This window comes from Ferrovibrio sp. (assembly GCF_002796975.1).
Classification (GTDB): Bacteria; Pseudomonadota; Alphaproteobacteria; order Ferrovibrionales; family Ferrovibrionaceae; genus Ferrovibrio.
Genome location: NZ_PEKV01000012.1, coordinates 86481 through 137120 on the forward strand (window position 1 = coordinate 86481; position 50640 = coordinate 137120).

49 protein-coding genes and 2 tRNA genes are annotated in these 50640 nt (G+C 64.2%); 26 read left to right on the forward strand and 25 right to left on the reverse strand.

The features are described 5' to 3' along the window. Positions 1-1449: RsmB/NOP family class I SAM-dependent RNA methyltransferase (locus tag CTR53_RS13755; protein ID WP_367158979.1), on the forward strand; the 1449-nt coding region annotated here is incomplete at its 5' end. On the opposite strand, the gene CTR53_RS13760 is transcribed toward CTR53_RS13755, so the two are convergent. The 3 genes from CTR53_RS13760 to CTR53_RS13770 all read right to left on the reverse strand — a co-directional run bounded on the left by CTR53_RS13760 (position 1393) and on the right by CTR53_RS13770 (position 4324). Next, positions 1393-2220 carry a GMP synthase gene (locus tag CTR53_RS13760; RefSeq protein WP_290815203.1) on the reverse strand — a complete coding sequence of 276 codons (828 nt, stop codon included), beginning with the start codon at positions 2218-2220 and terminating at the stop codon, positions 1393-1395. The two genes, CTR53_RS13755 and CTR53_RS13760, sit on opposite strands and share 57 nt — an antisense overlap. Before the next feature lie 18 nt (positions 2221-2238). Continuing rightward, a complete protein-coding gene (locus tag CTR53_RS13765) occupies positions 2239-3000 on the reverse strand; it encodes a glucose 1-dehydrogenase (protein WP_290814365.1) in 762 nt (253 codons plus the stop codon). 82 nt (positions 3001-3082) lie between these two features. Beyond that, positions 3083-4324 (reverse strand): threonine ammonia-lyase, encoded by a 1242-nt coding sequence (locus CTR53_RS13770; protein ID WP_290814368.1) that lies wholly within the window; start codon positions 4322-4324, stop codon positions 3083-3085. 104 nt (positions 4325-4428) lie between these two features. Here CTR53_RS13770 and CTR53_RS13775 point away from each other — a divergent pair, with 104 nt between their 5' ends. Beyond that, the gene (locus tag CTR53_RS13775) at positions 4429-4947 is read left to right on the forward strand and encodes a DUF2244 domain-containing protein (RefSeq protein ID WP_290814371.1); all 519 of its coding nucleotides are present in this window, start codon (positions 4429-4431) and stop codon (positions 4945-4947) included. A gap of 121 nt (positions 4948-5068) precedes the next feature. Here CTR53_RS13775 and dapB read toward each other — a convergent pair whose 3' ends face one another. The 3 genes from dapB to dnaK form a co-directional block, all read right to left on the reverse strand. Next, positions 5069-5884, reverse strand: a complete 816-nt coding sequence (gene dapB, locus CTR53_RS13780; RefSeq protein ID WP_290814374.1) for a 4-hydroxy-tetrahydrodipicolinate reductase — start codon at positions 5882-5884, stop codon at positions 5069-5071. A 73-nt stretch (positions 5885-5957) separates the two neighbouring features. Further along, positions 5958-7106 (reverse strand): molecular chaperone DnaJ, encoded by a 1149-nt coding sequence (gene dnaJ / locus CTR53_RS13785; protein WP_290814375.1) that lies wholly within the window; start codon positions 7104-7106, stop codon positions 5958-5960. Positions 7107-7194: 88 nt separating this feature from the next. Then, complete coding sequence (gene dnaK, locus CTR53_RS13790) at positions 7195-9138, reverse strand: molecular chaperone DnaK (protein WP_290814378.1); 1944 nt, start codon at positions 9136-9138, stop codon at positions 7195-7197. A 196-nt stretch (positions 9139-9334) separates the two neighbouring features. Here dnaK and rarD point away from each other — a divergent pair, with 196 nt between their 5' ends. The 3 genes from rarD to CTR53_RS13805 all read left to right on the forward strand — a co-directional run bounded on the left by rarD (position 9335) and on the right by CTR53_RS13805 (position 11787). Beyond that, a complete protein-coding gene (rarD, locus tag CTR53_RS13795; RefSeq protein ID WP_290814381.1) occupies positions 9335-10267 on the forward strand; it encodes an EamA family transporter RarD in 933 nt (310 codons plus the stop codon). A gap of 108 nt (positions 10268-10375) precedes the next feature. Further along, the gene (gene pncA, locus CTR53_RS13800) at positions 10376-11089 is read left to right on the forward strand and encodes a bifunctional nicotinamidase/pyrazinamidase (protein ID WP_290814384.1); all 714 of its coding nucleotides are present in this window, start codon (positions 10376-10378) and stop codon (positions 11087-11089) included. Between the two features lie 65 nt (positions 11090-11154). After that, entirely contained in the window at positions 11155-11787 is a 633-nt protein-coding gene (locus CTR53_RS13805; RefSeq protein WP_290814387.1) for an alpha-ketoglutarate-dependent dioxygenase AlkB, read from the forward strand. 32 nt (positions 11788-11819) lie between these two features. On the opposite strand, the gene grpE is transcribed toward CTR53_RS13805, so the two are convergent. The 3 genes from grpE to CTR53_RS13820 all read right to left on the reverse strand — a co-directional run bounded on the left by grpE (position 11820) and on the right by CTR53_RS13820 (position 14342). Next, positions 11820-12509, reverse strand: coding sequence for a nucleotide exchange factor GrpE (gene grpE / locus CTR53_RS13810; RefSeq protein ID WP_290814389.1), 690 nt, complete (start codon positions 12507-12509; stop codon positions 11820-11822). A 78-nt stretch (positions 12510-12587) separates the two neighbouring features. Next, positions 12588-13628 carry a heat-inducible transcriptional repressor HrcA gene (gene hrcA, locus CTR53_RS13815; RefSeq protein WP_290814391.1) on the reverse strand — a complete coding sequence of 347 codons (1041 nt, stop codon included), beginning with the start codon at positions 13626-13628 and terminating at the stop codon, positions 12588-12590. 87 nt (positions 13629-13715) lie between these two features. Next, positions 13716-14342 (reverse strand): hypothetical protein, encoded by a 627-nt coding sequence (locus tag CTR53_RS13820; RefSeq protein WP_290814393.1) that lies wholly within the window; start codon positions 14340-14342, stop codon positions 13716-13718. Between the two features lie 107 nt (positions 14343-14449). Here CTR53_RS13820 and CTR53_RS13825 point away from each other — a divergent pair, with 107 nt between their 5' ends. Together CTR53_RS13825 and CTR53_RS13830 are read left to right on the forward strand one after the other, a co-directional pair. After that, positions 14450-15250 (forward strand): LysR family transcriptional regulator, encoded by an 801-nt coding sequence (locus tag CTR53_RS13825; RefSeq protein ID WP_290814395.1) that lies wholly within the window; start codon positions 14450-14452, stop codon positions 15248-15250. 199 nt (positions 15251-15449) lie between these two features. After that, positions 15450-16142 carry a glutathione S-transferase N-terminal domain-containing protein gene (locus CTR53_RS13830; protein WP_290814397.1) on the forward strand — a complete coding sequence of 231 codons (693 nt, stop codon included), beginning with the start codon at positions 15450-15452 and terminating at the stop codon, positions 16140-16142. 38 nt (positions 16143-16180) lie between these two features. Here the strand turns inward: CTR53_RS13830 and CTR53_RS13835 are convergent. Next, a tRNA-Gly gene (locus tag CTR53_RS13835) sits at positions 16181-16255 on the reverse strand. A gap of 313 nt (positions 16256-16568) precedes the next feature. Here CTR53_RS13835 and CTR53_RS13840 point away from each other — a divergent pair. The 3 genes from CTR53_RS13840 to CTR53_RS13850 all read left to right on the forward strand — a co-directional run bounded on the left by CTR53_RS13840 (position 16569) and on the right by CTR53_RS13850 (position 18707). Beyond that, a tRNA-Glu gene (locus CTR53_RS13840) sits at positions 16569-16644 on the forward strand. A 149-nt stretch (positions 16645-16793) separates the two neighbouring features. Continuing rightward, positions 16794-18065 (forward strand): hypothetical protein, encoded by a 1272-nt coding sequence (locus tag CTR53_RS13845; RefSeq protein WP_290814399.1) that lies wholly within the window; start codon positions 16794-16796, stop codon positions 18063-18065. Next, positions 18066-18707, forward strand: coding sequence for a hypothetical protein (locus CTR53_RS13850; protein ID WP_290814401.1), 642 nt, complete (start codon positions 18066-18068; stop codon positions 18705-18707). Between the two features lie 42 nt (positions 18708-18749). Here the strand turns inward: CTR53_RS13850 and CTR53_RS13855 are convergent, their stop codons facing one another. Next, complete coding sequence (locus CTR53_RS13855) at positions 18750-19247, reverse strand: Lrp/AsnC family transcriptional regulator (protein WP_290814403.1); 498 nt, start codon at positions 19245-19247, stop codon at positions 18750-18752. An 818-nt stretch (positions 19248-20065) separates the two neighbouring features. Here CTR53_RS13855 and trxB point away from each other — a divergent pair. From trxB to CTR53_RS13870, 3 genes are all read left to right on the forward strand, one after another. Further along, positions 20066-21040: a thioredoxin-disulfide reductase gene (trxB, locus tag CTR53_RS13860; RefSeq protein ID WP_290814405.1), complete on the forward strand. Its 975-nt coding sequence runs from the start codon at positions 20066-20068 to the stop codon at positions 21038-21040. Positions 21041-21112: 72 nt separating this feature from the next. Further along, positions 21113-22000, forward strand: a complete 888-nt coding sequence (locus CTR53_RS13865) for a LysR family transcriptional regulator (protein WP_290815205.1) — start codon at positions 21113-21115, stop codon at positions 21998-22000. Between the two features lie 2 nt (positions 22001-22002). Then, positions 22003-24189 carry an ATP-binding protein gene (locus CTR53_RS13870; protein ID WP_290814407.1) on the forward strand — a complete coding sequence of 729 codons (2187 nt, stop codon included), beginning with the start codon at positions 22003-22005 and terminating at the stop codon, positions 24187-24189. 248 nt (positions 24190-24437) lie between these two features. Here the strand turns inward: CTR53_RS13870 and CTR53_RS13875 are convergent, their stop codons facing one another. The 5 genes from CTR53_RS13875 to CTR53_RS13895 form a co-directional block, all read right to left on the reverse strand. Beyond that, complete coding sequence (locus tag CTR53_RS13875) at positions 24438-25100, reverse strand: HAD-IA family hydrolase (RefSeq protein WP_290814410.1); 663 nt, start codon at positions 25098-25100, stop codon at positions 24438-24440. Further along, positions 25090-26040: a protein-methionine-sulfoxide reductase catalytic subunit MsrP gene (gene msrP / locus CTR53_RS13880; protein WP_367158980.1), complete on the reverse strand. Its 951-nt coding sequence runs from the start codon at positions 26038-26040 to the stop codon at positions 25090-25092. Before msrP ends, CTR53_RS13875 begins: the two co-directional genes overlap by 11 nt. 146 nt (positions 26041-26186) lie before the next feature. Next, entirely contained in the window at positions 26187-26666 is a 480-nt protein-coding gene (locus tag CTR53_RS13885) for a Dps family protein (RefSeq protein WP_290814413.1), read from the reverse strand. A 146-nt stretch (positions 26667-26812) separates the two neighbouring features. Further along, positions 26813-27889, reverse strand: a complete 1077-nt coding sequence (gene ada / locus CTR53_RS13890; RefSeq protein ID WP_290814416.1) for a bifunctional DNA-binding transcriptional regulator/O6-methylguanine-DNA methyltransferase Ada — start codon at positions 27887-27889, stop codon at positions 26813-26815. Between the two features lie 64 nt (positions 27890-27953). Then, complete coding sequence (locus CTR53_RS13895) at positions 27954-29747, reverse strand: acyclic terpene utilization AtuA family protein (RefSeq protein ID WP_290814419.1); 1794 nt, start codon at positions 29745-29747, stop codon at positions 27954-27956. Positions 29748-29835: 88 nt separating this feature from the next. Between CTR53_RS13895 and CTR53_RS13900 the strand changes: the two genes are divergently transcribed. The 3 genes from CTR53_RS13900 to CTR53_RS13910 are packed head-to-tail and all read left to right on the forward strand — an operon-like array spanning position 29836 to position 31787. Further along, complete coding sequence (locus tag CTR53_RS13900) at positions 29836-30609, forward strand: ComF family protein (protein WP_290814421.1); 774 nt, start codon at positions 29836-29838, stop codon at positions 30607-30609. Between the two features lie 40 nt (positions 30610-30649). Then, complete coding sequence (gene grxC, locus CTR53_RS13905) at positions 30650-30907, forward strand: glutaredoxin 3 (RefSeq protein WP_290814424.1); 258 nt, start codon at positions 30650-30652, stop codon at positions 30905-30907. 22 nt (positions 30908-30929) lie between these two features. Next, positions 30930-31787: a carbon-nitrogen hydrolase family protein gene (locus CTR53_RS13910; protein ID WP_290814427.1), complete on the forward strand. Its 858-nt coding sequence runs from the start codon at positions 30930-30932 to the stop codon at positions 31785-31787. Here the strand turns inward: CTR53_RS13910 and CTR53_RS13915 are convergent. Genes CTR53_RS13915 through CTR53_RS13925 form a run of 3 tightly spaced genes read right to left on the reverse strand, consistent with a single transcriptional unit; the run spans position 31742 to position 33694 of the window. After that, positions 31742-32575 carry an inositol monophosphatase family protein gene (locus CTR53_RS13915; protein WP_290814430.1) on the reverse strand — a complete coding sequence of 278 codons (834 nt, stop codon included), beginning with the start codon at positions 32573-32575 and terminating at the stop codon, positions 31742-31744. The two genes, CTR53_RS13910 and CTR53_RS13915, sit on opposite strands and share 46 nt — an antisense overlap. A gap of 52 nt (positions 32576-32627) precedes the next feature. Next, positions 32628-33173, reverse strand: a complete 546-nt coding sequence (locus CTR53_RS13920) for a GNAT family N-acetyltransferase (RefSeq protein WP_290814433.1) — start codon at positions 33171-33173, stop codon at positions 32628-32630. Continuing rightward, entirely contained in the window at positions 33170-33694 is a 525-nt protein-coding gene (locus CTR53_RS13925; RefSeq protein ID WP_290814436.1) for a bifunctional 2-polyprenyl-6-hydroxyphenol methylase/3-demethylubiquinol 3-O-methyltransferase UbiG, read from the reverse strand. The genes CTR53_RS13920 and CTR53_RS13925 overlap by 4 nt, the downstream gene beginning before the upstream one ends. A gap of 98 nt (positions 33695-33792) precedes the next feature. Between CTR53_RS13925 and CTR53_RS13930 the strand changes: the two genes are divergently transcribed. Continuing rightward, positions 33793-34212: a DUF1178 family protein gene (locus CTR53_RS13930; RefSeq protein ID WP_290814439.1), complete on the forward strand. Its 420-nt coding sequence runs from the start codon at positions 33793-33795 to the stop codon at positions 34210-34212. Positions 34213-34217: 5 nt separating this feature from the next. On the opposite strand, the gene CTR53_RS13935 is transcribed toward CTR53_RS13930, so the two are convergent. Both CTR53_RS13935 and ubiG read right to left on the reverse strand, forming a co-directional pair. Then, positions 34218-35270: a hypothetical protein gene (locus CTR53_RS13935; protein ID WP_290814442.1), complete on the reverse strand. Its 1053-nt coding sequence runs from the start codon at positions 35268-35270 to the stop codon at positions 34218-34220. After that, positions 35267-36004, reverse strand: coding sequence for a bifunctional 2-polyprenyl-6-hydroxyphenol methylase/3-demethylubiquinol 3-O-methyltransferase UbiG (ubiG, locus tag CTR53_RS13940; RefSeq protein WP_290814445.1), 738 nt, complete (start codon positions 36002-36004; stop codon positions 35267-35269). Before ubiG ends, CTR53_RS13935 begins: the two co-directional genes overlap by 4 nt. A gap of 165 nt (positions 36005-36169) precedes the next feature. Here ubiG and CTR53_RS13945 point away from each other — a divergent pair, with 165 nt between their 5' ends. The 8 genes from CTR53_RS13945 (at position 36170) to CTR53_RS13980 (ending at position 46127) form a co-directional block, all read left to right on the forward strand. After that, complete coding sequence (locus tag CTR53_RS13945; protein WP_290814448.1) at positions 36170-37384, forward strand: aspartate kinase; 1215 nt, start codon at positions 36170-36172, stop codon at positions 37382-37384. A gap of 69 nt (positions 37385-37453) precedes the next feature. Beyond that, entirely contained in the window at positions 37454-39724 is a 2271-nt protein-coding gene (gene ptsP, locus CTR53_RS13950) for a phosphoenolpyruvate--protein phosphotransferase (RefSeq protein ID WP_367158981.1), read from the forward strand. Positions 39725-39787: 63 nt separating this feature from the next. Next, the gene (locus CTR53_RS13955) at positions 39788-40849 is read left to right on the forward strand and encodes a helix-turn-helix domain-containing protein (RefSeq protein ID WP_290814451.1); all 1062 of its coding nucleotides are present in this window, start codon (positions 39788-39790) and stop codon (positions 40847-40849) included. Positions 40850-40962: 113 nt separating this feature from the next. Further along, the gene (gene ispG / locus CTR53_RS13960) at positions 40963-42105 is read left to right on the forward strand and encodes a flavodoxin-dependent (E)-4-hydroxy-3-methylbut-2-enyl-diphosphate synthase (RefSeq protein ID WP_290814454.1); all 1143 of its coding nucleotides are present in this window, start codon (positions 40963-40965) and stop codon (positions 42103-42105) included. 29 nt (positions 42106-42134) lie between these two features. Beyond that, a complete protein-coding gene (hisS, locus tag CTR53_RS13965; protein WP_290814458.1) occupies positions 42135-43373 on the forward strand; it encodes a histidine--tRNA ligase in 1239 nt (412 codons plus the stop codon). Position 43374: 1 nt separating this feature from the next. Beyond that, complete coding sequence (gene prfA, locus CTR53_RS13970; protein WP_290814461.1) at positions 43375-44466, forward strand: peptide chain release factor 1; 1092 nt, start codon at positions 43375-43377, stop codon at positions 44464-44466. Beyond that, positions 44459-45328 (forward strand): peptide chain release factor N(5)-glutamine methyltransferase, encoded by an 870-nt coding sequence (gene prmC / locus CTR53_RS13975; protein WP_290814464.1) that lies wholly within the window; start codon positions 44459-44461, stop codon positions 45326-45328. Before prfA ends, prmC begins: the two co-directional genes overlap by 8 nt. 301 nt (positions 45329-45629) lie before the next feature. Further along, positions 45630-46127 (forward strand): DUF4167 domain-containing protein, encoded by a 498-nt coding sequence (locus tag CTR53_RS13980; protein WP_290814467.1) that lies wholly within the window; start codon positions 45630-45632, stop codon positions 46125-46127. A gap of 78 nt (positions 46128-46205) precedes the next feature. Here the strand turns inward: CTR53_RS13980 and CTR53_RS13985 are convergent, their stop codons facing one another. Beyond that, complete coding sequence (locus CTR53_RS13985; protein WP_290814470.1) at positions 46206-47234, reverse strand: dienelactone hydrolase family protein; 1029 nt, start codon at positions 47232-47234, stop codon at positions 46206-46208. A 309-nt stretch (positions 47235-47543) separates the two neighbouring features. Here CTR53_RS13985 and trxA point away from each other — a divergent pair, with 309 nt between their 5' ends. Further along, the gene (gene trxA / locus CTR53_RS13990) at positions 47544-47867 is read left to right on the forward strand and encodes a thioredoxin TrxA (protein ID WP_144068820.1); all 324 of its coding nucleotides are present in this window, start codon (positions 47544-47546) and stop codon (positions 47865-47867) included. Here the strand turns inward: trxA and CTR53_RS13995 are convergent. The 3 genes from CTR53_RS13995 to trpA all read right to left on the reverse strand — a co-directional run. Further along, entirely contained in the window at positions 47864-49189 is a 1326-nt protein-coding gene (locus CTR53_RS13995) for a folylpolyglutamate synthase/dihydrofolate synthase family protein (protein WP_290814476.1), read from the reverse strand. The genes trxA and CTR53_RS13995 overlap by 4 nt on opposite strands. Beyond that, the gene (accD, locus tag CTR53_RS14000; protein WP_290814479.1) at positions 49161-50108 is read right to left on the reverse strand and encodes an acetyl-CoA carboxylase, carboxyltransferase subunit beta; all 948 of its coding nucleotides are present in this window, start codon (positions 50106-50108) and stop codon (positions 49161-49163) included. The genes CTR53_RS13995 and accD overlap by 29 nt, the downstream gene beginning before the upstream one ends. A gap of 16 nt (positions 50109-50124) precedes the next feature. After that, positions 50125-50640: tryptophan synthase subunit alpha (trpA, locus tag CTR53_RS14005; RefSeq protein ID WP_290814482.1), on the reverse strand; the 516-nt coding region annotated here is incomplete at its 5' end.

Consider the following 50640-nt stretch of genomic DNA (forward strand, 5'->3'; position numbering starts at 1 on the left):
GCTGAAATGCCGCGCGAGGAACGTCGCCCACGCGAGGATCGCCCCTACAAGGACGGACCGCGTCAAGACAGGTCGCGTGAAGGCAGGCCACGCGACGGGCGTCGCGCTGAACGTGGGGCGCATCCCGGGGAGCGGAGTGAGCGGAAGTCTGACAAGATCCGTGTCGGCAGCAGCCGCAAGGTGCTGGAAGGCGCCGTGAACCTGCTGGATGCGATGTTTCCCAGTCGCGACACCGGCGACCGCGTGCGCCAGGCCTGGATGAAGCAGCATCACAAGCTCTACGACGAAGCCGAGCGCGAGGCGCTGCTGCACACGGTCGACGAAGTGCTGCGCCTGCGCGGCCGGCTCGACTGGTGGATCAGCGGCGGGAAGACCGGCCTGCCGCCCGATGCGCGCCTGCGTGTCGCCGCCTATCGCATTCTCTCCAGCGGCGCGAAAGCCGATGGCCTGCTCTGGTTGTTCGGCGGCGAGGACGATGTGGTGTCGGCTTTGCTGCGTCGGCTTGAAGGCCATACGCTGGAACATCCCGACATGCCACCGGCGGCGAAACACAGCGTGCCGGACTGGATTATGCCGCAGCTGAAAAAACGTTTCGGCGCCGATCTCGATCTCGAACTCGCCGCCATGCTGCGTGCCGCACCGCTCGATGTGCGTGTCAACCGGCTGAAGACCACGCGCGAAGCGGCAGCCAGCGCGTTGCAGGCCGAAGGCCTGCGCAGCCAGCCGACACCGTTCTCGCCCATAGGTTTGCGCCTCTCGCCGCAGGCTTACGTGAACAACACGCAGGCGCATGCCGAGGGCCTGGTCGAACCGCAGGACGAGGGCTCGCAGCTCGCGGCCCAGCTGGTCGATGCCGCAAACTGCAAATTCGTGGTCGATTTCTGCGCCGGCGCCGGCGGCAAGACTCTCGTGCTGGCCTCTGCGATGCAGAATAACGGCCGCCTCGTGGCGATGGATGTCAGCACGATCCGTCTGACCCAGGCCAAGCAGCGGTTGCGCCGCGCCGGCGTGCACAATGCCGAAACGCGCGAAATCGATGGCAAGTGGATCAAGCGCCATGCCGAGAAGGCCGAGCGCGTGCTGGTCGATGCGCCCTGCACCGGCACCGGCACCTGGCGCCGCAAGCCCGATGCCAAATGGCGGCTGAGTCAGCAGGATCTCGATGAGCTGGGGCCGCGCCAGGCCGAAATCCTCGATCGCGCTGCAAAGCTGGTGGCACCTAAGGGCGGCCGGCTGGTGTATGTGACCTGCTCAGTGCTGGTGGAAGAGAACGAAGATCAGGTGGCGGCTTTCCTCAAGCGCCATCCCGAGTTCAGCGTTCTGCCGGTCAATGATGTCTGGGCGAAAACGGTGGGTGGCGCCTGTCCGGTGCCGGGGCCGTATTTGAGCCTGTCACCCGGCCGCCACGGCACGGACGGCTTCTTCGCCGCCATTCTGATCCGCAGCTGACGTCTTGTTGAGCCAGCGGTCGAGAAAACCGCTGAGCCAGCTGGAAATCCCAGGCTCGTGTTTGGCGCAGCCTGCGCGCAGCGCATCGCGCGCCTGCGCGCCGGGCAGCAGCAGACGATGGCCGGCATATTGCGACCAGCGCCGCATCATCGCTTCGGTCACTTCCGGGTGGAACTGCAGACCATAGGCATTGCTGCCGATCCGCATTGCCTGGTTGGGGAACCAGCCGGTGGAGGCCAGCCGCACCGCGCCCCGTGGCAGGTCGAAGCCCTCGCCATGCCACTGGAAGATATGCAGCGGATCGGGAAACAGCTCGCGACCCTTCGGCGTCGGCTTCACCGCGTAATAGCCGATCTCGTGCCAGCCCTCGGCATGTGGCGCCACAGTGGCGCCGCCGGCGCGCGCCAGCAACTGCGCACCGAGGCAGACACCGAGATACGGCTTGCCGCTGGCCACAGCTGTCGGGATGAAGTCGATTTCCTTGCGGATGAAATCCAGGTGGTCGTCGTTGGCGCTCATCGGGCCGCCAAAGACCACGCAGCCGTCATGGCCGCTCATGTTGCCGGGCAGGTCCTGGCCCAGGCAGGGCCGGCGGATATCAAGATGATAGCCGCGCGCCCGCAGCTGCTCGCCGATGCGGCCGGGATCGGAGCTTTCCTGATGTACGATCATCAGGATGGAGGGCATGTTCGCCGGAGCGTTCATGCCGCTTAATATGGCGCGATTCGGCCGGCCTGAGAAGGTGACATGATGGCTGCCTGTGGCGGCCATCACGCCCAACCTGCGCAGTTACTGCGCCGTAATGCCGCCATCCAGCACGAATTCCGTGCCGGTGACGAACTTCGACTCATCGGACGCCAGATACAGGATGCAGTTGGCGACATCGATCGGTTCGCCGAGCCGGCCGAGCGGCACCTGCGCCTCCAGCTTGGCGCGGCGGTCGGCCGGATCGCCGCCGGCATAGATCATGCTCTGCACCATCGGCGTGTCGATGAAGGTGGGGTGCACCGAATTGCAGCGGATGTCGTATTTGCGCTTGGCGCAATGCAGCGCCGTGGTCTTGGCCAGCATGCGCGCGCCAGCCTTCGAGGTGTTGTAGGCCGACATATTGTGGCCGGCGATGATCCCCGACACCGACGAGATGATGATGATCGAGCCGGGCGCGTGTTTCTTCATGCGCGGCAGGCCGTGTTTGATGCCCAGGAAGGGCCCGTGCAGGTTCACGTTATGCACGAAATGCCATTCCTCGACGCTGATATCCTCGATGTTCTTCAGCACGCCGACGCCGGCCGAATGCACCATCACGTTCAGCTTGCCGAACGCTGTCTCGGTCACATCCAGCGCTGCGATCCATTGCTGCTCGTTGGTGACATCCAGATTGACGGCGATGGCATTCCTGCCGATGGCTTCGGCCACTTTGCGCGCGCCGTCCAGATTGCGGTCGGCGACCACGACCTTGGCGCCCTCGGCAGCCAGCAGTTCGGCGGTCGCCTTGCCCAGACCGGATGCGCCGCCGGTGATCAGCGCGACCTTGTTCGCTACGCGGGCCATGATGTCCTCCCTTTTGATTTGAGGGAAGGATGCCAAGATTCCCGGGCTGCGGCAAACCTGCCGTAGCGTCAGATATGCAGGATTAATCCGGTTCCTCGACCTTGGCCGGCAGGCCGGCGGCGGCCAGTGCCGTCAGCAGCTCCTGCAGATGGGCGCGGTCGCGGGCTTCGACGACGAATTCGATCTCGGTCGACTTGGCCGAGGCCAGCGTGAACAGGCGCTGGTGCGCCACTTCCACGATGTTGACGCCGGCCGCGCCGATCACGCCGGCCGCCTTGGCGAGGCGCCCCGGCGCGTCGTCGGTCATGACGATGACGCGCGCCAGCCGGCCGTCTCGCACCAGCCCGCGCATCAGCACAGAGGCGAGCAGGCGGGTATCGATATTGCCGCCCGACAGCACGATCCCGACATGGCGGCCCTTGAAGCGCGAGGCATCGGCCAGCAAAGCGGCGAGGCCGGCAGCACCCGCACCCTCGGTGACGGTCTTCTCGATTTCCACCAGCGCCACAATGGCACGCTCGATATCGGCTTCGCGCGCGATCAGCACGTCATCGACATAGCGCCGCGCCACATCCATCGGCGCGCGGCCGATATCGCGCACGCTGATGCCTTCGGCAATCGAAATGCCCCCCACGTGTACTGGTAAACCGTGCATCTGCTGATACATCGCCGTGTAAAGTTCGCTTTCGACACCGAAGATCCGCAGGTCGGGCTTGAGCGCCTTGGCCGCCACGGCAATGCCGGCGATCAGCCCGCCGCCGCCGACCGGCACGATCAGATCCTGCAACTCCGGCGCCTGGCCCAGCATCTCGATCACGGCGGTGCCTTGGCCGGCCATGATGGCGGGGTCGTCGTACGGATGCACGAAGACGAGATTCTGCTGTTCCGCCAGCGCACGCGCATGGGCGGCAGACTCCACCAGCGTGTCGCCTTCCATTACCACTTTCGCGCCGAAGGCTTTCACATGCCGCACCTTCACAAAGGGCGTGATCGTTGGCATCACGATGGTGGCGGGAATGCCCAGCCGCCCGGCATGATAGGCAACGCCCTGTGCATGGTTGCCGGCCGACATGGCGATCACGCCGCGCTTGCGCTCGGCCTCGGTCAGTTGCAGCAGTTTGTTGAGCGCGCCACGCTCCTTGAAGCTCGCCGTAAACTGATGGTTCTCGAATTTCAGCCAGACCTGCGCGCCGGTCAGTTCGGACAGTGTGCGCGAATGCAGGCAGGGCGTTTCGGCCACTGCGCCCTTGATGCGGGCTGCTGCGTCGCGGATATCGGCGAGCGTGATCGGGCTATCTGCTTTTTGGGGCGCGAGACTGGTCATCGGTGTGCCAACTAAACTGCGGATAACCCAGTATAATCGGGCGTTGCTGCCGGGTCACTCATATACGGGTTGGCCGGGAATGGTTCGGGGGGTAGCCTAGGGTCATGGACCATTCATCGGACCATAGCGGCCAGCCGGCCATTTTCGACATCGAGCTGAAACCCTATCGCTCGCTGGGGCCGCGCGGCTTTGCCATCCTGATCGGCGTGGTGGCTTTGGGCAATCTCGGCGCCGGTCTGGCCTTCTGGCTGCTTGGCGCCTGGCCGGTCTTTGCTTTCTGCGGCCTGGATGTGCTGCTGGTGTATCTCGCCTTCAAATACAGCTACCGCCAGCAGCGCGCACGCGAATTCATCCGGTTGGATAATAACGCGCTGGAAGTGCGCCGCGTCGATCTCAAGGGCCGCGAACAGGTCTGGCGGCTGCAGCCCTACTGGCTGCGCATCGAATGCGATGCCGAGGACGAAAGCGCCAATTTACGCCTCTGGAGTCATGGCCGCGCGCTCACGCTCGGCGCCTTCCTGAGTCCTGATGAGCGCCGCCATCTGGCGGAAGGCCTGCGTGAAGCGCTGGTGCGCTGGCGTCAGCCGCAGGGCGCGGGTCTGCGCCCGATTACCGAGGCTTAATATCGCACCATCCCTAATCGTCATCCTCGGGCTTGACCCGAGGATCCCATTTTTTGCTTACGAAACGGGATGCTAGGGTCGAGGCCGGGCATGACAAATGTGTTGGGGCGTTGCGAACTGATCAGCCGTTCAGCCCCAGCACGTCGGCCATGCGATAGAGGCCGGGCAGCTTGCCCTTGGTCCAGATCGCCGCCCGCACCGCGCCGCGCGCGAAGATGCTGCGGTCGGTGGCCTTGTGCGTCAGTTCGATCCGCTCGTTATCGGCGGCGAAGATCACACTATGCTCGCCCGCAACATTGCCGCCGCGCAGAGCTGCGAAGCCGATATCGCCGCGCTTGCGTTCGCCGGTGATGCCGTCGCGGCCGCGATCGGAAATCTTCTCCAGCGGCTGCCCGCGACCGAGTGCGGCCATCTCGCCGAGCAGAATGGCGGTGCCGCTCGGCGCATCCACCTTCATGCGGTGATGCATCTCGACGATCTCGATATCCCAGTCCTCGCCCAGCGCTGCCGCCACCTGGCGAGTCAGCCCGGCCAGGATGTTGACGCCGAGGCTCATATTGTAGCTCTGCACCACGGCGCAGTGATGCGAGGCCTTTTCCAGCGCGTCGAACTGCGCCTGCTCCAGACCGGTCGTGCCGACCACATAGGCGGTCTTGCCCTGTGCAGCCAGCGCCGCGTGGCGGCCGACAGCAGCGGGCGGCGAGAAATCGATCACCACATCGACGTTGCCGAACAGGGCGGCGGCATCCTCGGTGATCTGCACGCCGGTCGGGCCCGTGCCGGCCAGCACGCCCGGATCCTTGCCCAGTGCGGGGTTGCCCGGCTGCTCGATGCCGCCGGCGACCACGGCTGCGCCCTGGCTGGCGGCGATCTCGCGCGTGATGGCCTGGCCCATGCGGCCGGCGACGCCGACGATGCCGATGCGAACTGCGGACATGATGCTCCCCACAAGAACTGCTTGAACGTCAGCGCAGTCTAGCAGACGGGTGGTGAAGGCGGGAAGGGTAGGGTTACTCGGCCTTGCCGCCGAGCATTTCCTTCACCTTGTCGAAGAAGCCGGTGCTTTCCGGGCTGCTTTCCTCAGAATCCAGCTTGGCGAATTCCTCCAGCAGCTCGCGCTGCTTCCTGGAGAGCTTCACCGGCGTTTCCACCATCACCTGGATATAGAGGTCGCCGTTGCCGGCGCCGAAACCGGATTGCTGCAGCGACGGCATGCCCTTGCCACGCAGGCGGAACTGCTTGCCGGTCTGCGTGCCCTCGGGCAGCGTAATCCGGGCCTGGCCGCCATCCAGCGTCGGCACTTCCACCGCACCGCCGAGTGCTGCCGTGGTCATCGAGACCGGCACGCGGCAATGCAGGTGCTGGCCCTCGCGGCGGAACAGCCGGTGCGGCTTTACACTGAGGAAGACATAGAGATCGCCCGCCGCGCCGCCGCGCAGCCCCGCTTCGCCTTCGCCGGCGAGGCGAATGCGGTTGCCTTCATCCACGCCGGCGGGAATATCCACGCTCAGCGTCTTTTCCTTATGGGTGCGACCGGCGCCGCCGCAGACCTTGCAGGGTTTTTCGATCACACGGCCGGCGCCGCCGCAGGTCGGACAGGCGCGTTCGATGGTGAAGAAGCCCTGCTGCGCGCGCACCTTGCCGGCGCCTTTGCAGGTCGGGCAGGCAATCGGCTGCGCGCCGGCCTCGGCGCCGGAACCGTCGCAGGATTCGCAGGCGATCGAAGTCGGCACGCGGATCTTGGCCGCCTTGCCTTTGAAGCAGTCTTCCAGGGTGATTTCGAGATTGTAGCGCAGGTCCGAGCCGCGATTGCCGCCGCTGCGCGGACCGCCACGCTGGCCGCCCATGAATTCGCCGAACAGGTCGTCGAAGATGTCGGAGAAGGAGGTAAAGTCGAAGCCCTGGCCGCCGCCGCGACCGCCCATGCCGCCCTCGAAAGCCGCATGGCCATACTGGTCATAGGCCGCGCGCTTCTGGTCGTCGCGCAGCACATCGTAGGCTTCGCTGACTTCCTTGAACTTGTGCTCGGCTTCGGCATTGTCCGGATTGCGATCCGGATGGAACTGCATGGCCTGTTTGCGGAAAGCCTTTTTCAGCTCTTCCGCATTCGCCGTCTTGGCCACGCCAAGAACTTCATAGTAATCGCGCTTGCTCGCCATACCGCGAAAATCCCGCCCGCCAGCTTTAAGTCCCTAAAGCGGAACCGGGCGCCGTCGATTTCCGACGGCGCCCGGTCTGCCCGCAGGCTTACTTCTTTTTCTTGTCGTCTTTGACTTCTTCGAACTCGGCGTCGACGACGCCGTCATCCTTCTTGGCGCTTTCCTCACCGCCAGCGGATGCACCGCCGCCAGCCGAGTCTGCGCCGGCGTCGCCTTCCGCGGCGCCCTGGTTCTTGTACAGCGCCTCGCCCAGCTTCATGGCGATCTGGCTCAAGCTCTGCGCCTTGGCCTTGATCGCTTCGGCGTCATCAGCCTCGATGGCTTTGCGCAGTTCGGCAATCGCGGCTTCGGCTTCGCCCTTCTCCGCGGCCGGAGCCTTGTCGCCCAGATCGGCGATGGTCTTTTCGGTGGCGTGGATCAGGGTTTCGGCCTGGTTCTTGGCCTCTACAGATTCACGACGCTTCTTGTCTTCTGCGGCATGCTCCTCGGCGTCCTTGACCATCTTCTTGATGTCGTCTTCCGACAGACCGCCCGACGCCTGGATGCGGATCTGCTGCTCCTTGCCGGTGCCCTTGTCCTTGGCCGAGACATGCACGATGCCGTTGGCGTCGATGTCGAAGGTCACCTCGATCTGCGGCACGCCGCGCGGCGCCGACGGGATGCCGACCAGGTCGAACTGGCCCAGCAGCTTGTTGTCGGCCGCCATTTCGCGCTCGCCCTGGAAGACCCGGATCGTCACCGCGCCCTGGTTGTCCTCGGCGGTGGAGAAGACCTGGCTCTTCTTGGTCGGGATCGTCGTGTTGCGCTCGATCAGCTTGGTGAACACGCCACCCAGCGTCTCGATGCCCAGCGACAGCGGGGTCACGTCGAGCAGCAGCACGTCCTTGACGTCGCCCTGCAGCACGCCGGCCTGGATGGCGGCGCCGATGGCCACAACTTCATCCGGGTTGACGCCCTTGTGGGGTTCGCGGCCGAACAGCTGCTTCACGACCTCGATCACCTTCGGCATGCGGCTCATGCCGCCGACGAGTACGACTTCGTCGATGTCGCCAGCCGAGAGATCGGCATCCTTGAGCGCCTTCTTGCAGGGCTCGACGGTGCGCTGGATCAGGTCGTCGACCAGCGCCTCAAGCTTGGCGCGGGTCAGCTTCATCACCAGATGCTTCGGACCCGAGGCATCGGCGGTGATGAAAGGCAGGTTCACTTCGGTCTGCGTCGCCGACGACAGCTCGATCTTGGCCTTTTCGGCAGCTTCCTTCAGGCGCTGCAGCGCCAGACGGTCGCTGCGCAGGTCGATGCCCTGTTCCTTCTTGAATTCGGTGGCGAAGTAATCGACCAGGCGAAGGTCGAAGTCTTCACCGCCGAGGAAGGTGTCGCCGTTGGTGGAGCGCACTTCGAACACGCCGTCGCCGATCTCGAGGATCGAGACGTCGAAAGTACCGCCGCCCAAGTCATAGACCGCGATCTTCTTGCCGTCCGATTGCTTGTCGAGGCCATAGGCCAGCGCCGCCGCGGTCGGCTCGTTGATGATGCGCAGCACTTCGAGACCGGCAATGCGGCCGGCGTCTTTCGTCGCCTGGCGCTGCGCGTCGTTGAAGTAGGCCGGCACGGTGATGACGGCCTGCGTCACCTTCTCGCCGAGGAAGCTTTCAGCGGTTTCCTTCATCTTCTGCAGGATGAAGGCCGAGACCTGGCTCGGGCTGTATTTCTCGTCCTGCGCGCCGACCCAGGCGTCGCCGTTGTCGCCCTTGACGACCTTGTAGGGCACCATCTCGGTGAAGCGGCGGGTGGCGTCATCGCTGAAGGCGCGGCCGATCAGGCGCTTCACGGCGAAGAGCGTGTTTTCCGGGTTGGTAACAGCCTGGCGCTTGGCCGGCTGGCCGATCAGGCGTTCGCCGTCCTTGGCGAAGGCAACCATCGACGGCGTGGTGCGCGCGCCTTCGGCATTCTCGACAACCTTCGGAGTCTTGCCATCCATGATGGCGATGCAGGAATTGGTGGTACCCAGATCGATGCCAATGACTTTGGCCATGTCTCACTCCTCTTTCCGGCAGTCCGCGGCAGCCTTGATCCAAGCGCGGCGGCGGACCCCTTTCGGTTCAACTGTTCGCCGGGTATGTAAGTGGGCAACCCCGGTCCCGCAACGGGTGCGGGGCAAAAAATGTCCATAAAGCCATGGCAATCCGGTGAACTATGCCCCGGTCGGCCACCCCGGCTGTGAGGAAACGATGACCGAATCTGCGATTCCGGGCCAGTCTGCAACCCCGGCAAAGCCCACCTTACCCTGGGCGGGCATCGGATTCGGGCTAGGGGGTTATTTTATCTGGGGAATTTCCCCTCTCTATTTCAAGGCCGTCGGTGCCGCCGGGGTACCCCTGCTGGAACTGAACGCCCATCGGGTGCTGTGGTCCTGCCTGCTCTGCCTCGCCATCCTGCTGGTGATCGGCAAGCGGAAGGAATGGCTGGCCGTGCTGCGCAATCCGCGCCTGCGCAAGGCGCTGGCCGCCACTGCGGTCTTCCTGCTGTCCAACTGGCTGGTCTTCGTCTGGGCGATCGACCGCGGCCAGGTGATCGCCTGCAGCCTGGGCTACTACATCAATCCGCTGTTCACCGTGCTGCTCGGCCGGCTGGTGCTGAAGGAGCGGATGACGGCTGTGCAGTGGGGCGCATTCGGCCTTGCAGCCGCAGGCGTTGCGGTGCTGATCGGCAATGCCGATTCCGCAATCTGGCTGTCGCTGATCATCGCGGTCAGCTGGGGCTTTTACGCCCTGATCCGCAAGAGTTTCCCGGTCGACAGCCTGATCGGCCTGACGGTCGAAACCATGGTGCTGCTGCCCTTCGCGCTGGCCTATCTCGGCTGGCTGGTCTGGAGCGGGCAGGGCGCCTTCGGCAGCGCCGATGGCTGGACGCATGCCCTGCTGCTGCTGGCCGGGCCGGTGACGACTGCGCCGCTCGTGCTGTTCGCCGCCGGCTGGCGCCGGCTGCGCGTCGCCACCATGAGCCTGCTGCAGTATCTCTCGCCCACGCTGCAGTTCCTGCTGGCCGTGCTGCTGTGGAACGAGACCTTCACCGGCGCGCATGCGGTGGCTTTCGCCTTCATCTGGGCCGCGCTGATCGTCTACAGCTGGACCTCCTGGCAGGCGGTGCGCCGGGCGGCGTGATTTGCTGCCCGCCAAAGAGGCAGTGTCTGGCAGGCACAAAAAGCATTGGACCCGCGTCGATAAAGGGTCTTTGCTGACCCGCAGGACCAATCACAAGCGGGGGTTTCGATGAATCGTCGTCAGGTGATGCTGAGCCTCGGAGGTGCGGCGCTGGCCGCTGGCCTGCCCGGCCCGTCTGTCTTCGCTGCCGGCAAGGTCGCGCATGGCAGCAAGAGCGTGCTGATCGTGGTCGATGTGCAGAACTGCTTCGTGTCCGGCGGCAGCCTGGCAGTGAAGGACGGCGATGTGATCGTGCCTCTCATCAACAAAATCGCCACAGGCTTCGAAAACGTGGTGCTGACGCAGGACTGGCACACCGCCGATCATGTGTCCTTTGCCTCGCAACACGCCGGCAAGAAGCCGTTCGAGGCCGTGAAGCTGCCTTACGGCGATCAGGTACTGTGGCCCGACCATTGCGTGCAGGGCACCGAAGGCGCATCGCTCGTAAAGGATCTCAGCATCCCGCATGCGCAGCTGGTGATCCGCAAGGGTTTCCACAAGGGTGTCGATAGCTACTCGGCTTTCACCGAGGCCGATGGCAAGACCTCGACCGGTCTTGGCGGTTATCTGAAGCAGCGCGGCATGACGCGGGTTTTCGTGGCCGGGCTGGCCACTGATTTCTGCGTCGCCTGGACCGCGATGGATGCGCGCAAGCAGGGTTTCGAGACTTATGTAATCGAGGATGCCTGTCGCGGTATCGACGCCCAGGGTTCGCTGGGCAAGGCCTGGATCTCGATGAAGACTGCAGGCGTCAAACGCATCCAGTCGGGCGACCTCGCCTGATCTGACCGCAAGACTGCGCCGAGGCTACGACTGGACAATCGCGGCGCAGGCACCAGAGTCAGGCCATGCCCCGCACCGATTCTGGAACGGTTTTTGCGCCGCTGCCCGGCTTCCGACTGCTGCTGGGCTTTCTCGATGCCACGCGGCAGCGCGACCTGATGGCGGCCGTGCAGGCGGTGCTGGCCGAGGCACCGGCTTATCACGCGGCGATGCCGAAAACCGGCCAGAAGATGAGCGTGGCGATGAGCAATGCCGGCGCACTCGGCTGGTATACCGACAAGGACGGCGGCTATCGCTATATCGCGCAGCATCCCGAGACCGGCCGGGCCTGGCCGGCCATCCCGCAGATCGCGCTGGATGTCTGGCGCGCAGTCGTCCCCGAGGCCTCCGAGCCAGAGGCCTGCCTGATCAACCTTTATCGCGACACCGCGAAGATGGGCCTGCATCAGGACCGCGACGAGGCGGATTTCTCGGCGCCGGTGGTGTCAATCTCGCTGGGCGACGAAGCGCTGTTCCGGCTCGGCGGCACCACGCGGAAGGCGCCGACGCGCGCGTTCAAGCTCTCATCGGGCGATGTGCTGGTGCTGGGCGGCGAAGCGCGGCTGGCCTTTCACGGCATCGACCGTGTATTGCCGGGTACCAGTCGTCTGGTGCCCGGCGGCGGGCGGATCAATCTGACGCTGCGGCGGGTGACGTAATCGTCCGCACGCCGCAGCGCAGGTTTGATTGATCAGGCCTGGGTGTTGATCGACTGGCCGGGCTGGATGTCCGGCGTCGGCCCGCCCTTCGACACGCCGACCATGGCGGCGCGCAGCAGGCGGCCATGCTGCATATATCCTGCGGCGATCACCTGTACCACGACGCCGCTCGGCTGGGTCGGATCCTGCACCTCGAACATCGCCTGATGCTGGTTGGGATCGAAGCGCTGGCCCTTCGGGTCGATCCGCGTGATGCCGTGGCGTTCGAACACCGTCAGCAACTCGCGCTCGGTGGCTTCGATGCCGACGACGAGATTGCGCACCGATTCGCTGGCCTCGGCTTCCGCCTTTGGAACATTTTCAATCGCGCGGCGCAGGTTGTCGGCGACAGTCAGAATGTCTTTCGAGAATTTTGCCGCGCCGTATTTCAGTGCGTCTTCCTTCTCGCGCTCCATGCGCTTGCGCAGGTTCTCGCTTTCGGCCGCGGTGCGCAGCAGGCGATCCTTCAGTTCGGCGATCTCGGCCTGGGCCTTCGCCAGCGCGTCATTGCCGGTCGGCGCGGCAGCGGGGGCCGGTGCCGGTTCCGGCGTGGGTTCCAGCTGCGGCGCGTCCGGCGCCGGCGCCGGCTCCTGGCGCGGTGGCTGGTAATGGCCGGGCTGGGCGCCAGGCTGGTTCAGCGGCGCGGTATTCAGGGTCGGTTCAATACGTTCGTTCTTGCTCATCGGGGTCTCTCTTCAAGGCCCTGCATATACGGATGCCGATACCGAAATGAAAGGGGGGAGGCGTAGTTCCCGCGGATTTTAGCCAATAAGCCTGCCGACGACCTGGGCTGTAAAATCCACCATCGGCACCACGCGGGCATAATTCATGCGCGTCGGACCGATCACGCCGATGGCGCCGACGATACGCTGCTGCTGGTTCTGCAGCGGCGCCACGATCAGCGAACAGCCGGCGCGGCGGAACAAAGTGTTTTCCGAGCCGATGAAAATGCGCACACCTTCGCCGCCCTGGGTGAGGTCGATCAGGCGCAGCATCTCCTCGGAATTTTCCAGCTCTTCCATCAGATTTCGGATGCGTTCGAGATCGGCCATCGCCGCCACGTCGTCCAGCAGGTTGGCGCTGCCGCGCACAATCAGCGTGCCGCCGCGATCTGCTTCCGCGCCGCCCCAGACGGCCAGGCCGGCCTCCACCACGCGTGCGGCCAACTGGTCCAGCTCGGCCTTGCGCTGCTGCAGCTCGTGCAGGATTTCGCTGCGCGCCATTGCCATGGTGCGGCCCTTCAGGCGGCGCGACAGGAACTCGCCGGCCTCGGCCAGGGCGGTTTCGGTCAGGCCCGCCGGCAGGTCCATCATGCGGTTTTCGACCTGGCCGGATTCAGACACCATCACCACCAGCGCCTTGCCCGGCGACAGCGGCACGAATTCGACATGACGCAGCGGCGCGTCTTCCTTCGGCGCCACCACCAGCCCGGCATGGCCCGACAGGCCCGACAGCACGCCGGTGGCTTCCTTCAGCACATCCTGGAAACCGCGGCCCGAGGCGGCACAGCGGCCCTCGATGGAGCTGCGCTCGTCCTGCGTCAGGTCGCCGACCTGCAGCAGGCCGTCGACGAACAGCCGCAGGCCGATTTCGGTCGGCAGCCTTCCGGCCGAGGTATGCGGCGCATAGAGCAGCCCGGCCTCCTCCAGGTCGGCCATGGTGTTGCGGATGCTGGCGGGCGACAGCCGGTGTTCCAGCTTCTTGGAAATGAAGCGCGAGCCAACCGGCTCGCCGGTCGTCATATAGGTCTCGACCACAAGCCGCAGGATTTCGCGGCTGCGCTGGCTCATCTCCTGGATCATGGCTCCAGACTTAAGAAGCCAGCTGCGCGCCGTCAATGCCGGGCAGGCTGATCCGTGGCTTCATGGAGTATCAGTGTCAGCCTGGGCTCACACCGCCGCGATGGCGAAGGCGAGGAAGCAGCTGCCATAGGCGGTCACCATGCAGGCGGAGACGCCGTCCAGCGCATAGGCCGGGATGCGGCGGAACATGCCGGTGCTGCCGCAGGCCCAGGCCAGCAGGCCGAGGATCGCCAGTCCGAGCGCAAGTCCCGTCGAGGCGGAGGCTGCACCGATACTGGCCGAGGCGCCGAGCCAGCCGTCGGCAATCTCCGGCCCCTGCGCCAGCGCCGCCCAGGCGGCCAGCACGGCATTCGGCAGGCTGGGCGCGCGGCTCCAGCCAACAGTATCGCCGGATGGCACCGGCTGGTCGGTGTCGCGCAGACTCAGGCCTGCCATGAACTGGTAGATCAGGTAAGCGCCAAGCCCGAGCAGCAGCAGGGGCGACAGCCAGCGCGCGGTCAGGCCCGGGCCGATATTGTCCTGCACAGCGGCGAGGGCGAGGACCAGGCCGGCACCGGCCAGAGTGCCGCTGAGCGTGCTGCGCCAGCCGAAACGATAGGCCAGCACCAGGGCCACGCTGGCGGCGACGAACAGGTCGGCGAAAGTGAACTGAAAGCCCGCTGCTGCGCTGGGCCAGGACAGGCTGAACGATTGTGCGGGATCGAATTCCGGCATGGCACGAGGCCCTGACAATTGCTTCGGATGCCAGTGTCGCGCTGATATTGAAATGAAACTAATAAATTCAATTGCAATTTAAATACATTAATATTGATATTATTCCCATGGATATCGACCTGGCCCGCACCTTCCTGGAAATCCTGCACAGCGGCAGCTTCATCGCCGCCGCCGAGCGGCTCAACCTGACGCAGACGGCGGTGAGTGCGCGTATCCGCACGCTGGAGGATCAGCTTGGCCAGCGCCTGTTCGTGCGCAACAAATCCGGTGCGCATCTCACCGCGGCGGGCGAACGCTTCCAGGGTGATGCACTCACGCTGGTGCAGGTGTGGGAGCGGGCGCGCCAGCGGGTCGCGCTGCCGCCGGGTCATGCCAACGCAATCAGCATCGGCGGCGAGTCGAGTCTGTGGAGTCCGCTGCTGACCAACTGGCTGCTGTGGATGCGGCAGCAGCATTCGCAGACCGCGCTGCGTGTGGAAGTGAATCCGCCGGCGCTGCTGCTCGACAAGGTGCAGAATGGTTCGCTCGATCTGGCGGTGGTCTACAGTCCACCGCCGAAATCGGATCTCGCCATCGAACTTCTGGCCGAGGAAAAGCTGGTGATGGTNNCCGGTTTTTGCCACCAGCCAGCACGCGGCCTTTCCCGATCTGGTCAATCCCGCCGTGTCGATTTCGCTCGGGCCGCTGGCGCTCAGCTATCTGCTCAGTGCTGGCGGCTGCGGCTATTTCCGCTACAGCGTGGTGCGGCCCTGGCTGCTGGAAGGCCGGCTGCATCCCGTAAAAGACGCGCCGGAATTCTCCTATTCGGTGCATGCGGTCTATTCGACGCGCAGCGCGGCCGACCTGATCGACCGCGCCCGCACCGGGCTCAGGCTCTGTCTGGAAGATGCGATGGCGGTGCCGCGTAAGGCGGCTGCGCGCAAGCGCCGCAGGGCGTGAACCCGTGTGCGCGGCGAATGTCATCGAGACCGTCATGCCGCGGCCATGTATTTTCTGGCGAATGCTTTAAGAATATGTTCGATCCTGAGAGGAACCTTCCTGTTGCTGCGCCGGCGGGTCAATCTGAAATCCTGTCGGCCGCATTGGCAAACCAGAGAGAAGAAAGTGATGCTCGATCATCCGATTTTCGCGCGCTGGCCGGCACGGCACCCTGAGCGGCTGCAACTCTTTTCCGCGCCGACACCCAACGGGGTGAAGGTCGGGATCATGCTCGAGGAAACCGGTATCGCCTATGAGCCGCACCGCATCGATCTGATGGCGAATGAAAGCCACGATGCGGCATTTCTTGCGCTCAACCCCAATGGCAAGATTCCGGCGATCTACGATCCTGACGGGCCGGGCGGCGCGCCGCTCGCGCTGTTCGAGTCAGGTGCGATCCTTCTTTATCTTGCCGACAAAACCGGCAAATTCATCTCGGCCGATCCGCGCATCCGCTACGAAACGATCCAGTGGCTGATGTGGCAGATGGGCGGGGTCGGGCCGATGTTCGGCCAGGTGGGTTTCTTCAACAAATTCGCCGGCAAATCCTATGAGGACAAACGCCCGCGCGACCGCTACGTCGCCGAGTCGGCGCGGCTGCTCGGTGTCCTCGACGAACGGCTTGCCGGCCGCGACTGGGTGATGGGCGCCGACTACAGCATCGCCGATATTTCCCTGCTGGGCTGGGTGCGCAATCTCATCGGTTTCTACGAAGCGCGCGAACTCGTCGGCTTCGAGCGCTTTCGTCAGGTGCAGGCCTGGCTCGATCGTGGCCTCGCACGTCCGGCGGTGCAGCGCGGCCTGCAGGTGACGGCGGCCTAGGCTGGGCCGCGTTCTTCAGTCCTGATGCTGGGAGAGAATGGAGCGGGCGAAGGGATTCGAACCCTCGACCCCAACCTTGGCAAGGTTGTGCTCTACCCCTGAGCTACGCCCGCTCGGCGCCGGTGAAACCGGAAAGGCCGGGGAACCCGGCGACGCTCCGGCCGGGGCCGGGAACGACCAACCGGCGGGGTGCCGGTTGCAGGCGCGCACTATACCCAGCCAAAACCCCGATGCAAGCGTCTCGTTTGACAAAATAAACCGCAAAAGAGTCGCCCGGCCAATGGCTTCCGGCGGGCCGGCCGCAACCGCCAAACGGCTGGCGAAACTGGGGTTATTCGGGCACCGGCGGGGGAAAGGCCTTGCGCCCTTCGGGCCGCTCCTGTATCTGGTGCGACCTCGCAGACGGCCGGTCCGTCGCGATTGTGGGTCCCCATCGTCTAGAGGCCCAGGACGGCGCCCTCTCACGGCGCAAACCGGGGTTCGAATCCCCGTGGGGACGCCAGACTTTCTTCAATCAAATCCAGATGTGTGAGACCGCCTCGATCTGAGGCGTATCGTAGCCTGTCTCCGATTGCTATCGAGATGAGGCATTGCCCCGATTCGGGGAATCGGCCCAACCGTGGTATAATGGCAACAGACTCGCGGGATGCCATGACCTTCGGAAAGCCGCCACCTCGAAACCCCTTCGACCACCTGTTCTCGGATCAGCCGGGCGGGGGTGAGCTGTTTCGATTGATTACAGCCTTGGGCCAGCAGCAGCCTCCGCCGCCCCCGCCGACCTACATGGACAACGAGTTGTTCCGCAGCCTCGCCAGCATGGGACAGGCATCGGCTGCAGCTAAGGCGCTCGATGTCTTCGGGCTCACGCCGTTGCTAGAACCGTATACGCCGCACTCCGCGAAAGCCGTGGCAGACGGTCTGGGCATTGCGGACTTCATCTCGCTCAGCAGCATCAACTCGGCGGGCGCCTTAGCCCGTCTCCTAGAGGAGAACTATCGCAGCCGCCGGGACTGGAATGATCGCTTCGCGCACTGGCAGCGGCCGGCGAGTGTGTCTGAGGAGGGCACCATTGAGCGCGCAGCGGCGAACGTCCGCGCGGCACTGTCGGCTTCGAGCTGGTTGGTGGATCAAGGCCTCGAACTCTGCCAACAGGGATCATATTTCAACAACACGAATGTCAGGCGTGACTCCGACATTGACCTTCGGCTAGTTCATCCGGCCGTGAATGTCGTGTTCGGGCCCAATGTCGTGCCGCAGTACGCAAGGGGCGCGCTCGGCTACGCGGCCGGGGGTCGGAAATTCGGCGACATTTTCAGCGACATGCGCGCGCACACGTCGGCTGCGCTGGCGAAGCGGTTCGGTGCGGCGAACATCGTTCCAGGCTCGAAAGCGATCAAGGTAAGGGGCATCACCGGCAGCCGGGCAATGGTGGATGTTGTCCCCTGCGTCCGGCTGCACATCATCGACTGGGTGTCTGATTGGTCGCGTTACATCACGACCGAGGGCGTTGCCATCATTGGCAATGCAGGCTGGATATACAATTTCCCCGATCTGCATCATCGCAATGGTAAGGCGAAGCGACAAAACACGGCGCATCGGTTCAAGAGGATGGTCCGCATCTTCAAGGCGCTGCGCGACGACATGGAGGGGCGTGGCATTGCTGGCGCTCGCGTGCCGTCATTCCTTGTTGAGTGCCTCGTCTACGCTGTTGAGGACGGCTACTTTCTCCACGACGAGGACTTGTACGGCCGTGTTCGCCGGATTGCACTGCGTATGCAGGCCCGGCTCGCAGCTCCCGACGCAGAGAGGACGATGCTGGAGATCAGTGGCGTGAAGCATTTGTTCCAACCGGGACAGGCGTGGACCTTCGCGCAGGCCCGCAATTTCATGGATGCCGTTGTAACCCACCTCGGGAATGCTTGAGTGTGGGCACTGGTCCCTAAGTGGTGGCAGGTTTGCATTATCGTCGCCTGTACCCTGCTCCTGGCCCTCGCGGTTGAAGCTGCTCTCCAGTGGGGCGGCGGCGAGGCGCTGAGCCCTTGGCGCCTTGTCTCGTTGATCACCTCAATCATCATCGTTGGGCTTGGTGGGGCCGCTCGGCTTTTCTGGCGTACCCTCTGGCGCTGGTTCCCAAAGCTCAATCGGTGGGTTTTCCCGGACCTTAACGGGGTCTGGACGGGCAAGCTGGTATCGACATGGGCTGATCCCGTGACGAAGGCCAGCCCTCCGCCCATCGACTGCACCATCACGATCCGGCAAGCGCTGTTCGACATCAACGTCTCGCTCAAGACAGGGGAGTCGAGGTCTAGTTCGTCGCGAGAGTCGCTGCAGGCTTTCCGCGACACCGGCTGCTATCGCATATGGTACGGCTACCACAACAACCCGCAGGCTAGTGTGGGGCATCGTAGCCAGCCGCACGACGGCATGGCGTGGCTTCAGGTTGATCTCGACGAGAACCCGAACCGCCTTACAGGGCTCTACTACACCTCGCGCAAGACTACCGGCGACATCGACGTGACCCGGCAAGACGACGGCCGGTTAAACAAAGATATTCCCCTGACCTGACCGGCTCGCCGTCGTCAGGTCGCGGCAGTCAGCAACCGCCCCTCACTCCGCCGCGTTTTCCTCCGCCGGCATATCCACCGGCACGCCGGGTTCGCTTTTCGAGCAGCGGATGGTCAGCGCGGTTTTCACATGCGCGACGTTTTGCAACGCCGTCAGTTCTCGCGTCAAAAACGTCTGATAGGCGTCCCAGTCGCGGGCGACGATTTTCAGGATGAAGTCGTTCTCACCGGCCAGCATGTAGCATTCGCGCACCTGGGCCCAGCCGGCCACGGTCTGCTCGAAGGCCACCAGGTCATGCTCGGCCTGGCTGTTCAGCCCCACCATCGCGAAGACCGTGACGCCATAGCCCAGCAGCTGCGGATTGAGGTCCGCGTGATACCCCTTGATATAGCCGGCCTCCTCCAGGGCGCGCACGCGGCGCAGGCAGGGCGGGGCGGAAATGCCGACCCGCTGGGCGAGGTCGACATTGGTCATGCGGCCATCGGCCTGCAGGTCGTTAAGAATCTTGCGGTCGATGAGGTCGAGCTTGACGCGTTGCATGGAAATTTTCTCGGGAGGGATGATTGACGCAATAATATTATAAAATTGAGCAAGATTCCAAGCCTCAGGCCGGAAAGAAAATTGCGCATGCGCAAAATTGCAGGCGATCGGGCTTGATTTTTGAGGAAATGTTCTTAATATGTTCTGATTAATCCTGCCGGCTTTGTCGGCGGGCGATTCTGGTTGGGCAACCGAATATCGCCATCTGCCCGCAGCGGCGCCCGCCGAAGCGCACAGGGGGGCGCGCTGAACCTGCTGGTTCGCCTCCAGGTGGAAAAATCGGTTAACGCGAGCGCCAACGAACACCAAACGAAGCCAAACGAAGCCAAACGAACGCAAACGAACACGAACGAAGCAAAACGAACACGAACGAACGCAAACGAAGCCAAACGAACGCAAACGAACCGCTCCGACCCTGACCCGGCACTAAATTGGCCTGGGCCAGCACCCGTGGACCTTGTGCCGCATGGGCCCCTGATCCGGTGCCCACGGGACCTGGCCTCCGGCCGATCCGGTCCTTCGGGCGATCCTGCGGACAACCTCACGCAGACTTGCCCGCCCGGTTATGACCGACGTCACGGTCTGCGGTCCGCAAACCGGCACCGCTGCGCTATATCGACAGGGGTGGCTCGACAGGTTGAATGGCGAGTCGCACACGGAGGTTTCATTGGCATGTCATTTGACCTTGGAGTGAGGCCGCGTCATTGCTGCGCTTTCGGCATTCAGCAGGCCTTTCCCTTGCACCTGATCCGCCCGCTGTCATAATCGGAAACTGCTCGTTTTCAGTGTTTTAGTCTGTCTCGGAGTCGCATCACGCCATGGCCACCACCCACCGCACCAAGGTTCTCATTCTCGGCTCCGGCCCGGCCGGACTGACGGCTGCCATCTATGCCGCGCGCGCCTCGCTGCAGCCGATCCTGGTGCATGGCCTGCAGCCGGGCGGCCAGCTCACCATCACCACCGACGTCGAAAATTATCCGGGCTTTGCCGAAACCATCCAGGGCCCCTGGCTGATGGAGCAGATGGAGGCGCAGGCCAAGCATGTCGGCACCACCATCCTCAACGACTACATCGTGTCGGTCGATCTCTCGAAGCGGCCTTTCGTGGCCAAAGGAGACGGCGGTGACACCTATATTGCCGATACGCTGATCATCGCCACCGGTGCGCAGGCCAAGTGGCTCGGCCTGCCGAGCGAGCAGACCTGGCAGGGCTTTGGCGTCTCGGCCTGCGCCACCTGCGACGGCTTCTTCTATCGCGGCAAGAAGGTCGTGGTCGTCGGCGGCGGCAACACCGCCGTGGAAGAGGCGCTGTATCTCACCAACCACGCCACCGAAGTGGTGCTGGTGCATCGCCGCGACAGTTTCCGGGCCGAAAAGATCCTGCAGCAGCGCCTGTTCGCCAATCCCAAGATCAAGGTGATCTGGGATCACACGGTCGACGAGATTCTCGGCGAAGAGGGCAAGGGCGTCACCGGCGTGCGGCTCAAGCACGTCAAGACCGGCGCGACACAGGAGGTTGCGACCGACGGCTTCTTCGTCGCCATTGGCCACACGCCGAATACCGAACTGTTTAAGGGCCAGCTGCCGCTGGATAGCGAAGGCTATCTCACCACCAAGCCGGGCACGACGCAGACCGCCGTGGCCGGCGTGTTCGCCGCCGGCGACGTGCAGGACAAGATTTATCGCCAGGCCGTCACCGCCGCCGGCACCGGCTGCATGGCCGCGCTGGAAGCCGAGAAGTTCATCGCACATCACGCGCATAGCGAAGCGGCGGCGGCAGACGCCGCCGACTGATTTTCATTCGGTTTTTTTAGTCCAGGCGCGACTGCAAGCGCGTCGGATATCTGAGGGGGGACGATGCCGTCGCTGGACTGGGACAAGCTGCGCATTTTTCACGCGGTGGCGGAAGCCGGCAGCCTGACTCATGCCGGCGAGGCGCTGGGCCTGAGCCAGTCGGCCGTCAGCCGCCAGATCGGCGCGCTGGAATCGCAGCTCAATTCCACGCTGTTCCATCGCCATGCGCGCGGCCTGATCCTCACCGAACAGGGCGAACTGCTGTATCGCACCGCGCGCGACATCTTCGCCCGGCTGGCCGTCACCGAAGCGATGATCGCCGACGCCAAGGACAAGCCCTCGGGTGAGCTGAAGGTCACCACCACGGTTGCTTTCGGCACGATCTGGCTGGCGCCGCGGCTGAAGGAATTCATGGATCTCTATCCCGATATCCGTATCGAGATGGTGGTGGACGATCGTGAACTCGATCTCTCCATGCGCGAGGCCGATGTGGCGATCCGCATGTGGAAGCCGACCCAGGCCGACCTGATCCACCGCAAGCTGCTGACCGTGCATAACCACGTCTACGCCTCGGTCGATTACGTCACGCGCCATGGCGCGCCGCAGACCGTCGAGGATCTCGACAAGCACCATGTCATTGTCTACGGCGAGGAAGCGCCGGCGCATTTCAACAATATCAACTGGCTGCTGCAGGTCGGCGCTCCCGTCACGCCGCGCGAACCGATCCTCACCGTCAACAACGTCTACGGCGTGATGCAGTCGGTCGCCAGCGGTCTGGGGATCGCGGCGCTGCCGGATTACATGGTGGAAGGCAATCCGCGCATCGTGCGCGTGATGCCCAATATCGATGGCCCGAGTTTCGACACCTTCCTCGTCTATCCCGAGGAATTGCGCAACACCAAACGCCTTGCCGTATTCCGCGACTTTCTGCTGCGCAAGGTGGCGGACTGGCGCTACTGAAGATGGCCCGGCAGCCCGATACGGCCGGCGGCATGAGCCGCCGCAACGAGTTGCTGGCGCGGATCCGGCGTCCCTGGGATATGCTGGCCCAGCTGGCCGCCGCCGCCGGTATGGCGGTTCTGCTGGAAGGATATCTCGCCGGGCTCTGGCGGTGGGGCTATGTCGCGGCCACGATCGTCGCCCTGCTGCTGCAGTATGTGACGCATCGTAGCCTGCTGGCCGATCGCGAGCGGCGCCGGAAGGCGTGGATATGGTGGCGCCGGCTTTATGCCGTCTATGTGGTCAACGGCATGCTGCTCGGCGGCATGTGCGCTGCCATCGTCCGGCTGCCGCCGGAACCGGCCCCCATGCTGGCGTTGGTCTGCCTCGCCGGCATCGCCATCGCCGTCACGCTCACCACCGCGGTGCAATTGTCGATTTCGGTCACCGTTGCCGTCTTGGCCGCCGGCCCGGGACTTGCGGTCCTGCTGGCCGGCACGCCCGACATGCAGGTGTTCGGCGCCTGTATCGCCATGGCGCTGACCGTGCTGGTGACCTTTGCCATCCGCCTTAACCGCTATTTCCGCCGCACGACCGAACTGGTGGAACGCCTGCGGGTGACGCTGCGGGACCGTACGCGCAGCAGCAACGATGCCGAGGCCGCGCAGCGCCGCCTGCGCCAGATTCTCGATACCGCGCCATTCCCCATCGTGGTGGCGCGCCGCGCCGACGGTGCCTTCCTCTACAGCAACCGTCCGGCTGCCGAGCTGTTCGGCATCGAAGACGGCGGGCCAGCGGCGGCACCGCGCTATGTGCTCGATCCGGCGCATCGCGACCGCATCTTCAGCGACAATGCGCAGCCCGATGAAGAGCTGCAGATCGCCACCGCGCAGGGCCGCGCGATCTGGGCCACCATGGCTGCCGTGCCGATGCGCCACGGCGAGGACGATGCGGCGCTGGTGGTGGTGAACGACATCACCGCGAAGAAGACCTCGGAAGCGAAACTGCGCGAGGCCGAGCAGCATCTCAGCGATGCGCTGGCAGTGGCACCGGATGGCGTGGCACTGTTCGATGCCGAGCAGCGGCTGATGATCTGCAATCCGGCCTATGCCGGTATCATCGGCGTGCCGCTCGACGGTATTGCCGGCATGAGCCATCGCGACATTTGCCGGGCCTCGGTGCGCAACCGTCCGGGGGCGGCGGCTGCGGGTGTGAAGACCGATTATGACGACTGGGTGGCGACGCGGCTGCGCACCTTCAACGATGCCCGCGGCGAGCCGCATATCTTCTACGACACGCGCGACCGGCGCTGGCTGCAGATCCGCGATTTCCGGCTCGAGTCCGGCGGCGCGGCATCGCTGATCACCGACATCACGGTGCTCAAGCGCAACGAACGCGAATTGCGCGAGGCGAACGACGCGCTCGCCGCCCGCACCGAAACGCTGGAAACCGCGCGCACGACGGCGATCAAGGCGCATCAGGAAGCCGAATTCGCCAATCGCGCCAAGAGTCAGTTCCTCGCGCATATGAGCCACGAACTGCGCACGCCGTTGAATGCGATCATCGGCTTTTCCGAGATCATGGCGCTGCAGCTGCTCGGCGCCTCGGGCGTGCCGCAATACGACCGCTATGCCGCCGATATCCTCGCTGCCGGTCGCCATCTGCTGGCGGTGATCGACGACATCCTCGACCTCTCCAAGGTCGAGGCCGGCAAGATGAAGCTGGCAACCGAACAGGTCTTGTGGTCGCGGTTGCTGCAGGATTGCCTCACGCTGCTGCGTCCGCTTGCCGCCGACCGCATGGTGACGCTGAAGGTCGAACCCGCTGCCGAAGATGCGACGATTTTCGCCGACGAGCGCCTGGCCAAGCAGATGCTGGTCAACCTGCTGTCGAACGCGGTGAAATACACGCCGTCCGGTGGCGAGGCGACGATCCGCCTGCTGCCCGGCGATGGCGGCAGCGCCGTGGTCGAGGTCACCGATACCGGCGTCGGCATGGACCAGGCCGACCTGCAGAAGGCGCTGGAACCCTTCGGCCGCATCGATTCAGCCCTGGTGTCGCAGATGCGCGGCACGGGACTCGGGCTGCCGCTGGTGAAGGCTCTGATCGAGCTGCATGGCGGCCGGCTCGAACTCGACTCCGAGCCCGGTCAGGGCACCCGTGTCCGCCTGCATTTTCCGGCCCCGAATGCAGCTGCGACGATCCCATAACGGATTGAATCGCATGGTCTTGTAGGCAAACACTTAGTTATGCAGCTGATGCATGCCTGTGTTGCCAATTCTCTGGATACTCAAACGTGGCGCCAAGGGGTACACCAACACTCGTCAGATGTTGCGTCGCAGCATCTCCCGGTTTTTGGCTTCGGCCAGAAACTTTGGTCGCTGCAGCTCCCCCGCTGTATCGACCGATCCGCGCGTCTCGCGCGGAGCCTCCCTGTTAAGACTTAGCCGGCCTGGTTTCAGGCCGGCTTTTTTTTGCCCAGCAGGGCGGGGAGTTCGGCCATGTCGCGGAATACCTGGCAGCCCATGTCGCTGAAGGCGGCATCATCGCCGTCGGGCCGATAGGCAAACACCGTCATGCCGGCGCGGATGCCGGCAGTGGCGCCCGGCAGGCTGTCTTCCACCACGGCGCAGGCGGACGGCGCCACGTCGCCCATCTGGCGGGCGGCGAAGAAAAACACATCCGGCGCCGGCTTCGGCTCGGCCACCTGATGCACGCTGAACAGATGGCCGTCGAAATGCGACAGCAGGCCGGTCAGTTCGAGACTGTAGGCGATCTTCTCAGGCCCCGAGGAGGAGGCGACGCATTTCGGCTGTCGCAGCTGCTTCAGCATGGCGGGCACGCCGGGGATCGGTACCAGCGCTTCGCGATAGCTGGCATAGGTTGCCTCGCGCAGGTCCCTCTCGAACCCGTCCGGCATCGCGGACATGCCATAGGCGTCGTATGCCAGGTCCAGGCACTTCGCCACCGTCAGGCCGGTGAAGTCGCGCGTCACCCTGGCCAGGTCGAAGCGCGCATCCAGCCCGCGGGCGACAAGCTTGTCGTAGAACACACGGTTCGCCAGGGTTTCGGAATCCACCAGCGTGCCGTCGAGATCGAAGATGATGAGGTCATAGGCCATCCCGATGGGATAGCTCGGCCCGCCTTACATGAAAAGCTTTTCGCCGCCGAGATCCTTGTACAGCCCGGCAACCTGCTCGCCGTAGCCNNGCCTGGCTCCAGCGCGGATGTGCCACCATCGGATTCACATTGGCCCAGAAGCCGTATTCGTCAGCCGCCAGCCCTTCCCAGAAAGTCTTGGGCCGCTTGTCGGTGAAGGTGAAATGCACGATCGACTTCACCGACTTGAAGCCGTATTTCCACGGCGTGGCCAGGCGCAGCGGTGCGCCATTCTGTTTCGGCAGCGGCTTGCCATAGACGCCGGTGGCGATGAAGGCGAGTTCGTTGGTCGCCTCGGCCATGGTCAGGCCTTCGGTATAGGGCCAGGGATACCAGAACTGCTTCTGGCCGCTGGCTTCCTGCGGCCGCGAGAAGGTCTGCATCACCAGGTATTTGGCATTCGAGGTCGGCTGGGCGAAATCGACCAGCGCCTTGAGCGGGAAACCGCTCCACGGCACCGTCATGCTCCAGGCCTCGACGCAACGGAAGCGATAGAGGCGTTCCTCGATGGGCAGTTTGCGGATCAGTTCCTCGGCATCGACGGTGCGTTCCTTCGCCACCATGCCGTCGATCTTCACCTGCCAGGGCTGGATGGTGAGCGCCTGCGCCGAGCGATGGATGCTCTTGCTGGTGCCGAATTCGTAATAGTTGTTGTAGCTGGTGATGATCTTCTCTTCGGTCAGGTCGCGGCCGGGATCGAAGGCCGCGTTGCGCTTGGCCGGATACAGCTCGGCAGCGACAGCTCCGGCATCGGCGGCGGCCAGAGCCGGGCGCAGGCCGGCACCGGCCAGAAGACCGGTCATGCCCATGCCGGCCAGCAGCTTGCGGCGATCGAGGAAAAGGGATTCCGGAGTGGCCTGGCTTTCCGGCAGTTCCCAGCTACGGCGGCGTTTGATCAGCATGGCATAAAATTCCCGAAAACATTGCGCCCAAAAAGATTAGGCCCGGTGACGGCCCGGCCAGGAAAACCTAGCGTGCCATCGACCGGGCGCCAATCAAGGTTCGGTGAAATGTGGGAAAACGTTACACCGGATCGGAAATTTTGCCGTTATTTCTTTTCCAGCAGGCTGCGCAGCATCCAGGCGGTTTTCTCATGTACCTGCATGCGCTGGGTCAGCAGGTCGGCAGTCGGCTCGTCCGACGACTTCTCCACCACCGGGAAGATGGCACGCGCGGTCTTGCTGACGGCTTCGTTGCCCTTGACCAGATCCTTGATCATGTCCTGCGCGCCCGGCACGCCGGTTTCTTCCTTGATGGAGGACAGCTTGGCGTATTGCGCATAGGAACCCGGCGCATAATGGCCCAGGGCGCGGATACGCTCGGCGATCAGGTCGACGGCCAGCGCCAGTTCGGTGTACTGCAGCTCGAACATGGTGTGCAGGGTCTGGAACATCGGGCCTTCGACATTCCAGTGGTAGTTATGGGTCTTCAGATAGAGCGTGTAGGTGTCGGCCAGCAGGCGCGACAGACCGTCGGCGATCTTTTTGCGTTCCTTGTCGGCAATGCCGATGTCGATGGCGACAGCCATGGGGATGACTCCTTGTTTGCGGTTCCGCTTCGCTAATTTAGAACTATTCCAAGAGGCTGCAAGTTCCCCTGCCATGCAAAGCTATCATGGCAGGGTGGAATCCGCGTCGCTTGTAGCGAAAATTGTTGCCGCAATAGGACAGCCAGTTATTCCGCCGGCTCCAACGCCACGCCTTCGCCGGTGAGCAGCTTTTCCTTGCGGTCCAGACCCCAGCGATAGCCGCCCAGACTGCCATCGCTGCGCAAAGCCCGGTGACAGGGCACCAGCACGCCGATGATGTTGTTGCCGCAGGCCGAGCCGACGGCACGCGAGGCTTTCGGTGCACCCAGGCTCTGGGCGATCTGCTGATAGCTGCGCGTCTCACCGGCCGGAATGGCCTGCAAAGCCGTCCAGACGCGAATCTGGAACGGTGTGCCGCGCAGGTCCAGCCGCAAACCTTTCGGCGGTTCCCTGCCGGCCAGCATGGCCTCCAGGGCTGCGAAGGCCGCAGCACCCGCGGTGTCGTCGCGGTCGGTACGGGCGGCCGGGAATTCGTCGCGCAGTTCGGCCAGCATGGCCTTCTCGGTATTGCCGAACAGCAAAGCCGCCACGCCGCGCGTGCTTTCCGCCACCAGGGTCGATCCCATCGCGGTGCGGCGGATCGCCACCGTGAGCGTGAGGCCTTCGCCGCCGCGGCGATAGTCGGCCGGCGTCATGCCAAGCCAGCGCCCGGCCTTTTCATAGACGCGGCTGGCAGCGCCGAAGCCGGCGCCGTAGATCGCATCGGTCACGCCACTGCCATTGCGCAGCTCCGTCTTGAGCAGCGCGACACGCTGCGCCTCGGCATAGGCGCGCGGGCTTAATCCATAGGCGGCTGCAAAACGACGCTGCAGATGGGTGGCGCCCATATGTGCCGCTTTGGCAAGTTGCGGCAGCGTCGGCGTCGGCTCTCCCATCGCCAGCTTGCTGTCGATCAGCGCGCGGGCGCGTTCCAGCCGTGCATCGGCGGCTGGCGCCTTGTCGGGCTGACACCGTTTGCAGGGGCGGAAGCCGGCAGCTTCGGCAGCATCGGTGCTGTCGAAGATGCGGACATTCTCGCGCTTCGGCGCCCGGCTGACGCAGGACGGGCGGCAGAAAATCTTCGTGCTCGCCACGCCGTAATAGAAGCGGCCGTCGAAGCTGGCATCGTTGCCGCGGATGGCGGCGAATTCGTTATCTGTGGGCAGTCGCAGTGTCTGTTTCATGCCAACAAACATAGGGGTCGGATGTGCCGGCCACTATCCGCCTTTTGCGCTGCGATTCCTACTCTCAGACAGTCCAGCTGGCAGGCACCGGAACTGGGAAATCCAGCAGCATCTGGGCATAGGCCTTGCCTTGCGGATCATTTCTGAGCGAGGCAATGCCGCCGCCGCCGAGTGCGTTATGCAGCAGGAAATTCAGTCCGTGGATGCCGGGGAGATCAAACCGCTCGACCGGACCGTCGACCAGATGCGCGAACCAGCCGGCCACGGCCTCTGTGGTCAATGCGGCGCGGATCGCCGGCAGGTAGTCTGGCCGGCGCGCGATCACGCCGATATTGCTGTCGTCGCCCTTGTCGCCCGAGCGGGCATAAGCGAGGCGGATCAGTGGCACGGTTTTGGTTTGACCGGCAGGCAGGGCAGCGGAGGTATCCTGTCGGGCCGCCGCGCCGCGCGGCTCGCCGCTGATCATCGGTACGGCGAAGGGTTTCTCGTCGCCTTCGGTATCCAGTGCAATCGACAGGCTGGACTTCGGGATGAAGCAGGAGAACAGCCGCACGACCGGCTGCGGGCTGGGACGTCCGCCGAAGAAGCCGGTGGTGCCGGGCGAAAACGACGTGCCGGCCGGCGCGATCTCGCGGCTGAAGATTTCCAGCGCAGTCTTCTCGGTATGGCTGACCGCCAGTTTCATCACGACTTCCCGCACTGCGCGTGCGCCGGTTGCGGCCTGCGGACCATACATTGCTTCGCTGCCGAGGATTTCAATCGAGGTGCTGCGGTAATCGCCGATATTGAGCGCTGCAAAAATCTTACGCGTGCGCTTCAGGATCGCCTCCGCGCTGCGTTCGGCCTTCTCGCGCGCATCGATGCCGCCGATGGTCATATGCGCCACGGCACGGAAGCCGTCGAGCCAGGTGGCCGAGACTTTGTATCTGTCGGATGGCGGCCGGCCCTTGGCATTCGACACGCGCACGCGATGCTCGCCGATCTGCTCGATCTGCACGGCGGTGAAGTCGCAGGTGACGTCGGGCAGCATGTAGCAGGCCGGATCGCCGATCTCGTAGACCAGTTGCTCGGCGACCGTGCCGAAACTGACCAGACCGCCGGTGCCTTTCGGCTTGGTGACCACGAAGCTGCCATCTTCGGAAATCTCGGCGATGGGATAGCCGATGTTGTCCCAGTCCGGCACCTCGCGCCAATCGGTGAACAGCCCGCCCGAGGCTTGCGCGCCGCATTCGATGATATGACCGGCGAGACTGCCAGCAGACAGCTTGTCGAAATCCTGCAGGCCCCAGCCGAATTCATGCAATAGCGGCCCGAGCACCAGGGCTGAATCGACACAGCGGCCGGTGACGACGATATCTGCGCCGGCTTTCAATGCGGCGGCGATGGGCGCAGCACCCAGATAGGCGTTGGCCGACATGAATTTCGCCGGCATTTCGGCACCGGCCTGCATCGGCTCAAGTTGCGATTTGAGCGTATCGATCTGCGGCAGCAGGTCGTCGCCCAGCACGACGCCGACCTTGAGGGACAGCCCTGCATCGGCAATCAGCGCGCGGATGGCGGCAGCACAGGCGGCCGGGTTCACGCCGCCGGCATTGGCAACGACTTTGACCTTGCGCCGCGCCAGTTCTGGCAGCAGGCGCTTCATGGTGACGGCAACGAAGTCGGTGGCGTAGCCCTGCGCCGGGTCTTTCGCGCGCATGCGGGCCATGATCGACATGGTGATCTCGGCCAGATAGTCGAAGATCAGGTAATCGACCTCGCCCTGCGCCAGCAGCTGCGGCGCCGCCACCATCGAATCGCCCCAGAAGGCCGACGCGCCGCCGATGCGGATAGTCCTGCTTGTCGCCTGGCCACTCATGCTCCGTTTCCTCTGGCCGCATTTTCTGCCAGCATAAACACCCGTAACAGCCGCGTCATGCCTGACGCTGCGTCATAGCCGGGTATCGATGCTCGCAGCGACCGAACACATCTTCCGCCATGGCTGGCGTCGCCTCTGGCGGTCTGGCGTGGATGCTCTTTTGCCGCCGCAATGCATGCTCTGCACCGCGCAGGTGGATGAGCCCGGCCGGCTCTGTCTCGACTGCTGGCCCAGCGTCGGCTTCATCGCCGAACCCTGCTGTCCGACCTGCGGCGTGCCGCATGCCGTGCCGGTACCGGATGGCCTGATCTGCGGCGCCTGCCTGAAAGACACGCCGCCTTTCGCCCGCGCCCGCGCGGCTTTCGTCTATGGCGGCGGCGGTCGCGATCTGGTGCTGCGCTTCAAGCGCGGTGATCGCACCGATCTGGCACCGGGCCTTGCCGCCCTGCTGCGGCAGGCAGGCGCGCCGTTGCTGGCCGAGTGCGACGCGGTCCTGCCGGTGCCGCTGCATCGCTGGCGGCTGTGGCGCTGGCGCTTCAACCAGTCGGCCCTGCTGGCTCAGGCGCTGGGCCGGGCGGCCGACAAGCCCGTCCTGCTCGGCCTGCTGCAGCGTCGCCGCGCCACCCGCAGCCTCGGGCGGCTGAACCGCACCGCCCGCAAGCGGGAACTGGCCGGGGCCATCGAGGTTGATCCCGGGCAGGCGGCGGCGATCCGCGGCCGACGCCTGCTCCTGGTCGACGATGTGTTCACCACCGGGGCCACGGTGAATGCGTGTCGCCGGGCACTGCTGCGGGCGGGCGCCGCGGAGGTGACGGTGCTCACCCTGGCCCGGGTTGTTCGGGCCGAGCAGAGCGCCATATAATCGAGGTCGCGAGGGGCAAACTCGCTCAAGGATGACGACGATGGCCGAGATCGAAATCTATACCACCTTCATGTGCCCGTATTGCGCGCGCGCCAAGTCGCTGCTCGACAAGAAGGGTCAGAGCTACAACGAGATCGATGTCTCCTACGACGCTGCCAAGCGCGACGAGATGACCCAGAAGGCCGGCGGCCGCCGCACGGTGCCGCAGATCTGGATCAACGGCACGCATGTCGGTGGGTCGGACGACCTCTACGCGCTGGAGCGCGAGGGCAAGCTCGACGCCATGCTGGCGGCTTAAAAGACGGATGGGGCGGGGAGCGATGGCGCGCAAGGTGAAAATCGGTCTGGTGCAGCCCAATATCTGGGACGACATGGACGCCAATATCGCCCATGTCTCCGCCCTGGTGCGTAAGGCCAGGGAAGGCGGAGCCGAGTTCATCGCCACGCCGGAGAATTCCGGGTTCATGGGTGTGAATGCCGCCGCCAGCGTTGCCGCCGGCAAGCCGGAAGAAAGTCACCCGGCCCTGCAGGCTTTCCGCAAGCTGAGCGAGGAACTTGGCACCTGGCTGCTGGTCGGTTCGCTGGCGATCAAGCCGGACGGCGCCAACCGCAATTTCAATCGCTCATATCTGCTGGCGCCGGACGGCAAGATTGCCGCGCGCTACGACAAGATCCATCTCTTCGATGTCGATCTGCCATCAGGCGAGACCTATCGCGAGAGCAATTCGATCGCGCCGGGCGGCGAGGGCGTGCTCGCCTCGCTGCCGTTCGGCACGCTCGGCATGTCGGTCTGCTACGATCTGCGTTTCCCCGGCCTCTATCGCGGCCTGGCGCAGGCCGGCGCCGACCTGATCACCATTCCGGCGGCGTTTACGCGCACCACAGGTCAGGCGCACTGGCATGTGCTGATGCGCGCGCGGGCCATTGAGACTGGCGCCTTCGTGATTGCACCCGCCATGTGGGGTGACCATCCGGGCAACCGGCAGACTTACGGTCACTCGCTGGTGATCGATCCCTGGGGCCGTGTGCTGGCCGATATGGGCGATGGCGTCGGCGCCAAAGTTGTCGAGATCGATCTGGCGGACGTGGCCAAGGCGCGGGCGCAAATCCCGGCCTGGCGCCACGATCCGGTCTATACGTTGCCGGCGCGCAATTTCACTGGTCGCGCCGCGGAATAGAGCGGCAGGTTCACGTTCATCGCCCGCACGAACGGGTCCCATAGGGCGGGCGTCAGCGCCAGCACGGGTTCGGCCTGCGGCATGCCGTGACCTTCATAATCGTTGGTGATGCCCCCGGCCTCGCGCACCAGCAGCAGGCCGGCCAGCGCATCCCAGGGCTTCATGCGCAATTCGTAAAACCCATCCAGCGCGCCTTCGGCCGCCAGTGCCATCAGCAGCAAGCCGCTGCCGAGCCGGCGATACTGGCAATGCGCCGCCAGCAGGCTGTCGATGATTTTCGCATGCGGGCCTGGCGCTTCGCCATGGCCGTAGCCGATGCCGAGACAGGCGTGATCCAGTCGCGTTTCGCCGCTCATTGAGATCGGCTTGCCATTACACAGCGCACCATGCCCGGCGCGCGCGGTATAGAGCTTATCGGAGACGGCATCGTAGATCAGGCCGAGTTCGATGCGACCCTGCACCATCAGCGCGATGGCGACGCACCAGTAGGGCAGGCCGCGCACGTAATTCGCCGTGCCGTCGATCGGATCGATCACCCAGAGTGCATCGGTGTCGCCGCCGCGGCGACCGCGTTCCTCGCCGAGGATGCCGTCATGCGGAAATTCGCTCAGCAGCCGCGAGGCGATCAGGTCTTCCGTCTCGGCATCGGCCTGACTGACGAAATCCTGCACGCCCTTCAGCTTGATCACCAGCTCGCTGCGGTTGTCGAAAAAGCCGCGCGCCAGTCTGCCGGCTTCGCGAATCACCTGGCTTGCATGCTGCAGACGTTTGTCGATATCGAAGGTCATGGCCGGATGCTACGCCTCGGCGGGCGTCGGTGCGACAGCTAATTCGATAAAATCACGCCGTTGCGCTTTCCGTTTGCATCGTGTTCCAGGTTTCACGCGGAAGGTTGTGCCAGCTCACGACACGGTCCCAGATTGGACCGTCTCCAGTATAGCTGAAACCCAGCTTGGCCAGCACGCGCTGCGAGCCGCGGTTGTCCGGCGCGGTCAATGCGATCAGCTGCGCGAGGTCGCAACGTGCGAAACCGAATTGCAGCGTGGCGCGGCCGGCTTCGCTGGCCAGCCCGCGGCCCCAGGCGGTCTTGCCCAGCAGATACAGCAACTCGGTCTGCTCGGCCTCCGGCACCCAGCGCAGACCGCACTGCCCGAGCAGACGCGCACTGCCTCTATCCTGCACGGCCCAGACGCCATGGCCGCGGCGGTCCCAGTGGTCGTTGAAATTGTGGATGTTGCTCTTGGCGCGTTCCTGCGCCTCAGCTCGCGACAGGCCGCGGCCGGGCAGCATGTGGCGCATCACCTGGTCGTCAGTATAGAAGCGCGCCAGAGCTTCGAAATCGCGCGGCTCGAAGCGGCGCAGGATCAGGCGCTCGGTCTCGATCATGCGGCGGCGGCTTTCACGGCGCAGATACGTTGCCGCACGGTATTGGCTTCCTCGCCCTGCTCGAAAGCGTGGATGTTCAGGCCGGCCTCGCGGCACCAGTCGATCAACTCATCGGGCAGCAACAGGAAATCCGGATTGCTCGGCTTGCCGAAGCGCTCGTTGCCTTGCATGAAGGTCTCGTAGATCAGCACGCCGTTCGGTGCGAGTGCTGCAGCGATCCGGCTCTTCAGCGGTCGCCAGAGATAGTTGGTGACGACGACGGCAGCGAATGTCCGATCATTCAGCGGCCAGGGGCCATTCTCGATATCGGCTTCGATCAGTTCGGCGTTGGCAAATCCATGCAGGTCGGAAACACCGGAAAGGTCGCGGTCTAGGAATGTCACCGGATGGCCGCGGTCGAGAAACAGCCGGCCATGCCGGCCGCTGCCGCAGGCGAGATCGAGGAGACTGCCGCCGGGAGTGATGAGACCGGCGAAACGCACAACCCAGGGCGAGGGGGCAGTGCCCCCATGCGTAGCCATCCGTTTTGAGCCCCCTTGTTGCACCGCCGTAACCGCACCATGTATAAACTGTTGCAGTTTAAGGAAGGTTACGGCGCACGCCGAATCATCGACGGGTCATGATCAAGTACGAACTGAAATGTCGCAAGGACCACGTTTTCGAGGCGTGGTTTTATGACAGTGCCACCTACGACAAGCAGGCGGCGGACGGCAAGGTCGTGTGTCCGGTCTGCAACTCACGCAAAGTGGATAAGGCGCCGATGGCGCCGCGCATCGGCAAGTCCAAGGGCGAAGTTGCCAAGGCCGAGGCCAAGGAAGCAGCGAAGGTGCGCCAGGCACTGACCGAACTGCGCGACCATGTCGAGAAGAATGCGGATTACGTCGGCGACCAGTTCGCCGAAGAGGCGCGCAAGATCCATTATGGCGAAACCGACAAGCGCAACATCTACGGCGAGGCAAGCCCGGATGAAGCCAGGGAACTGGCCGAAGAAGGTGTCGATGTCGCCGTGATCCCCTGGCTTCCGCGCGAGGACGCGTAAAGCAGTTAGTTGATTGCCGTTGCGCTGGCCGGCAGGTCTATTCCTTCCGGCGCACCCCCTTCAGCAGACATCACGAAAAGCTTCGGCCGAGATGGCTCGCCGGAAATGAAGGCGAGCAGCCTGCCATCTGCTGACAGAGCCGAATCAAGAATGTAGTGTCCGGACTTCGTCAGACGGCGAATGTCTTCGCCTTCCTTCAGAAAAAGATCGTAACGATAGTTTACGCGATCTGGGTTGTTATCCAGTTCATTGGTGCGTGCGGTAAAGAGAATGCGTGTTCCATCAGCCGATATGCGCGGGCGTGTGGTTGCGGCGCCATGGATGAGCGCCGGTGACAGGTCTGGATCACCTGGTTCCTTTATGTATATATGATTGCCGCGGTAACGGTCCCGATAGGCCTTGGGGGCTTCCTGCTTTACAGGGTTTAGCGTTCGTATCTCGCCGAATTTCCGCATGCCGTCAGCCGAGAACAGGAAGCGCCGGTCATCGGGCAGATAATAAGGCCGATCCATGCTGAAAAACTGGTGATCGGTGAGCTGACGCTCATGTCCGGTCACGATGTCGACCTCGTAAATATCCCAATCGCCAATCCAGTCCCGTTGTTCGGTGCGGCGTGTTACGCCGGCCCGGGCATAGATGATCTTCTTCATGTCATGGGAGAAGGACGGATTGATCTTGTAGTGCCGGCTATCGGTGATGATCCGTACGCCGCTGCCGTCTGCATTCATGATGCTGACCTGCCGCCACAGGGAACGTTCCTCCGCGACCGCATCATTTGAAATAAAGGCGATTTTCGCGCCATCGGCGGAATAGCTGCCGGTAGACCAGGATTGCCCGACAGCAGGCCGGTAGCTATGCAGAGTCCGGTTATGCCGGTGGTAGACAGCGATTTCACATTGCTGCTGACGACACAGATTGAAGATCAACCTCGTGCTGTCGGGCGAGAAGCCCAGGCGCGAGATGCCGACCGCAGTTTGAGCGCCTGCCGAAAGCGGCAGAAACAGGCACGTAGCGAGCAGCAGCCCAAGCCAGGCCATGCTGCCGCCGGCACGGATCATTTCACCGCCACCAGCATGTAATTCACATCGGTATCACGTCCGATGCTCCAGCGATCGCTGAGCGGGCTGTAGCTGACGCCGGCGACGTCGCTTAAGGAAAGCCCGGCGCGACGCAGGCAGCCCGCCAGTTCGTGGGGCTTGAGGAACTTCTTCCAGTCATGCGTGCCGCGCGGCACCCAGCCTAGGATGTATTCGGCGGCCACAATGCCCAGCGCAAAAGACTTCGGCGTGCGGTTCAGCGTGGCGGCAATCAGCAGCCCGCCGGGTTTCACCATCTGGCCGCAGGCGGCCAGGAAGCCGTCGAGATCGGCAACGTGTTCGACCACTTCGAGCGCCAGCACGACATCAAACTGTTCGCCGGCGGCAGCGAGTTCCTCGGCGCTGGTGCAGCGGTAATCGACGGTCACGCCGGCTTCGGCCGCATGCAGGCTGGCAATGCCGATATTGCGCTCGCCGGCATCCGCTCCCACGACCTGCGCACCCAGCCGGGCCATCGGCTCCGAAACCAGGCCGCCGCCGCAGCCGATATCCAGCAGGCGCAGGCCCTTCAGCGGATTGTCCGACAGGCCATCGCGACCGAAATGAGCGCAGATGCGGTCGCGGATGAACCCCAGCCGCACCGGGTTGAATTTATGCAGGGGCCTGAACTTGCCCTGCGGGTTCCACCATTCCGCCGCCAGGGCGGAAAAACGGGCGATTTCGGCGGGGTCGATACTGGCTGCGGACTGGCTCATGTGGCGACTCGCTCGGACCCGACAAAGGGCTAAGGAAACAGGGGATTTTTCCGCCCGGCTCGGCTTGCCCCGGACCGGCCCCAAGAGTATTAAGTACCCGCCTTTTAGCCGGCAAGGTTCTGCCGGTAACTATCGACAACGAACAGTGAAATGGGATCGAGCGACATGGCGCGCTTGGTGATGAAATTCGGCGGCACGTCGGTCGGTTCGGTCGACCGTATGAAGAACGTGGCTGCCAAGGTGAAGCGCGAGGTCGAGGCCGGCAACCAGGTTGCCGTCGTGGTCTCGGCCATGTCGGGCGAGACCAACCGTCTGGTCGACCTGTGCAAGCAGGTCGATGCCGTGCATGACCAGCGCGAATACGACACGGTCGTGGCCGCCGGCGAGCAGGTCACCACCGGCCTGGTTTCGATGGCACTGCAGTCGGCGGGCGTGAAGGCGCGCTCCTGGCAGGGCTGGCAGGTGCCGATCCGTACCAACGACATGCACGGCCGGGCGCGGATCGCCGAAATCGACGGCGCCGCCATGCTCAGGGATATGGCTGCCGGCGTGGTGCCGGTAGTGGCCGGCTTCCAGGGTGTCGGTCCCGGCGACCGCATCGCCACTTTGGGCCGCGGCGGTTCGGACACTTCGGCGGTTGCGCTGGCCGCAGCCCTGCAGGCCGACCGCTGCGACATCTATACCGATGTGGACGGTGTCTACACGGCCGATCCGCGCATCGTGAAAAAGGCCCGCAAGCTGGATAAGATCACCTACGAGGAGATGCTGGAACTGGCCTCGCTGGGTGCCAAGGTTCTGCAGACCCGTTCGGTGGAAATGGCGATGAACCACCGGGTGCGGACCCAGGTTCTGTCGAGCTTTGCCGACGTGGCCGGCACGCTCGTTGTGGATGAGGAAGAGATCGTGGAAAAGCAGATTGTCTCCGGTGTCACTTACTCGGCCGACGAAGCCAAGGTTACCCTGATCGGCGTAGCCGACCGCCCCGGCATCGCTGCCGGCATTTTCGGCCCGCTGTCGGATGCCGGCATCAATGTCGACATGATCGTCCAGAATATCTCCGAGGACGGCAAGAAGACCGACATGACCTTCACCATGGGCCGCAGCGATCTCGATCGCGCCGTCGGCATCCTGGAGAAGCAGAATCTGGACTGGGCCAAGCTGGTGCCGGATCGCAACGTCGTGAAGGTGTCCGTCGTCGGCGTCGGCATGCGCAGTCATGCCGGCGTGGCGCATATCATGTTCAAGGCGCTGGCCGAGAAGAACATCAACATCCAGGCGATCACCACCTCGGAGATCAAGGTCAGCGTGCTGATCAGTGCCGACTACACCGAACTGGCGGTGCGCGCTCTGCACACCGCCTTCGGGCTCGACGCAGAATGAACACGGGGGACCGATGCGGGGAGGGCAGACCACACCAGCCTCTCCGGTAACTGGTAGCGGAGAACGGCTGTGACGCCGGGCCGGGCGCAAGCTCCCGGGCCGCGTGGCCTGCTGCGCCGTCTCCGCGAGGTGATGGCCGAGGCCGGCACCGTCGATGAACGCCTTGCCCGCGTCGTGCGCAACATCGCCGCCAATATGGTGGCGGAAGTCTGCTCGGCCTATCTGCTGCGCGGCGACGAGCTCGAACTCTACGCCACCGAGGGTCTGAACCCCGACGCCGTGCACAAGACCCGCCTGAAAGTGGGCGAGGGTCTGGTCGGCGACATCGCTGCCCATGCACGGCCGCTGGCGCTGGCCGATGCGCAGAGCCATCCGCAATTCGCCTACAAGCCGGAAACCGGCGAAGAAGTGTACCACTCGCTGCTCGGCGTGCCGATCCTGCGCGACAACCGCGTGATCGGCGTTCTGGTCGTGCAGAACCAGACGCGGCGTCAGTATGCCGATGAGGAAGTCGAGGCGCTCGAGACCATCGCCATGGTGCTGGCAGAGATGGTTGCCTCAGGCCAGCTCAGCGGCGGCGAGGATCTGGTAGCCGCCTCGCGCGCTTCCACCATGCCGTTCCGCGCCGACGGCCGCACGCTGTCGGAAGGCCTGGCCATCGGCATCGCCGTGCTGCACGAGCCGCGCATCCATGTCGAAAAGACCATGGCCGACGACATCCCGCGCGAAAAGCTGCGGTTGGACGCGGCCGTCGCCTCGATGCGCGACCAGGTCAACAAGATGCTGGAAACGCCCGACAACGACATTGTCGGCGAAAGTCGCGATATCCTGGAAACCTACAAGATGTTCGCGCATGACACCGGCTGGCTCGCCAAGCTGCATCAGGCGGTGGATTCCGGCCTGACGGCGGAAGCCGCCGTGCAGCGCGTGCAGGGCGACACGCGCCACCGCATGCAGGCGATCACCGATCCCTATCTGCGCGAACGCCTCGCCGATCTCGACGATCTGGCCAACCGCCTGCTGCTGCACCTGACCGGCCGGCCGCAGCATACGGCCGCGGAGAACCTGCCCGAGAATGCCATTCTGATGGCGCGCAGCATGGGGCCTGCGGAGTTGCTGGATTACGACCGCCGAAAGCTGCAGGGCGTGATCCTGGAAGAAGGATCCAGTATGAGCCATGTCGCCATCGTGGCGCGGGCGCTGTCCATCCCGGTGGTGGGTGGTGTCGAAGGCGTGATCGCCAAGGTCGAGCCGGGCGATACCGTCGTGGTCGATGGCGACCATGCACAGGTCTTCGTGCGCCCGGTGTCCGATGTGGTTTCGGCCTTCCACCAAAGTGTCGGCTTACGCAAGGCGCGGCTGGCGAAATATGCCGCTCAGCGCGAGGATCCGTCGATCACCGCCGATGGCACCAGGGTCGCCATGCTGGTGAATGCCGGCCTGCTGATCGACCTGAGCCATCTCGATGAAACCAATGCCGACGGCATCGGACTCTATCGTACCGAGTTGCAGTTCATGGTGCGGCCGACCATGCCCAAGGCGGATGCGCAGACCGCGATCTATCGTCGCGTGATCGAACATGCCGGCGAGCGACCGGTGGTGTTCCGCACACTGGATATCGGCGGCGACAAGGTTCTGCCCTATCTGGTGAAATATCCTGAAGAGAATCCGGCGATGGGCTGGCGCGCGATCCGCCTGACGCTGGATCGGCCGGCGCTGCTGAAGGTGCAGCTGCGTGCGCTGCTGGAAGCGGCGGCCGGCAGCAATCTGCATGTCATGTTCCCGATGATCGCCGAGGTGGATGAATTCCGCCGCGCCCGCCGGCTGCTGGATCGCGAGGTGCAGCGGCTGGTCAACCTGCGAAAGCCGGTGCCGCTCAAGGTGCAGGTCGGCAGCATGCTGGAAGTGCCGGCGCTGGCCTGGCAGTTGCCGGCCCTGCTGCCGCTGGTCGATTTCATCTCGGTCGGTTCGAACGACCTGATGCAGTTCATGTTCGCCGCCGACCGTGGCAACACCAAGCTGGCCGACCGTTACGATCCTCTGAGCCCTGCCATGCTGAGTTTCCTGCACTGGGTGGTGCAGCAGTGTCATGCGGCGGGCACGCCGATCACCATGTGCGGCGAGATGGGCAGCCGGCCACTGGAGGCCATGGCGCTTCTGGGCCTCGGCTTCCGTCGCCTTTCGATGCCGGCAAATGCCATCGGTCCGGTGAAGGAAATGCTGCGTAGCCTTTCCGTTCCGGCGCTGGCTGAATTTATGTCTAAATTGTATGCCTCACCCGAGCACAGCGTGCGTGGACCCCTAGAGGAATTCGCGCGGGAAAATGGCGTAATTGTTTGAAAATGCTGGCCTGATCGGCACTTTGCCGTAATATGGCGGCAGCGAAAAATTGCGGGCGAGATCATGAATACCCAGTCCGGCGGACAGACGGCCGTGGCCGATGCCGCCCCCCTAGGCGGGCGGTATGAGGGCGTGGGCCACAGCCTGAAGGTTGTCCGCGAGCGGCGCAGCCTCGCGCTGACGGACGTCTCCGCGCGTCTGCGCATCCGTCGTCCCTATCTGGAAGCCATTGAGGACGGCCGGTTCGGCGAACTGCCGGGCGCCGTCTATGTCAGCGGCTTCCTGCGCCAGTATGCAGAATTCCTCGGCCTCGATCCCGACCAGGTGCTGAAAAGCTATCAGGCCGAAAGCGATGGCGCCGTGCAGCGCACGGTCCTGAATTTTCCGATGCCGCGGCCGGAAGAACGTACCCCGCGGGTCTGGCTTGTCGTCGGCGCCCTGGTGCTGGCTGTCGTTGTCTATGCGCTGTGGTATCGCCACCAGGAAGCTCTGCGTGTCGGGCAGGATCTGATCCAGGCGGTGCCGTCGCGGCTGGCCGATCTCGTGCCCAGCCCGCAGCCGATTGCGCCGGCGGCGGCGCCCATCGTGCTGCCGCCGCCGCCAGCGCAGACCGTTCAGACGCCTTCGGCCCAGCCTCCTGCTATTCCTGCTCCCGCCACGCCGGCTCCGGCCGTCCAATCGCCGGCATCTGTGGCGCAGGCGCCTGCCGCACCGCCGCCTGCCGCGGTCTCGCCGGCTCCGGTCGCCCAGGCTCCGAGCACGCTGGCTCCGAGCACGCCGGCTCCTCCGCCTGCCCAGACCGCTGCCGCGCCGGTTGCCGAAGCGCCGGCCAGTTACGGCGCCGCCACCGCCGGTCGCATCCGGGTCGAGGCCACCGCGCCAGCCTGGATTCAGGTGCGCGGGCCCAACAACGAGCAGATTTTCACCCGCCTGCTGAATACAGGCGAACGCTATCAGGTGCCGGACCGCTCCGGCCTGACGCTGTTGACCGGCAATGCTGGCGGCGTGCGGATCGTGGTCGACGGTCAGCCGGTGCCCCCGCTGGGTGCGGAAGGCGAGGTAAAGCGCGGTATTTCGCTCGATCCGGAACGGCTGAAGACTCTGGGCAGCGAGCGTCAGGGCTAGGCCACCAGGGTGTGCAGGCTGGCTTGCCATCCCACGGTAAAGACGCCATGTTACGCCCGCGTCCGCAGCCCCCAATAATTCGGTCCTGTGAGCTGGACGAAAAAAGTTAAGCCATGAGCATCCGCCCCTATCGCGATATCCAGCGCCGCAAGTCGCGCAAGATTTTCGTCGGCAATGTTCCGGTGGGCGGCGACGCGCCGATCACCGTGCAGACCATGACGAACACGCTGACCAGCGACGCCAAAGCGACGATCGAGCAGATTCGCCGTTGCGAAGAGGTTGGCGTCGATCTCGTGCGCGTTTCCTGCCCCGACGAAGATTCGACGAAGGCGCTGAAGGAAATCGTGCGGGCTGTGAAAGTCCCGATCATCGCCGACATCCATTTCCATTATAAACGCGCCATCGAGGCCGCCGAAGCAGGTGCAGCCTGCCTGCGCATCAACCCGGGCAATATCGGTTCGGCCGAGCGCGTGCGCGAAGTGGTCAAGGCCGCCAAGGACCATGGCTGCTCGATGCGCATCGGCGTCAATGCCGGCTCGCTGGAAAAGCACCTGCTGGAGAAATACGGCGAGCCCTGCCCGGAAGCCATGGTGGAAAGCGCCATGGATCATGCGCGCATCTTGGAAGACCACGACTTCCGCGAATTCAAGATCAGCGTAAAGGCGTCCGATGTCTTCCTCGCCGTCGCAGCCTATCAAGGCCTGGCCGAGGCCTGCGACTATCCGCTGCATATCGGTATCACCGAGGCGGGTGGCCAGCGCATCGGCACGGTGAAGTCTTCTATCGGGCTGGGCATGCTGCTGTGGTCGGGCATCGGCGATACGCTGCGCGTGTCGCTGTCATCTCCGCCCGAGGAAGAGGTCAAGGTCGGCTTCGACATGCTGAAGTCGATGAACCTGCGGCATCGGGGCGTGAATGTGATTTCCTGCCCGTCCTGTGCCCGCCAGAATTTCGATGTGATCAAGACCGTCGAGGTACTGGAGCAGCGCCTGGCCCATATCACCACGCCGATGACCCTGAGCGTGATCGGCTGCGTGGTGAACGGCCCGGGCGAAGCGCGCGAGACCGATATCGGCTTCACCGGCGGCGGCAAGAATACGCACCAGGTCTATCTCGCTGGTCAGCCGGCGCACCGGCTGCAGAACGAGGATATCGTCGCGCATCTGGTCAGGCTGGTCGAAGACAAGGCCCGCCAGATCGAAGCCGCCAAGGCCGATACCAAACATCCCGACGACGCGGCCGACGCCGCGTCTTAGCTACCACCATCCAAGGACGGAGACACGCCGTGGCCCAGTTCCAGCCCGTGCGCGGCACGCATGACATTCTGCCTGACGATTATGCCCGCTTCCGCCATGTGGTGGACACGGCGCGTCAGGCTGCGCAGCTGTTCGGCTATCGCGAGATGGCGACGCCGATCTTCGAATTCACCGATGTCTTCGCCCGCTCGATGGGCGAAACCTCGGATGCCGTCTCGAAGGAGATGTATGCGATCAACGATCGCGGTGGCGAGAATCTGGCGTTGCGGCCGGAATATACCGCCGGCATCTGTCGTGCCTTCATCTCCAACGGCCTGCAGCAGAATGTGCCCTTCAAGGCCTTTGCCTGGGGCCCGATGTTCCGCTACGAGCGTCCGCAGAAGGGCCGTCAGCGCCAGTTTCATCAGATCGACGTGGAAGTGATCGGCGCCGCCGAACCGCAGGCCGATGTGGAAGTGATCGCACTCGGCGCCGAAATCCTGCGCCGGCTTGGCATCCTTGATAAGTGCACGCTGGAACTGAACACACTGGGCGATCCGGAAAGCCGCGTCGGCTATCGCGATGCGCTGGTGAAGTATTTCTCCGGCTACGTCGATCAGCTGTCGGAAGACAGTCGCAAGCGGCTGGAAAAGAACCCGCTGCGCATTCTGGATTCCAAGGATGAGGGCGACCGCAAGCTGGTGGCGAACGCACCGCTGATCCACGACTATCTCACGCCTGCCGCGAGCGATTTCTTCAAAGCATTGCAGGACGGCCTGGCTGCCAGCGACGTGCCCTTCACCATCAGCCCGCGTCTGGTACGCGGCCTGGATTACTACACGCATACCGCCTTTGAATTCGTCACCACGCATCTCGGTTCGCAGGGTGCCGTGATCGCCGGCGGGCGTTACGACGGCCTGATCGAGCAGCTTGGCGGCAAGCCGACGCCAGGCATCGGTTGGGCCGGCGGCATCGAGCGCCTGGTGCTGCTGTCGGATCCGCAGCCGGTGGCACCGCGGATCGTGGCGATCATCCCGATCGGCGCCGCTGCCGAAGCCGAAGCGGTGAAGCTGGCGGGCGAACTGCGCCGCGCCGACATCGCCGTCGAACTCGCCTATGGCGGTAATGTCGGCAAGCGTTTCAAACGTGCTGACAAAGTCGGCTGTACGGCCGCTGTGGTGATCGGTGACGACGAGATCGCCAGCGGCGTGGTCAAGCTGAAGGACTTCAAGAGCGGCGAAGAGGCATCTGTGGCCCGCGCGGAGCTGCTTGGCAAGCTGAAGGCCTGACATGGACACCTCCGGCCTGCCGGAAGCCAAGCTCGACAAGGTGATCGAGCGCTACGAGATGCTGCAGGCCGAGATGGCCGGCGGTGGTCTGGCGGCTGAGGCCTTTGTCAAGCTGTCGAAGGAATATGCCGAGATCGAGCCTCTGGTGCAGGCGATTGGCGATCTGCGCCGGCTGCGCCGCGAGGTGGCCGATCTGATTGCCATGCGCGACGATGCCGCCTCCGACGCGGAAATGCGGGACATGGCGGAATCCGAGTGGAAGCAGGCGCAGGCTGCATTGCCGGAGGCCGAGCGGCGCGTGCTGATCATGCTGCTGCCCAAGGACGAAGCCGACGAGAAAAATGCCATCCTCGAGGTACGCGCCGGCACCGGCGGAGATGAGGCCGCGTTATTCGCCCGCGATCTCTTCGAGATGTATCGCGGCTATGCCGCCAAACATGGCTGGCGCTTCGAGGTCGAAAGCATCGCCGATACCGAACTGGGCGGCTTTCGCGAGGCGATCGCCACCATCACCGGCCGCAGCGTCTTCGCCCGGCTGAAATTCGAATCCGGTGTGCATCGTGTGCAGCGTGTGCCGGATACCGAAACCCAGGGTCGGATCCATACCTCGGCTGCCACGGTGGCGGTTTTGCCCGAAGCTGAAGACGTCGATATCGACATCAACGAGAACGACCTGCGCATCGACGTCTACCGTTCGTCGGGCGCCGGCGGCCAGCATGTGAACACCACCGATTCTGCGGTGCGTATCACACATATCCCGACCGGCATCGTGGTGGCGCAGCAGACCGAACGGTCGCAGCACAAGAACAAAGCCAAGGCCATGAAGCTGCTGCGCGCCAAGATGTATGAGGCCGAGCGTGAACGTCTCGCCTCGACGCGGGCCGCCGACCGCAAGGGGCAGGTCGGCTCGGGCGATCGCTCGGAGCGCATCCGCACCTATAATTTCCCGCAGGGCCGGGTGACCGACCACCGCATCAACCTGACGCTGTATAAAATTGAACAGGTCGTGACAGGGGAAGCGCTGGACGACGTGATCGAGGCGCTGATCGCCGAAGACCAGGCCAGCCGGCTGCTTGAGCTGAACCGTGCCTGATGTACCGACCATCGGTACGCTGCTCACCGCCGCGCAGGCGCGGCTCAAATCTGCCGGTGTCGATACACCGCGGCTCGATGCGATCCTGCTGCTGGCCGAAGCCAGCGGGGTGAGCGAGGACCATATTCGCGGGCGGCCTGACGCGCCGCTCTCTGCTGAATCGGCGGCGGCCTTCGAAGCATTGCTGCAGCGCCGGCTGCAGCGCGAGCCGGTTTCGAAGATTCTCGGCCGTCGCGAATTCTGGAGTCTGGAATTCCGCACCAGCCCCGATGTGCTGGATCCGCGCGCCGATTCCGAAACGCTGGTGGCTGGTGTGCTGGCCGCGATTCCGAACCGCAATGCCGCGTTGCGCATTGTCGATTTCGGCACCGGTTCGGGTTGCCTGCTGCTCAGCCTGCTGCACGAACTGCCGAGCGCTACGGGAGTCGGCATCGATGTGTCGCCGCCGGCGCTGGCCGTGGCCAAGGAAAATGCCGGGCGCTTCGCGATGTCGTCGCGCTGCATATTCAGGCTCGGCAGCTGGGGGAAAGGGATCGCGGGCACATTCGACATCCTGATTTCCAATCCGCCCTATATCGAAAGCGGCGTGGTGCCGGGGTTGGAGCCGGAGGTGGCGGATTTCGATCCGTTGCTGGCGCTGGATGGCGGCGCGGACGGCCTGGATGCCTATCGCGCGCTGATCCCCGATATGGCGCGGCTGGCAGCGAAAGACGCGTTCGCCGCGCTGGAAGTCGGTGTGGGACAAGATGTCGCAGTCGGGCGGCTGCTGGGCGAAGCAGGTTTTGGCGAGATTGCGGTATTGCCCGATCTCGGCGGTATTAATCGTGTGGTAACCGGCCGGAAATCCGTGCAGATTCCCTGAAAAAGGGGGTTGGCAGGGACCCGTGCCCCCCTTATCTTGAGTCTTGGGCCGACGCAGTCCCAAGGAACCCGCCCAAGGTATAGATCCGGGGTGTTAACCGGGGGCGAATAAGCAGGCAGCGTCGCCGCCTCATCGACAACCGACATCGGATGACGGACACCGCAGGGTGATACACATCGGATGATCGATTCATCGGGAGGCCGACCGTATCAGGCACACGATATGCTGATGAGCATGGGGTGCCGATGCGCGCGCAGGATGCCTGATTGCGCTATTTGCTAAAAAACAAGCGAGATGCATTGTGAACAATAAGAATCGTCAGCGCGGTGGCCGTCCTCAGGGCCGGAGGCCGCATGGTGGCGGCGGAGGCGGTAACGGCGGCGGTGGAAATAACGGCGGGATGAACAATTCCCACCGTAATTTCGACTCCAACGGCCCCGAAGTTAAGGTCCGCGGCACGGCCACCAATATCTTCGAGCGCTACTGCCAGCTCGCGCGCGACGCCAATGCGTCGGGCGACCGCGTGGCGGCCGAGAATTACCTGCAGCATGCCGAACACTACTACCGGATCATGCTGGCTCAGGGCGTGACGCCGATGCAGCGCGCGGCCACGCAGCAGCAGCAGAACCAGCAGCAGCCCAATAACAGTAACGGCAACGGCCAGCCGTCGGCACAGCCCGCCGCGCCGGCGGCCACCGAGGGTGGTGAGCAGCCGAGCCTGGAAATGGAACTGGAAGCCGCACTGGATAGCGACGGCCAGCCTGTACAGAAAGAACGCGACGAGGCGACGGCCGCGTAAGCCGCGCACCAGCTTGTAGACATGAAAAAAGCCGCCGGAGCGATCCGGCGGCTTTTTCTAATCTTGAGTGCCTGGCGCTTAGTTCGTCGGCGGCAGGTTGCCCTGTTCGGCCTGGCTCCACATCGCCTCGTCGGCAATGGTGAGCTGGCGGATCGGCAGGCTTTCGGTTTCCGGCACCACTGGGGCCAGCGCGATGTCGATTTCCAGTTCCTTGTCCAGCAGGCCGCGGTCGCCGGCGAGATGGCGCTCGAAGAACTCGACCGTGCGGTTGATGCTGTCTTCCTTGGCTTCGCCGCGGAAGGTATGGCCCTGGCCCTTGTAGATCTTCACTTCGTGCTCGGCGCCCAGGTCGTCCAGCAGGCTGGCCAGTTCATAGGCGCGGCGCACCGGCACGGTGGCATCGCGATCGCCATGCAGCACCAGCGTCGGCGGCATGCGATGCACGCCCTTGCGCTGCACTTCCGACGGCATCGCACCCACCACGTTCACCACGGCCTGCACGCGTTCGTCGCGGCTGCCCAGGCTGAGCGCATGGAAGCCGCCGAGCGACAGGCCGAAGATGCCGATCTTGTCAGGGTCGACATATTTCTGCTTCTGCACGTAGGAGATCGCCTCGGTGAGGATGCGCTCGCGTTCGTCATGCAGGGCGGGGGCGGCTTTGCGGGCCTGCGGCACGCCGTCGAAATAATGCACCACGAAAGCGGTGATGCCCTTCTCGGCCAGCGCCTTGGCCTGCGGGTAGAACAGCGAGCCGTCGCCCAGGCCATGAGCGCCATGCAGCACCAGCACGGCCGGCGACCTGCCGTCGGAATCCAGCAGGTCCATGTCAGCCTTCACCACATCGACGCGCACCTTGCGGCCGTCGATGGTGAAGCCGTTGGTATTCTCGGCTTCGGCAGCGCGGCGCGCGCCTTCGGCGGATTTCTGCCGACGCGGGGCTGCCGCCGGCTTGGCGCCCGGCTTGGGGGCAGAGGCTTTCTGGGCGGTGGCTTTCTGGGCGGTGGCTTTCTGGCTGGCGCGCGGCTGGGCCTGCGCGGCCGGAACGGCGGCGACACTGCCCATCATCAGCGCAAGCGCGGAAATCATGCAAATCTGACGGAATGCCATGGACTTGAATCCCCTGGCATTACGCAGCATCGTGGCTTTTCCCCCGGCCATCGATCCCCCTGTAAAGCCTCAGTTAATCAAACTGCGGGTCCCCACCCGCTGGACTGTTTCAAGTTGTAACAGGGCTTTGACGCCAGAGTCCACCTTTGATTCGCCGCGATATTTCCTGCTTTTCAAGGAAAATCATAGGGTTGTGGAAAAATCGGCCCGCTTGACCCTCGCCGGGCGGCTACTTACCTTACTGACCTAAGCCGGATTCGAGCCTCCTGACCCGTCTCCGGCCCAGCCATTCCAACCGAGGATTCCCGCATGTCTGCGCCCACCAAAGTCACCGACGCTTCCTTCGAAAGCGATGTCCTCAAGTCTTCCGATGCCGTTCTGGTCGACTTCTGGGCCGAGTGGTGCGGTCCCTGCAAGCAGATCGCCCCGGCGCTGGACGAGATCGCCAGCGAGATGGCCGGCAAGCTGACCATCGCCAAGGTGAATATCGACGAGAACCCGATGACCCCGTCGAAGTTCGGCGTGCGCGGCATCCCGACTCTGATCCTGTTCAAGGACGGCAAGCCGGTTTCCACCAAGGTCGGGTCGATGCCGAAGAGCCGCATCGTCGAGTGGATCAACTCGGCGATCTAGGAATTTTCCGCCAGTATCCGGCCCGCGAGATATAGCGAGCCGGCGATCACGACACGCGCAGGGGCCGGTGCCGACGAGGCATCGGCCCTTATCGTTTGCGCGATCTGCCGCATGGCGGCAGTGGCGCTGCCGGCCGGGTCGGCCGTCAGGCCGACGCTGCGTGCGGCCGCGGTCAGGTCCTCGGCCGATAGGCTGTTGGCTTCGCCCGGGATGGCAATGCAGCGCGCGGCCTCCATCTGGGGTGCCAGCGGGCGGAGGAAGCCAGCGGCATCCTTCGTATTTAGCATGCCGGCCACCAGCCAGGTCGGCCGCGGCGGCAGCAGCTTCAGCGCTTCGGCCAGCGCTTCACCCGCCATGGCATTATGGGCGCCATCGAGCCAGAGTTCGGTGCCGGGCGGCAACAGCTCGGCCAGCGGGCCTTTGCTGAGCCGCTGCATGCGGGCCGGCCAGTCGATCTTGCGCAGGCCGGCGGCGATGGCATCGGGCGAGATGCTGAAGCCAGCCAACTGTCGCGCGCAGGCAATCGCCACGCCGGCATTCACCACCTGATGTGCGCCCAGCAGGGCGGGACGGGGAAGAGAAAGTTCTACAGCGCTGTCGCGCCAGCGGATGCCGTCCAATGTCTCGCGCACCGTCCAGTCGCGGCCATGCCGGAAGAGCGTGGATTTCGTCTCGACCGCCCGCGCCTCGATCACCGCGATGGCCTCGTCGGGTTGCGGTCCCACCACGCAGGGGACGCCGTCTTTCAGGATACCGGCCTTGTTGGCAGCGATCTTCGTGATCGTGTCGCCGAGAAAGGCGACATGATCGATGCCGATAGGAGTCAGCGCGGTCAGCAGCGGCTGCGGGATCACGTTGGTGGTATCGGCAATGCCGCCCAGGCCGGTTTCCAGCAGCACGATATCGGCTGGAACTTCCGCGAAGGCCAGGTAGGCGGCAGCGGTGGTGATCTCGAAGAAGGTGATCGGCGCGCCGGCATTGACGCTTTCACAGCGTTCCAGCAGTGCGATCAGTTTCGCATCATCGATCAACTGGCCAGCGAGGCGAATGCGTTCGTTGAAACGCACCAGATGCGGCGAGGTATAGGCATGCACGCGATAGCCGGCCGCCTCCAGCATCGCGCGCAGGAAAGCTGTGGTGGAGCCTTTGCCCTTGCTGCCGGCCACGTGGAAAACCGCCGGCAGATGCAGATACGGGTCGCCCAGCTTCGCCAGCAGGGCGCGGATGCGGTCCAGCGAAAGATCGATGGCCTTGGGATGCAGCGCCGTCAGGCGCTGCAGGATAGCGTCTAACTCAGCGGGCGCGGGGGCGGGTGGCGCCATGCGGAATCTCACCCGTCGGCGGAATTTCCAAACCGGGACGCGGCAGCGCCACGACATCGGCCTTCGGCTGCGGATCGAGCAGCAGGTCGACGATGCGGGCCAACGTCTCACGCAGCTGGTGGCGATGCACCACCATGTCCAGCATGCCGTGTTCCAGCAGGTATTCCGAACGCTGGAAGCCCTGCGGCAGGGTTTCGCGGATGGTCTGTTCGATCACGCGCGGGCCGGCGAAGCCGATCAGTGCGCCCGGTTCGGCGATCTGGATATCGCCCAGCATGGCGTAAGACGCCGTGACGCCGCCGGTGGTCGGATCGGTCAGCACCACGATGAATGGCAGGTGCGCCTCGCGCAGGCGCTGTACCGCGATCACCGTGCGCGGCATCTGCATCAGGCTGAGGATACCTTCCTGCATGCGCGCGCCGCCGGCGGCCGCGAACAGGATCAGTGCAGCGCGCTGGTTGACGGCCAGCGTGGCGGCCGCGATCAGCGCTTCGCCGGTCGCCATGCCCATCGATCCGCCCATGAAGGCAAAGTTCTGCACGGCGGCAACGATGTCCTGACCGTCCAGCGTGCCATGCGCCACCGCGAAGGCATCCTTCTGACCGGTCTTGCTGCGGGCATCCTTCAGTCGGTCGGGGTATTTCTTGGAATCACGGAAGTGCAGCGGATCCTGCACCACGTCCGGCAGTTCGATGGTCTGGTATTCGCCCTTGTCGAACAGCGCCGCGAAACGCTGCTTCGGCCCGACCCTCATGTGGTGGTCGCATTTCGGGCAGACGCGCTGGTTCTCGTCCAGCTCCTTGGCATAGATCATCTGGCCGCAGCTCGGGCATTTGGTCCAGAGATTGTCCGGCGTGCTGTCCTTCTTCGCGGTGAACTCGCGGATCTTGGGCAGGACGGTGCGGGTCAGCCAGTTCATCTAGAAACTCCTTCTGTCAGGCTGCGGCTTTGGCAACGCCACGAATGGCAGTGCTCAGTTCGCGCACCAGCTCCAGCACATGCTCGGCCGGATCGATCTTCTTCATCTGGGCCTCGGCCACCCGTTCCACAAGGGCGGTGCCCACCACGGCAGCATCGGCGACGGCGGCAATCGCCGCGGCGCGCTGGCCATCGCGGATGCCGAAGCCGACGGCCACCGGAATTTTGGTATGCTGTTTGATCAGTGCCACCGATTTGCCGACCGCGACCGGGTCGGCGGCAGCGGCGCCAGTGGTACCGGCCACCGACACATAATACAGGAAGCCGGAGGTATTCTGCAGCACGGCCGGCAGACGAGCGGCATCGGTTGTCGGCGTCGCCAGACGGATGAAGTGAATGCCGGCCTTCACCGCAGGAATACACAGCTCGTCATCTTCCTCGGGCGGCAGGTCGACCACGATCAGCCCGTCCACGCCGGCGGTCTTGGCATCGACCAGGAACCTGTCCACGCCATAGGCCGAGATCGGATTGAA

Excerpts from the sequence above, each read along its gene's own strand:
- CTR53_RS13760 (WP_290815203.1), bottom strand. The coding sequence starts at position 2,220 with ATGGCCGCCACAGGCAGCCATCATGTCACCTTCTCAGGCCGGCCGAAT.
- CTR53_RS13765 (WP_290814365.1), bottom strand. The coding sequence starts at position 3,000 with ATGGCCCGCGTAGCGAACAAGGTCGCGCTGATCACCGGCGGCGCATCC.
- CTR53_RS13770 (WP_290814368.1), bottom strand. The coding sequence starts at position 4,324 with ATGACCAGTCTCGCGCCCCAAAAAGCAGATAGCCCGATCACGCTCGCC.
- CTR53_RS13775 (WP_290814371.1), top strand. The coding sequence starts at position 4,429 with ATGGACCATTCATCGGACCATAGCGGCCAGCCGGCCATTTTCGACATC.
- dapB (WP_290814374.1), bottom strand. The coding sequence starts at position 5,884 with ATGTCCGCAGTTCGCATCGGCATCGTCGGCGTCGCCGGCCGCATGGGC.
- dnaJ (WP_290814375.1), bottom strand. The coding sequence starts at position 7,106 with ATGGCGAGCAAGCGCGATTACTATGAAGTTCTTGGCGTGGCCAAGACG.
- dnaK (WP_290814378.1), bottom strand. The coding sequence starts at position 9,138 with ATGGCCAAAGTCATTGGCATCGATCTGGGTACCACCAATTCCTGCATC.
- rarD (WP_290814381.1), top strand. The coding sequence starts at position 9,335 with ATGACCGAATCTGCGATTCCGGGCCAGTCTGCAACCCCGGCAAAGCCC.
- pncA (WP_290814384.1), top strand. The coding sequence starts at position 10,376 with ATGAATCGTCGTCAGGTGATGCTGAGCCTCGGAGGTGCGGCGCTGGCC.
- CTR53_RS13805 (WP_290814387.1), top strand. The coding sequence starts at position 11,155 with ATGCCCCGCACCGATTCTGGAACGGTTTTTGCGCCGCTGCCCGGCTTC.
- grpE (WP_290814389.1), bottom strand. The coding sequence starts at position 12,509 with ATGAGCAAGAACGAACGTATTGAACCGACCCTGAATACCGCGCCGCTG.
- hrcA (WP_290814391.1), bottom strand. The coding sequence starts at position 13,628 with ATGATCCAGGAGATGAGCCAGCGCAGCCGCGAAATCCTGCGGCTTGTG.
- CTR53_RS13820 (WP_290814393.1), bottom strand. The coding sequence starts at position 14,342 with ATGCCGGAATTCGATCCCGCACAATCGTTCAGCCTGTCCTGGCCCAGC.
- CTR53_RS13830 (WP_290814397.1), top strand. The coding sequence starts at position 15,450 with ATGCTCGATCATCCGATTTTCGCGCGCTGGCCGGCACGGCACCCTGAG.
- CTR53_RS13845 (WP_290814399.1), top strand. The coding sequence starts at position 16,794 with ATGACCTTCGGAAAGCCGCCACCTCGAAACCCCTTCGACCACCTGTTC.
- CTR53_RS13855 (WP_290814403.1), bottom strand. The coding sequence starts at position 19,247 with ATGCAACGCGTCAAGCTCGACCTCATCGACCGCAAGATTCTTAACGAC.
- trxB (WP_290814405.1), top strand. The coding sequence starts at position 20,066 with ATGGCCACCACCCACCGCACCAAGGTTCTCATTCTCGGCTCCGGCCCG.
- CTR53_RS13870 (WP_290814407.1), top strand. The coding sequence starts at position 22,003 with ATGGCCCGGCAGCCCGATACGGCCGGCGGCATGAGCCGCCGCAACGAG.
- CTR53_RS13875 (WP_290814410.1), bottom strand. The coding sequence starts at position 25,100 with ATGGCCTATGACCTCATCATCTTCGATCTCGACGGCACGCTGGTGGAT.
- CTR53_RS13885 (WP_290814413.1), bottom strand. The coding sequence starts at position 26,666 with ATGGCTGTCGCCATCGACATCGGCATTGCCGACAAGGAACGCAAAAAG.
- ada (WP_290814416.1), bottom strand. The coding sequence starts at position 27,889 with ATGAAACAGACACTGCGACTGCCCACAGATAACGAATTCGCCGCCATC.
- CTR53_RS13895 (WP_290814419.1), bottom strand. The coding sequence starts at position 29,747 with ATGAGTGGCCAGGCGACAAGCAGGACTATCCGCATCGGCGGCGCGTCG.
- CTR53_RS13900 (WP_290814421.1), top strand. The coding sequence starts at position 29,836 with ATGCTCGCAGCGACCGAACACATCTTCCGCCATGGCTGGCGTCGCCTC.
- grxC (WP_290814424.1), top strand. The coding sequence starts at position 30,650 with ATGGCCGAGATCGAAATCTATACCACCTTCATGTGCCCGTATTGCGCG.
- CTR53_RS13910 (WP_290814427.1), top strand. The coding sequence starts at position 30,930 with ATGGCGCGCAAGGTGAAAATCGGTCTGGTGCAGCCCAATATCTGGGAC.
- CTR53_RS13915 (WP_290814430.1), bottom strand. The coding sequence starts at position 32,575 with ATGACCTTCGATATCGACAAACGTCTGCAGCATGCAAGCCAGGTGATT.
- CTR53_RS13920 (WP_290814433.1), bottom strand. The coding sequence starts at position 33,173 with ATGATCGAGACCGAGCGCCTGATCCTGCGCCGCTTCGAGCCGCGCGAT.
- CTR53_RS13925 (WP_290814436.1), bottom strand. The coding sequence starts at position 33,694 with ATGGCTACGCATGGGGGCACTGCCCCCTCGCCCTGGGTTGTGCGTTTC.
- CTR53_RS13930 (WP_290814439.1), top strand. The coding sequence starts at position 33,793 with ATGATCAAGTACGAACTGAAATGTCGCAAGGACCACGTTTTCGAGGCG.
- CTR53_RS13935 (WP_290814442.1), bottom strand. The coding sequence starts at position 35,270 with ATGATCCGTGCCGGCGGCAGCATGGCCTGGCTTGGGCTGCTGCTCGCT.
- ubiG (WP_290814445.1), bottom strand. The coding sequence starts at position 36,004 with ATGAGCCAGTCCGCAGCCAGTATCGACCCCGCCGAAATCGCCCGTTTT.
- CTR53_RS13945 (WP_290814448.1), top strand. The coding sequence starts at position 36,170 with ATGGCGCGCTTGGTGATGAAATTCGGCGGCACGTCGGTCGGTTCGGTC.
- CTR53_RS13955 (WP_290814451.1), top strand. The coding sequence starts at position 39,788 with ATGAATACCCAGTCCGGCGGACAGACGGCCGTGGCCGATGCCGCCCCC.
- ispG (WP_290814454.1), top strand. The coding sequence starts at position 40,963 with ATGAGCATCCGCCCCTATCGCGATATCCAGCGCCGCAAGTCGCGCAAG.
- prfA (WP_290814461.1), top strand. The coding sequence starts at position 43,375 with ATGGACACCTCCGGCCTGCCGGAAGCCAAGCTCGACAAGGTGATCGAG.
- CTR53_RS13985 (WP_290814470.1), bottom strand. The coding sequence starts at position 47,234 with ATGGCATTCCGTCAGATTTGCATGATTTCCGCGCTTGCGCTGATGATG.
- trxA (WP_144068820.1), top strand. The coding sequence starts at position 47,544 with ATGTCTGCGCCCACCAAAGTCACCGACGCTTCCTTCGAAAGCGATGTC.
- CTR53_RS13995 (WP_290814476.1), bottom strand. The coding sequence starts at position 49,189 with ATGGCGCCACCCGCCCCCGCGCCCGCTGAGTTAGACGCTATCCTGCAG.
- accD (WP_290814479.1), bottom strand. The coding sequence starts at position 50,108 with ATGAACTGGCTGACCCGCACCGTCCTGCCCAAGATCCGCGAGTTCACC.